Source organism: Stenotrophomonas tumulicola, from assembly GCF_014117215.1.
In the GTDB taxonomy this organism is placed as follows: domain Bacteria; phylum Pseudomonadota; class Gammaproteobacteria; order Xanthomonadales; family Xanthomonadaceae; genus Stenotrophomonas; species Stenotrophomonas tumulicola.
In genome coordinates this window covers 1-41958 of sequence record NZ_JACGXS010000015.1, presented here as the reverse complement: position 1 = coordinate 41958, position 41958 = coordinate 1, and the positions used below count along the sequence as shown (strand labels likewise).

Sequence of the window (41958 nt, the reverse complement as noted above, 5' to 3'; positions counted from 1 at the left end):
CAGGCCCACCTTCGACAGGTGCATGCAGCGTCGGGTAGCGCCGGGCCATGCCCGGCGGCTCTTGTTTCCGGCATCGCACCAACGGCAGCGGGGCATGGCCCCGCTCTACCATTTTTTTAACGCGGCTGGCGGCCACCGGAAACTGTCCGGGGGCCGGGCGGGGGGGGTATGCGGGGCCTTGAGCGGCAGGAGCCGCGAAGAGCTACAAGGACGTACTTGCGCGTGCCCCGCATACCCCACCCGCCCGGCCAACCCCCAGATGCAGCTCGAAAGCCCACCCGCCGCGAGGGGGTTCCACCCGTTCGACCCGCCTACACCCCGCCGGCAAACCCGTGCTGCCGCCACGCCTCGTACATCACCACCGCCACCGTGTTGGACAGGTTGAGACTGCGGTTGTCCGGGCGCATCGGCAGGCGCAGGCGCTGGCCGTCGGGCAGGGCATCCAGCACGTCCTGCGGCAGGCCGCGGCTTTCCGGGCCAAACAGGAAGGCATCGCCATCTTCGAAGGAAACGCTGTCGTAGCGGACGCTGGCGCGGGTGCTCAGCGCGAACAGGCGCCGGGGAGCGATGCGGGCCAATGCGGTGTCCAGGTCCGGATGGACCTGCAGGCGGGAATACTCGTGGTAGTCCAGGCCGGCGCGCTTGAGCTGCTTGTCGTCCAGTGCGAAGCCCAAGGGCTCGACCAGGTGCAGTTGCGCGCCGGTGTTGGCGCAGAGGCGGATGACATTGCCCGTGTTGGGCGGTATTTCAGGTTGGAACAATACGACGTGGAACGTAGGGACCTGGCTCATTGGCGCAGTGTAATGCGCGGCGCGGGTAGATCGCGGCTGGCCGGGCCCTTCCTGTTGAAAGCAGCCCGGCCTTCAGGCCTGTGTCGTCGGGTGGATGGCGGACCGTGGCATGCGGCAATGACTCACGGGCGGATCAGCACAGCGGCGGTTTCCATGGCCAGCGCCTGCAGATCGGCCTGGCTCGGACGCACCTGGACGACCGGCAGGTTGATGATGACGTTGTTGGCGAAGGCCGTAGCGGCGTTGGTCAGCGCGACGGTGTAGTGCTCGGCCTGCAGTTCCGCGGCCAGGGCCACTTTCTGCTCCAGGCTCGGACGCACTTCGACCGCTGCGAGGGTGGTGATCGACGCGGCGGCCGGCATGGCGATGGTGATGCCATCACGGTCGGCGATCTGCTCGGCGCTGGGACGGACCTGCACCGCTGCCAGGGTCGGGATGCTGCTGGCGCGTTCCCAGGTCTGCTGGGCCAGCTGGTCGGCGTCAGGACGAACCTGCACCGTGTCCAAGGTCTTGATGGAAGGGGAAGCCTGCACCGACGAGACAGCTGCGGTACCGGCGATCAGGGCGGCGATGGCGATGGCAAAGGTCTTGGTGTTCATGGCGGGGCCTGTTTAGTGTTGGTGATCAGTGGTGTGGTAGTAAGGTAGTACACCGAATCTGGGCTTGCAAGAACAATTTCGATTTTCTTTCTATTGTTCAGCTAATGGTCAGTTTCGATCTGGTTCGTCCTGTGTCGCACTAAGGACAACGCAAGCCACGTGCCAACTTTTTCTCATTAATTTTCAATTGTTTACATATCCGTCCGGGTGTCCGATGTCCGGACAGGTGTCCGCCCGGCTGGTAACGGACAGGCCGCGCTGTGGCCGACAAGGGCGGCTGATGCGCCGGATTGCGTCGGAATCACTTCCCCTTGTGACCGTTGGCCGGTGCGGGTGTGACCGCGCTCGCGCTAGGATCGGCCTTCATTTAGATGACCAAGGATCAGGAATGACCACCAATCTGCGTCCGCGCGCTGCGCTGCTTGCCGTGGCACTGACTGCCGCCCTCGGTGGCCTGGCGCCCGCGCCGTTGCTGGCCAAGCCGGCTGCCGTCGCCAAGGTGGACATTCCGTTCGAGCAGTTCACCCTGCCCAATGGCCTGCGCGTGGTCGTGCATACCGATCGCAAGGCGCCCATCGTCGCGGTCAATGTCTGGTATCACGTGGGCAGCAAGGACGAGCCCGCTGGCCGCACCGGTTTTGCGCACCTGTTCGAACACCTGATGTTCCAGAGCAGCGAGAACCACGACGGCGAATACTTCGAACCCTTCAAGCAGGTCGGCGCCACCGGCCAGAACGGCACCACCAACACCGACCGCACCAACTACTTCGAGAACGTGCCCACCACCGCGTTGGACATGGCGTTGTGGATGGAGTCCGACCGCATGGGCCACCTGCTCGGCGCGATCGACCAGGCTGCGCTGGACGAGCAGCGCGGCGTGGTGCAGAACGAAAAGCGCCAGGGCGAGAACCAGCCGTATGGCCAGGTCTGGACCCAGCTCAACCGCGCGCTGTACCCGAAGGGCCACCCGTACCACCACAGCGTCATCGGCTCGATGAACGATCTCAACGCGGCATCGCTGGATGACGTGAAAACCTGGTTCCGTACCTGGTACGGGCCGAACAATGCCGTGCTGGTGCTGGCCGGCGATATCGACCTGGCCACCGCCAAGGACAAAGTGGCCAGATACTTCGGCAACATTCCGGCCGGCCCGAGCATGGCCCAGCCGACAGTGGACGTAGCCGCGCGTCCGGCCGACACCCGCGAAGTGATGACCGACAAGGTGCCGCAGGTGCGCATCTACCGTGCATGGAACGTGGCCGAGGTCGGGACGCGCGACGTCGACCAGCTGCAGCTGCTCGCGCAGGTGCTGGGCGGCGCGAAATCCTCACGCCTGGGCAAGCGCCTGGAGCATGAAGAGAAGCTGGTGGACAACGTCAGCGCCGGTGCTTTCACCTCGCAGCTGGGCTCCAATTTCATGGTGATGGCCACGGTGAAGCAGGGCGTGGACCCGGCCAAGGTGGAAGCGATCATCGATGAGGAAATCGAACGCCTGGTCGCCGAAGGCCCCAGCGCTGACGAGCTGGCACGTGCCAAGACCGCATTCCGCGCCGGCTTCATCCGTGGCATCGAACGCATCGGTGGCTTTGGTGGCAAGGCCGACGCCCTGGCCGAATGCACCGTGTACACCGGCGACCCGGGGTGCTTCCGCGAATCGCTGAAGAACATCGACCAGAGCAGCGCCGCCGACCTGCGCACGGTGGGTGGCAAGTGGTTGGCCAAGGGCAGCCACACCCTGGTGGTGGAACCTGGCGAGCGCGTGGCGCTGGAGGAAGAAGCCTCGCAGAGCCCGAAGCCCTTCGAGCTGCCTGCCGTGGACAGCAAGTACAGCACGCTGCCGGCACAGGTGGACCGCAGCACGGGCGTGCCGCAGACCAATCAGTTCCCGGAGTTGAAATTCCCGGAGCTGCAACGTGCCACGTTGAAGAACGGCACCCGGGTGATCCTGGCCGAGCGCCATGAAATTCCGGTGGTGCAGTTCAGTTACCAGTTCCCGGGTGGCTTCAGTGCCGACCAGGACCGCAAGCCGGGCACCGCCAACTTCGCCATGAGCCTGATGACCGAAGGCGCCGGCGACCTGGGCTCATTGGCCTTTGCCGATGCGGCCGACGCGCTGGGCGCAGACCTGGGCGCATCGGCCGGGCTGGACTTCAGCACGGTTGACCTGTCCGCGCTGAAGGAGAACCTGGCACCGTCGCTTGGCCTGTATGCCACGCTGCTGCGCCAGCCGCGCTTCGACCAGTCGGAGATCGACCGGGTCAAGGGCAGCTGGATCGCCGGCATCGCGCAGGAAAAAGCCAACCCGACTGCATCTGCGATGCGCGTGTTGCCGCCGTTGCTGTATGGCAAGGGCCATCCCTATGCGATTCCGTTCACCGGCAGCGGCGACGAGGCGGCCATCGCCAGCCTGACCCGCGACGAGCTGGTGGACTTCCACCGCGACTGGTTGCGCCCGGAAGAGGGCACGCTGATCGTGGTGGGGGACACCACGTTGAAGGAAATCGTGCCGCTGCTGGAACGCCAGCTGGGCGACTGGAAGAGCGAGGGCCCGGCGCCGAAGGTCAAGGCAGCCGTCGACGTGGCGCTGCCCAGCGCACCGCGGGTGTTCCTGATCGACCAGCCGGGTGCGGTGCAGGCCAACCTGTTTGCCGGCCAGGTGGTGCCATCGTCGGTGGATCCGGAGTCGATCCGCTTCGACATCGCCAACGGCGTGCTGGGCGGTGATTTCACCTCGCGGCTGAACATGAACCTGCGCGAAGACAAGCACTGGTCCTATGGGGCACGCAGCAGTGCCAGCAGCACCGTCGGCCAGCGGCCGTGGATGGCGATGGCACCGGTGCAGATCGACAAGACCGGCCCGGCACTGGCGGAAATGCGCAAGGAAATCCTCGAGTTCGCCAACGGTAGCAAGCCGGCCAGCGCCGCCGAGGTGGCACGCATCCGCAACATCCAGACGCTGAGCCTGCCGGGTGCCTATGAGACGGCCAGTTCGGTGCTGGGCACCATCGGCAGCCTGGTGCAGTTCCAGCGCCCGGACGACTACGTGTTCCAGCGCAAGGCCGAGATCGAAACCATGACCCCGGCGCAGGTGCAGCAGGCGGCCGGGGCGATCAAGCCGGAGGCGCTGACCTGGGTGGTGGTGGGTGACCTGAAGCAGACCGAAGCGGCGGTACGCGCGTTGGACCTGGGTGAGGTGAGCATCATCGACGCCGACGGCAAGCCGGTACCGAAGGCGAAGTGATCCGTTGGCAGGTGCCGTCTACTGGCCGGCACCTGCCCGATCCACGCGAGATCCTTCGCATACGCGCGTGATGCGCCCGTGGCGCCGGGCGATGCCCGGCGTGCGCTGCGGCAGGGTTTACTTCGCCGCCGGCGCCGGTTCGTTGACGATCGTTTCCAGGTCCTTCTGCAGGTCCGCGAACAGCGGCTGCATGCGCGACTGGATCGCCACCATCACGTTCTGCATCAACGCCGGGGTCTTGTCGAGCAGGCTCTGCCCGGCGCTGCTCTCGTAGAATTCGGCCATCGCCAGCACGTCTTCCTTGCTGAAGGTCTGTTTGTACAGGTCCACGTACATCGGGCGCAGCTGCTGCCACGACAGTGCCTGGCGCAGGGTCTCGGCAGTGCGTGCCTGGATGCGCTTCAACTGTTCCTGCTTCTGCGGGTCCAACTGGCGCTGCTGCGTGATCTGGTCGAACTGCTGCTGCTGCATCGCCTCGATCTGCGGCAGCATGGCGTCCAGCATGGACTGCGCGCGTGACGCCGACAGCAGCCGGTTGATGTCGCCATCGGTGGGTGGCGCGGCCAGCGCGGGCAGGGAAACAAAGGCAAGCGCCAGCAGCAGGGTGGCGCGGCGCAGGTGGCGGGAAAGGTGGATCATGCGGACGTCCTGTATGAATGATGGTCCCAGCATACCCGCCAAGCTGGCGAAGGCGTCGTGTTGGAGGCCTGATCGCGGTGGAACGACCCGCGATGGCGACAGCCAACCGTCATCGCCTGCCGCTACAATGCGCCCATGGGTACTGGACCGGTCGACATCTCTGCACAGCTTTCGATTCCCGACGATGAAATCGTCGAGCGTTTCGTGCGTGCCAGTGGTGCCGGGGGCCAAAACGTCAACAAGGTATCGACGGCGGTGGAGCTGCGTTTCGACGTGGCCGGTTCACCGTCGTTGTCCGAGCCGTTGCGCGCACGCCTGCTGGCGCGCCGCGACCGGCGCGTGACCGGCGATGGCGTGCTGGTCATCGACGCGCAGCGTTTCCGCACCCAGGACCGCAATCGCGAGGACGCGCGCGAGCGGCTGGCCGAGTTCATCCGTGCCGGGCTGAGCGTGCCCAAGCCACGCAAGGCCACCAAACCAACCTACGGGTCGACCCTGCGTCGCCTGGACGCCAAGAAAGGACGCGCGCAGATCAAGCGCGGCCGCACCACCCGCAACTGGGAGTAAGCCTTGAACCAACCCTCGCCACCGCTGCCGCTTGTGCCGCCGAACATGCCGCAGGTCAAACCGAACGCCTTCATGCGCTGGCTGGCGCGTGGCGCACTGCGCCTGGGGGGCTGGAAGGTAGTGGGCACCATCCCCGACGTACCCAAGCTGGTGATGATCATCGCCCCGCATTCGTCCAACTGGGATGGCTACTGGGGCATGGCGGTGAAGATCGCGTTGGGCCTGCAGGTGCGCGTGCTGGGCAAGGCCTCGTTGTTCTGGTGGCCGCTGGGGCCGTTGCTGCGCCGGCTGGGGGTGATCCCGCTGGATCGCAGTTCGCCGCAGGGCACGGTGGAACAGGCGGTCGGGCTGATCCGCCGCTCGGAAAAGATGTGGTACGCGATCACCCCGGAAGGGACGCGCAAGGCGGTGACGCACTGGAAGGCCGGTTTCCTGAAGATCGCGCGGATGGCCGACGTGCCGGTGCTGGCGGCGTATTTCCATTACCCGGACAAGACGGTCGGTTTCGGCCCGCTGTTCCAGCCCAGTGGCGATGACGCGGCGGACATGGCGGCGATCCGTGAGTGGTATCGCCCGTGGGTAGGCAAGACCCGCGGCACCGTCTGAGCGGCCACAGGCCGCCAGCCCATGCGCCAGTTCCGGCACATGCCGGCACGGCGGCGTGGGAGTAGTCTGGAAGGCTGGCGACCGCTCCTGGTCGCCCCACCAGGAGTCTTTTGCATGTCGCGTACCGTCATCCTGGCCGCCGCCATCAGCTTGGCGCTGGCTGCCTGTTCCGGCAAGGAGCCTACCCCCGTGTCCGAAGCCCAGAATGCGCCGGCGCAGCAGCCGGCCGATGCGTCCACCAATCCGCTGCTGAGTGCCAGCACGCTGCCGTACCAGGCGCCGCCGTTCGACAGGATCCAGGACAGCGATTACCTGCCGGCCTTCAACGAAGGCATGCGCCAGCATCTGGCCGAAGTGCGCGCCATCGCCGACAGCGGCGAGCCGGCCACCTTCGACAACACCATCGTGGCGATGGAGCGCAGCGGCGAAACGTTGAACCGTGTGTCGCGCATCTTCTTCGGGCTGGTGCAGGCCGATACCAACGATGCACGGCAGCAGGTCCAGGAAGAAGTGGCGCCGAAGCTGGCCGCGCACCAGGACGAGATCAACCTCGATCCGAAGCTGTTCGCACGGGTGAAGTCGCTGTATGACCAGCGCGAAACGCTGGACCTGGATCCGGTGCAGAAGCGCCTGGTGGAACACTACTACGACGGCCTGGTACGTTCCGGCGCGCAGCTGTCCGACGCCGACAAGGCCAGCCTGCGCAAGCTCAACGTGGAAGAAACCACGCTGTCCACGCAGTTCCACACCCGCCTGGTTGCAGCCACCGCCGCTGCCGCCGTGGTGGTGGATGACAAGGCCAAGCTGGCCGGCCTGGGCGACGATGCCATTGCCACCGCGGCCGCCGATGCGAGCGCGCGCAAGCTGGAAGGCAAGTTCCTGCTGCCGCTGCAGAACACCACCCAGCAGCCGGTGCTGGGCTCGCTGAGCGACCGCGAACAGCGCGCCGCAGTGCTGGAGGCGTCGGAAACCCGTGCCCAGCGCGGCGATGCCAACGACACCCGGCAGACCATCCAGCGCCTGGCCCAGCTGCGTGCGCAGAAGGCCAAGCTGCTCGGCTTTGCTACCTATGCCGACTACAACCTCGGCGACCAGATGGCCAAGACCCCGGCTGCTGCGCTGAAGCTGCTGACCGACACGGTGCCGGCTGCCACTGCCAAGGCGCGCGCCGAGGCAGGCGAGATCCAGAAGGTCATCGATGCACAGAAGGGCGGCTTCAAGCTGGCCGCATCGGATTGGGATTTCTACGCCGAACAGGTGCGCAAGGCGAAGTACGACCTGGACGAATCGCAGATCAAGCCGTACTTCGAAATGGACAACGTGCTGCAGAACGGCGTCTTCTACGCGGCCACGCAGCTGTATGGCATCACCTTCAAGCCGCGCACCGACATTCCGACCTACAACCCGGACATGAAGGTGTACGAAGTGTTCGACAAGGATGGCACCTCGCTGGCCCTGTTCTACACCGACTACTTCAAGCGTGACAGCAAGTCCGGTGGCGCGTGGATGGACGTGTTCGTCGAACAGGACGGGCTGACCGGTGCCAAGCCGGTGGTCTACAACGTCGCCAACTTCACCAAGCCGGCGGCCGGCCAGCCCGCGCTGCTGAGCTTCGACGACGTCACCACCATGTTCCATGAGTTCGGCCATGCGCTGCACGGCATGTTCTCCAACGTGAAGTACCCGTCGATCGCCGGTACCTCCACCTCGCGTGATTTCGTCGAGTTCCCCTCGCAGTTCAACGAACACTGGGCGCTGGACCCGAAGGTGTTCGCCAACTACGCGAAGAACTACAAGACCGGCGAGCCGATGCCGCAGGCGCTGGTCGACAAGATCCTGAAGGCACGCAGCTTCAACCAGGGCTATGCGACCACCGAGTACCTGTCGGCCGCACTGCTCGACCTGGCCTGGCACACGCAGAAGGCTGATGCGCCGCTGCAGGACGTGGATACCTTCGAAGCCGCCGCGCTGAAGAAGTTCAACGTCGACCTGGCGCAGGTGCCGCCGCGTTACCGCAGCAGCTACTTCGACCACATCTGGGGCGGTGGCTATTCGGCCGGTTATTACGCCTACTTCTGGGCCGAGGTGCTGGACCATGATGCGTTCGCGTGGTTCACCGAACATGGCGGCCTGACCGCTGCCAACGGCCAGGAGTTCCGCGACAAGGTGCTGTCGCGCGGCAACAGCGTGGAGCTGAGCCAGCTCTACCGCGATTTCCGCGGCAAGGACCCGTCGGTGGAACCGCTGCTGGAGTTCCGCGGCCTGAAGTGATGTAACCGGACGGCGGGGGAAACCCCGCCGTTCTGCTTTCCGGCATCGCCGAGCCGCAGCGCCCGTATCGCCTGTATGCCCGTAACGCCTGTAGCGCCGAGCCATGCTCGGCGAGCGCAGCGGCATTCGCCAAGCGCCGCGGCACACCGGTGGCCCATGGCGTAACCCCAACATGGCCGTCCGGCCACGGAACTGTCGGGCTACCCCACTTGTCCAAGCAGTCCAATCCTGTCCCCGAGCATCGCCATGGAAGCCACCGCCCGCCCGCCTTTATCCCAACGTGCCCTGCATTGGCTGAAGAAGGAAGCGCTGCCGTTGCTGGTGATGCTTGGCCTGCTCGCTGCCGCCCGTGACACCCTGGCCAACCACTACGTGGTGCCCAGCGGCTCCATGCAGCCGACGCTGGAGCCAGGTGACCGGGTGGTGGTGGACATGCGCGCCTATGGCCTGCGCCTGCCGTTCACCCAGCACGCGCTGCTGGATGTCGGTGCACCACAGCGTGGCGAAGTGGCGGTGTTCGATTCCCCCGCCGACGGCACCCGCCTGATCAAGCGCGTGGTGGCCGTGGCCGGTGACCGCGTGGACGTGCATGCGGGCCACCTGAGCATCAATGGCCAACCGCTGCAGCTCGATGACGCCGCCGCCGCCGAGCAGTTCGGTACCCGCACCGCCCGGCTGGACCTGGACATGGGCGGCGGCCCGGACGTGGACGGCGTGGTCGTCCCGGCCGGCAAGCTGCTGGTGATGGGTGACCACCGCGGCAACAGCTTCGACGGCCGCTTCTTCGGCTTCGTCGATGCCGACAAGGTGTACGGCAGGGCCGTCGCCATCTACTACCGCCGCGGCGCCGGCTTCGAGTGGTTGCGCCTGTAACCCCGGCGATGCCCGGTATGGCGGGCCATATCCGGTAGTGACGGGCCATGCCCGTCACAGACCCATTTCAACCAGGTCGCAGAACATATCAATCCGTAGCCAACAGGTTATGGATCGACTTGATAACCGGGTCTAACCTAGCCCCGTCCCCACACCCCCGGCCACCCCCACGGCCGCAACGATCCCATGAACGGCGATACCGCGGCCGCCATCGAGCGCCGCATTCCCTCCGGCCAGGCAGCGCCAGCCGCAGCACCAGCAACCCATATCGAACAGGGCACCCCGGCATTCCGACGCACCGCCGTGGCCTTGTTCCTGGCCGGTTTCTCCACCTTCGGGCTGCTGTATACGGTGCAGCCGCTGCTGCCGGAATTCAGCCGCCACTTCGGCGTGTCCGCCGCCAACAGCGCGTTGGCGCTGTCGCTCAGCACCGGCCTGCTGGCGGTGATGATGCTGCTGGCCGGATTGGTCTCCGACCGCGTCGGTCGCCGCAACGTGATGATTACCGCGCTGCTGGCATCCACCGTGCTGTCAGCCGCCAGTGCGCTGGTCAGCGACTGGACCACCCTGTTGGTGCTGCGCGCGCTGCTGGGCATTGCCTTGAGCGGTGTGCCTGCGGTGGCCATGACCTATCTGGTAGAGGAAATGGACAGCCGCGCGATGGGCCTGGCGATGGGCCTGTACATCGGCGGCAACGCAGTGGGTGGCATGAGCGGGCGGTTGATCGCCGGCATCGTCGCCGACCATTGGGGGTGGCGCTGGGGCATCGGTGTGGTATCGATCATCGCCGTCGCTAGCACCCTGCTGCTATGGATACAGCTGCCACCGTCGCGTCATTTCCAGAGCCGTCGCGGCGGCCTGCGCCAACTGCCTTCGCGCTGGCGCCAGTTGTTCGCAGATCCTGGCCTGCCGTGGCTGTTCGCCACCGCCTTCCTGCTGATGGGCGTGTTCGTCACCCTTTACAACTATCTCGGCTACCACCTGCTGGCACCCCCGTACCGGCTCAGCCAGACCGTGGTCGGGCTGATCTTCAGCGTGTATCTGGTGGGCACCTTCAGCTCCGCATGGATGGGCCAGCAGGCGATCCGCCATGGCCGTGGTCGCGTGCTGTCGATCTGTTACGCGCTGATCGTGGCAGGCATCGTGTTGTTGGCGATGCCGTGGCTGTGGACGATGGCGATCGGCATCGCGCTGGTGACGTTCGGCTTCTTCGGTGGGCATTCGGTGGCCAGCAGTTGGGTCGGCAGCCGTGCCGGATCGATTCGCGCCGAAGCCTCCGCGCTCTATCTGTTCGCGTACTACCTGGGCTCCAGCGTGCTGGGTGCCATCGGTGGCCTTGCCTACACCGCATGGGACTGGCTGGGCGTATGCCTTTTCACCGGCATGTTGACGCTGGTCGGCGCCGGCATCGCCTGGAGCCTGTGGCGTAGCGCCGAGCCACGCCCGGAATCTCAGTAGCGCCGAGCCATGCTCGGCGAGCGCAGCGGCACCGGCACATCCGCCGGGCATGGCCCGGCGCTACCAGTGCTCGCGCCGGCGGCTGCCATCATCAGCGGCGCCGAGCCATGCTGGGAATCTCAGTAGCGCCGAGCCATGCTCGGCGAGCGCAGCGGCACCGGTACATCCGCCGGGCATGGCCCGGCGCTACCAGTGCTCGCGCCGGCGGCTGCCATCATCAGCGGCGCCGAGCCATGCTGGGAATCTCAGTAGCGCCGAGCCATGCTCGGCGAGCGCAGCGGCACCGGTACATCCGCCGGGCATGGCCCGGCGCTACAAATGCTCGCGCCAGCGGCCGCCATCGATGTTCAAGGCCGAGCAAATTCCGCCTGCAGCAACGCAGTGAAGTTCCGGATCAACGGCGTCACGCCTTCCCGTCGCCATGCCAGTTGCACTTCGGAATGCGCGCCACGGTCAGCCAGCGCGACGAAGCATGCGCCCTCGATCTGTATGTGGCTACACGACGAGGGCAGGATGGCCGCGCCCAGCCCGGCCGCTGCCAGGCTGATCAGGGTCGACGCCTCGCCGGCTTCCTGCACGATGCGCGGGGTAAACCCCGCCGCTGCACACAACGCAATCATCTGGTCGTGGATGCCTGCACCGACGCTGCGGTGGAACCCCACGAAGGGCCCATGCGCGAACTGTTTCAGCGCCAGCACGGTAGTCGCAGGATCGCGTCCGCGCAGCGCGGGGTGATCGCGATGCAGCACCAGTGCAAGCGGATCGGTGAACAGGCTATGCGCCACCAGCTCTGGCGGCAGCACGCGCTTGCGGATGATGCCCACGTCCAGCGCGTTCTCCAGCAACGCATCGATCTGCTGCAGGGTATTCATCTCGCGCAGCTGCAGCCGTACCTGCGGGAAGCGTTCGCGGTAACCGAAAATCGCCCGTGGAATCTGCGGCACCAGCGGCGTGGCGCGGGTCAGCCCGATGTGCAGCTCGCCAATTTCCCCGCGCTGTACGCGCTGCACTTCGTCCACCGTCACATCCACCTGTTGCAGGATCGCGCGCGCCTTCTGCTGCAGCAGCGCGCCGGCCTCGGTGAGCTGCACGCGACGGTGGCTGCGCACGAACAACTGCGCGCCAATCAGGTATTCGAGCTGGCGGATCTGCTGGCTGAGCGGCGGTTGCGACATGCCCAGCCGCTCGGCGGCCTGGCCGAAGTGCAGCGTGTCAGCTACGGCGAGGAAGTAACGGAGATGGCGGAGCTCGACGGACATGGATGGATTGTAGGGAAGGACGGTGCATAAGGAAGGATCTAGTCCCGCAGTCCACTTGACTGGGATGGACATATGGTGAATGTTCGGCCAGCCATCAACAGGGGATAGCAAGGATGCTGGACAGGATGTCGGGCCGCCATGTCGCGGCCAGGGGATTTGGGCGCGTGGCATTGGTCACGTGCTGGCTGGCAGCGGCATCGGGGTGGCCAGCGGCCAAGCGATGCAGCCTTATCAGGAATATGACAAGCGCCTGCGCACGGCCGAACAGGTGGGCGCGCTGACGTCGGACCTGTTTGGCGATGCGGTCAATATATTCGACCAGAGCGTTGCCTTCGAACAGATCGACATCGACATTCCCGGCACCAACGCCTTGCCGGTGAAGTTGAATCCCCCTCAAAATGTTCCAGAGGGAATGAGGGTTCGCGTTATGCCCCCGACTCAGCAGTACCCTAATGGGTATTGGAGGCTGGAAAAGCCGATGCCACAAGGTGGACATCAAGGAATTAACCCCTCAACGATGAAGCCTGGCCCGCAGCATGAGACCCATGTCCTGTTGCCTCCTAAGCCGCCAGAGACTTGATATATGCATCCATTACCTAAAGATTTTGATTCCTCCATTCTCGTGGGCAGAACCATCGAGAGTATTTGCTACGCCGAATATCAAGTGAGCCTGTATTTCTCTGGCGAGCTGACTCTTCAGATAGAGAGTGGATATGAATTGCACGGCTCGGATGGGTTTATTGAGAGTGTCAGTTCTTTTCCCGTCGCGGCTTCTTCGCTTATGAGTGTTATTGGTGATGAGGTGGAATCAGCCGAATTTAAGCGGGTGAGTGGCAATATGGTTATTTGCTTCAACAGGGGGGCATCACTTCATTTGAGAGGCGATGTAGGTCAGTACGAGTCCTACAGGCTGACCTCGAAAAGCATGGACATCATCGTTTGATGCGTCGTAGTACCAGCGTAGCGGCGTTGTCAGGTTGACTTACTGACCGCCCATGACGCACAAGGTGTGGCGTTCGCTCAGAACCCGCGTTGGCTCATGCGATGGTGGTAATCGTGATCTCATGCCATGCGCCGCGAGGCCTGCATGGCGCGAGCGGTGAACGCATCGAGGCTGTCGCCGCCGTGTTGTCGTAGCCACGCGCCGCCGGCGTCCTGCGCGTCGGCCAGGAATGATGGGGTAGAGGTAGGGTTTGGTAGGAATGATAACCAGCTATCGGATGCGTTCAGGCATGTCGAAGCAGCTGACTTCAATCGTGAAGCAGTGCAAAAACCGGTTATATCGGATCTCCGATCAACTGCATCAAAACTTCAGGACGGAAGTCCGTTGAATCAGACTATTACGGTGAGTGGAAGAGATGTAACCTGCACCGCATATAGGCTTCAGGACGGGACTGTCAATGTCGGACGAATCACGACTCCATGATCATGAATGTAGACGCTTTCTTGATCCTGAAGAAAAAGGGCTTGTAACTGTGTTGATTGATAAGGCGGGGCAGTTGAATTTGCCGACTGGCTGGTTGGATCGAGTGCAGGTAATTCCGCTCGACGATGGTGGAATGGGAAGCTTGCGCTTCCTGCCTTTGATGAAGAGGGAAAGGCGAATGGGGAGGCAAGCAGCGGAAGTCTGTTTTGTTGATGACGACGGGGTGGGCGTGATCGTGACATTGAATCTGGATGAGGATGACTTTCCATTTGAGCTTGATGTCTGGAAGACTAATTTTCAGCCTCTGGTTCATGGATTGAAGGTGCCGTAACCATGGGCCAGATCAGAGCGAGAGCGAATCCTTTCGACGTATGGCCGCATCCATCCGACGAAGAGGCGACGGGGGAACCGTATAAGGAAGAGTGTCGTGGCTATGCCGCGAAATGAGATGTGATACCGATTTGCCCCGGCATATGCGGGTCCACCTGCAGCTCGCTCACCCACCTCGCAGCACACGCTCGGCCGACAGCGCCAGCCCCTGGCTGGCCAGCAGCAGCCCGTCGGCCAGATGCGGGCTTCCCAGCCATGTATCAGCGCCTTCGATGAGGTTCTTCTGCGCGCGCTGCAGGATTTCCAGCGTTGCGCCCAGGCCCACCAGCATGCGCAACGCAGACGTTACGGCATCGCGGTGGATGGAAGGCAGGGTCGCCTGTTCCAGCTTCATCCGTTCCAGTGCCAGATGCACCGTGTCCTCTGCCGAGGGCAGGGGCATTCCGTAAATTTCCAGCATCCGCTCAAGCTTCATGGCGAAATCGCGGGGAAGGTCGTACATCGCATCGCCGATCAGCGAGTGCAGGCGTGGCCTGCTCATGGAATAGTGGGACATGGCTCAACCTCGTGGCAGGGTGAGCCACCCGTGCCGGGCACAGGGTGGCGGACGATGCGGGTTGGCATACCGGTGCTTACAGCGGAAAAACCGGCGGATTGGGAATCCCCACGCATCGCCCGCCGTATGACCGGCAAGGCAATGCATTCTCCGCCGTGCCCAAGGGGCGACAACAGAGCTATCCCACTGTAAGCAATCAGGATGCCAATCCCGGCTGACGCATGTGTGTGCCAGCGACATCATCGTGCGCAGGCTGCACGCCGGTGGTCCATGAGGAAATCTGTGTTTTGTTCGGACGTGGGTGGGATACGGCAGACGGCGTGAAGCGCGTGATGAGCAACGCTCGTCATCCACCAGGTGCGGTGGCGCGTCAGCGTTCCGAGTGCCCGCTCTGGTCGTACTCGCGCGGTGAGAACAGTTCTGGCTGGATCATTTCCACGAAGGCCCGCGCCTGCGCCGACAGCACCTTGCCACGCCGCACGATCACGCCGTAGCTGCGCTCCGGGAACCATTCGCGCATCGAACGGGCCACCAGCTTGCCCGGGTCGGCGTCGTTCAGGCACAGCGCCGGCACGATGGAAATGCCCATGCCCATCGCCACGTACTGTTTGATCACTTCCCAGCCGCCCACTTCCAGCGCGACGGTGTACGGCAGCCGGTGGCGCTGGAATACCTGGTCCACCAGCCGGTAGGTGATCTGCCGTTTCGGCGGCAACACCAACGGGTGCTGCGAGATCGCTTCCAGGCCAAGCGGGCCATGCGCCAACGGGTGGTCGTGCGGGGTGATCAGCATCTGCTCGAAGCGGTAGGCCGGCGCATAGGTCAGGTCGGCCGGCACGTCGGTCATCGATCCCACCGCCAGGTCGGCGGCGTCCTCGCGCAGCAGGTCGGTGCCGTCGGCGCTGATGGCGTTGTGCAGGGTCAGGCGCACGTCCGGATGGACCTGTCGGAAGCGCTCCACGATGCGCGGCAGCAGGTACAGGATGGTGGAACTGTTGGCGGCGATGTTCAGTTCGCCCGCGTCCAGTCCCCGCACCTTGTCGCGGAAGCGCGCCTCCAGCCCGTCCAGGTCTTCCACCAGCGACTGGGCCATTTCGAACAGCAGCTGGCCCTCGCGGCTGGGCACCAGGCGGCGCCCGCTGCGCTCGAACAACACCACGCCCAGCTCCCGTTCCAGCGCCTGCAATTGCTGGCTGATGGCCGGTTGGCTGACGAAAAGTGCCTCAGCGGCCCGTGAGACAGAGCCCAGCCGGACCGTCTGGCAGAATGCGCGCAGCGGCTTCAGCCGGTCGGATTTGTAGGAAAAACGGGGACTTGGCGTTGGGCGTGTGGGCATGATGTAACGAGTATAAGCACATCTTATTCAACGCATTGCAATAACTGCTTTGTCAAATACATGGCTGGAGAAGCACGGTAGGGGCGTCCCTCGATGCTGGAGTGTCCCCGATGTCCGCCGTTGCTTCTGCCATTCCGTCGCCGTCCGCCAAGCCCACCCCTGGAATTTCCCTGACCACCCAGTTGGCCGGCCAATCCACGCTGTTGCCGGCACCGCTGCTGGCCCTGCTGGTGTCGCTGCACCGGGCGGTGGAACCCGGTCGCCAGGCCCGGCTGAAGGCGCGCGTGCAGCGCCAGGCTTTCTTCGACCAGGGCGGCCTGCCGGACTTCCGCACCGACACCGCGCCGATCCGCGCCGATGACTGGAAGGTGGCCCCGGTGCCGGCCGCGCTGCAGGACCGCCGGGTGGAGATCACCGGGCCGACCGACCCGAAGATGGTCATCAATGCGCTGAACTCGGGTGCCAAGGTGTTCATGGCTGACTTCGAGGATGCCACCGCACCCACCTGGCGCAATTTGTTGGCCGGCCAGCAGGCGCTGCGGGCGGCGGTGCGCGGTGACCTGCAGTTCACCGCACCGGCCAGCAACGGCAAGCCGGGCAAGCACTATGCGCTGCGCCCGTTCGAGGAGCAGGCGGTACTGATCGTGCGTCCGCGCGGTTGGCACCTGGACGAGAAGCACGTGCTGGTGGATGGCCAGCGCCTGGCCGGCGGCCTGTTCGACGCGGCGGTGTTCGCTTTCCACAATGCCCGCGCACTGCAGGCCAGGGACCGCGGCCCGTACTTCTACCTGCCCAAGCTGCAGAGCATGGAAGAAGCTGCGCTGTGGGAGACCGCGCTGTCGCACATCGAGGGCATGCTCGGCCTGCCGCACGGGCAGATCAAGGTCACCGTGCTGATCGAAACGCTGCCGGCCGTGTTCGAAATGGACGAGATCCTGCATGCGCTGCGCGACCGCATCGTCGGCCTGAACTGCGGGCGCTGGGATTACATCTTCTCGTACCTGAAAACCTTCCGCCGCCATGCGGACAAGGTGCTGCCCGAGCGCGGCCAGGTGACCATGACCCAGCCGTTCCTGAAGGCCTATTCGGAGCTGCTGATCCAGACCTGCCACCGCCGTGGTGCGCATGCGATGGGCGGCATGGCCGCGCAGATCCCGATCGGCCACGATGCTGCTGCCAACGAGCAGGCGATGGCGCGGGTACGTGCGGACAAGCTGCGCGAAGTGAGCGCCGGCCACGATGGCACCTGGGTCGCACACCCGGCGCTGATCCCGGTGGCGATGGCGATCTTCGACGAACACATGCCCGGCCCGAACCAGCAGCACGTGCTGCGCCAGGACGTGCGCGTGGACCGCGACCAGCTGATCGAGCGGCCGCCGGGTTCGATCACCCGCGGCGGTTTCGAAGGCAACGTGGAAGTGTGCGTGCGCTACCTGGCGGCGTGGCTGGACGGCAATGGCTGCGTGCCGATCCACAACCTGATGGAAGACGCCGCTACTGCCGAGATCAGCCGCAGCCAGCTGTGGCAGTGGCTGCATACGCCGGGCCAGCAGCTGGACGACGGCACCGCCATCGACGCTGCGCTGCTGGACCACACCCTGGCGCAGCTGCCGGCCCGCCTGGGCGACCGCGCGGCGTTGCCGGGCGGTGGCCGCGTGGAGGAAGCCATCGCGCTGCTGGCCGAACTGAGCCGCGCCGATGAGCTGGATGACTTCCTGACCCTGCCGGCGTACGCACGCATCGACTGACGCCTGCACCGAACCGTTTCTTTTCCCGCTGTAGCACCACGAACTGGAGATAGACATGAGCAAGCTGCCCACTGCCGAACAGATCCAGCACGACTGGGACACCAACCCCCGCTGGCAGGGTATCGAACGCAATTACACCGCCGCCGACGTGGTGCGCCTGCGCGGCACCGTGCACGTGGAGCATTCGCTGGCCAAGCTGGGTGCGGAGAAGCTGTGGGGCTACCTGCGGGAAAAAGAGTTCGTCAACGCGCTGGGGGCGCTGACCGGCAACCAGGCCATGCAGCAGGTGAAGGCGGGCTTGAATGCGATCTACCTGTCGGGCTGGCAGGTGGCCGCCGACGCCAACCTGGCCGGCCAGATGTACCCGGACCAGTCGCTGTACCCTGCCGATTCGGTGCCGGCGGTGGTCAAGCGCATCAACAACACCCTGCTGCGCGCCGACCAGCTGCACCATGCCGAAGGCAAGGATGAAATCGACTTCCTGCAGCCCATCGTGGCCGACGCCGAGGCGGGTTTCGGCGGCGTACTCAACGCCTTCGAGCTGATGAAGGCGATGATCGAGGCCGGTGCCGCCGGCGTGCATTTCGAAGACCAGCTGGCATCGGTGAAGAAGTGTGGCCACATGGGCGGCAAGGTGCTGGTGCCTACCCGCGAGGCGGTGGAGAAGCTGAACGCTGCGCGGCTGGCCGCCGACGTGATGGGCGTGCCGACCCTGCTGGTGGCGCGCACCGACGCCGAAGCGGCGGACCTGCTGACCAGCGACATCGACCCGAACGACCAGTCGTTCGCCACGGGCGAGCGCACCCCGGAAGGCTTCTATCGCACCCGCAATGGCCTGGACCAGGCGATCAGCCGCGGCCTGGCCTATGCGCCCTATGCCGACCTGATCTGGTGCGAAACCGGCAAGCCGGACCTGGAGTTCGCCCGGAAATTCGCCGAGGCGATCCACGCGAAGTTCCCGGGCAAGCTGCTGGCCTACAACTGCTCGCCCAGCTTCAACTGGAAGAAGAACCTGGACGACGCCACCATCGCCAGGTTCCAGAAGGAGATCGCCCGCTACGGCTACAAGTTCCAGTTCATCACCCTGGCCGGTTTCCATGCCCTGAACTACTCGATGTTCAACCTGGCGCACGGGTACGCGCGCCGCCAGATGAGCGCCTTCGTGGAACTGCAGGAGGCAGAGTTCGCCGCTGCGGACCGCGGGTTCACCGCGGTCAAGCACCAGCGCGAGGTCGGCACCGGGTATTTCGACGCGGTGACCCAGGCCATCCAGCAGGGCCAGTCGTCGACCACCGCGCTGACCGGATCCACCGAAGAGGAGCAGTTCAGCGCCGGCCGCGCTGCCTGAAGCCGGACAGGGGCCAGATCCCTTCTGCAGGCGGGAAAGGGATCTGGCCCCGGCCGCCTCGATCGACAAAAAATGAGACGCGACGCACAGTTTAGGGCGGTGCTATGCTCCGCCCCTGAGAAGGCATGATCTGGTCAGCGGGGCAGGGGAATGATCGGCAGGGGCGCGGCCGCTGATGGGTGCGAACCGGCAGGCATCGCCACTACGGCGATGGCTGGGATCGTGCATGCCCTGTTGAGCCCCGATGAGATCGGACTGTTCTCCGGATTCGCCCAGCGGCGCAACCTGCAGCAGGGCGATTGCCTGTTTCGCCGCGGGGACCGTGGCAGCAGCATGTTCGTCATCACCAGCGGCCACGTCGAGCTGGATTTCGGCGAAGACCTGGTCATCAAGCGGCTGGGCATAAACGAATTCTTCGGTGAGCTGGGGTTGCTGATCGGCGACCACCTGCGCAGTGCCGACGCGCACGCTGGCCAGGATACCGAGGTGCTGGAACTGGGCCACGCGGACTTCCACCGGCTGGTAGAGGCCGAACCCGTACTGGTGGCGTACTTCCTGCGCCGTTCCATCATGCGCGTGGTCAGCAACGAGCAGATGCTGATCGGCCAGCTGCGTCGTCGCAACCATGACCTGGAAGCGGCGCTGGACAACCTGTATGTCACTACCCACCAGCTCAGCCATACACGCGAACTGGTGCGCACTGATGAACTGACCGGCCTGCACAACCGTCGCGGCCTGGCGCTGTACCTGCAGGAATGCCGCGCGCAGGAGGATGGTCCGGCGCAGGGGCTGCTGCTGATCGACTGCGACCGCTTCAAGCAGGTCAACGACCAGTTCGGCCACCTGGCCGGCGACCGCGTGCTGCAGAGCGTGGCCAACATCCTGCGTTCGATGGCGGGCGCTGACGACCTCGCCTGCCGCCTGGGGGGGGATGAGTTCTGCCTGTTGCTGCGCCGGGCCAACGCAGCCATCGTCCAGCACGCCGCCGAGTTCGTGCTCAGCGCAGTGCACGGGTTGCTCGAGCGCAGCCATGGCATGCCGCAGGTCTGCCACCTGAGCATCGGGGCCAGCCTGCTGCAGGCCGACGCGGACTGGAGTGAGTGGTATGCCAATGCGGACCGCGCGCTGTACCAGGCCAAGCGCGGTGGCGGCGATCGCTTGTGCTGGCCGCATGATGTAACCGAAATCCACTAGGCGGAGGCGAGCATGCGCGGTGACACGGATTCGTCCCCCCACGTCCCGCAGATGCGGGCGTTGCTGTTCACGGACCTGTGCGATTCGACGACGCTGGTCGAGCGTATCGGCGATGCCGCCGCCGCCGAACTGTTCCAGCAGCATGACCGCCTGGTGCTGGCCATGCAGCAGCGCTGGCGTGGGCAGCAGATCGACCGCTCCGATGGCCTGTTCCTGTTGTTCGAACGCCCGGTCGATGCGCTGGGGTTCGCACTGGATTACCAGCAGGGCCTGCGCCAGCTGGGCCAGGGCAACAACGTGCCGCTGCTCGCCCGCGCCGGCCTGCACGTGGGCGAGGTGATCCTGTGGAAGAACAGCGCTGAAGCCGTCGCGTTGGGATCCAAGGCAGTGGAAGTGGAAGGGCTGGCCAAGCCGATGGCCGCACGCCTGATGCAGCTGGCGCGGCCGGGACAGATCCTGCTCTCGGCCACTGCCGAATCGATGGTGCGGCGCGCCGCCGATGGCATGGGCGAGGTTGGCAACGGGCTGAAGTGGAAATCGTTCGGGCGTTGGCGTTTCAAGGGCGTGGCGCAGCCGATGGAAGTGTTCGGGGTGGTGTCGCCGACGGTGCCGCCAGTCGGTCGCCCGCGTGCCACGCCGAAGGCGATGCGTGATATCCCGCCGTGGCGGCGACCGATGACGATGGTGGCGGAGGCGACGTTCGCGGTGACGCTGGTGGTGGGGGTGTGGCTCATGACCCGGCCGGCGCCAGCGATCGCGTTTGTCGAAAGGGATTGGGTAGTACTTGGTTCGCTCCATAACAAGACCGGGGATCCACTTCTAGGAGATGCGTTGCAGCAGGCATTCCGAATCAGTCTTGAGCAGTCCCAGTACGTAAATGTGCTCAGTGAAATGAAAATCAGGGAAACCCTGCGCAACATGCAGCGGGATCCAGGAGAACTACTGGATCGAGCTTCGGCTAATGAAGTTGCGATCCGCGACGGGGCAAAAGCCGTCATCATGCCCTCAGCCGTTGAGGTTCACGGGAAGCTCCGAATTTCGGTCGAGGTCCTGGACCCGGTAAGTGGGCGAACGGTCTACGCCGAACATGCCGATGGGCTGGGGCTCGAATCGGCGCTTGCTTCAACTGATCGCGTCGTGGCATCCATGCGAACGCGCTTGGGTGAGACTGTCCAGAGCATTGGCCGCGCGTCATCCCCGTTACCGCAGGTGGCTACTGGCAGCCTGGACGCGCTACATGCGTACGCGACGGGCATGAAGGCCTACGGCGAACTCCACTACGCGGACGCACTTGGATTTTTTGAACAGGCGGCGCGATTCGATCCAGGCTTCGCGTCCGCATATCTGGCCCAGATGCGCGTTCTTTTCGCCTCCGGCGATAATCTCCGGGCGCGCGAACTACTTGCGCGCGCCGAAGGGCTGAGCAACCGGCTTCCTCCGCGTGATCGCTTGTATCTGGACGCCTGGTCTGCCGAACTGCAGGGAAAAGGTGTTGCCGAGAGCGCCATCAAGTGGAAGCTGCTGGGCGATCTCTATCCCGACTATCATGCGGCGCACGCGAACCGGGCGAATGCGCTTTTCAGTCTGGGCGAGTACGCGGCGTCGGAGCAGGAAGCAGGCCGTGCGGTGGTGCCGCAGAATCCCCTGCGTTCACTCGCGCTGCAAATGCGGGCGAGAGCTAGATTCGCACAGCAGAAAGTTGAGGCTGCAATCATCGATTACCGCACGGTCCTGAATGCAGGGAAGGCACCACCCAATCGCGAACTGGCTTCCGCTCTCGCAACCACGGGTGACTATGGGGCAGCCAACAGGATGCTGGATTCGATTCCGGCAGATAGCCTGCCTGCCTGGATACAGCGCATAGCGGTGGCATTGGACGAAGGCTCGCCAGGGCAGGCACGCATTGCCTTGGTAGAGGCAACCCGACGTTGCCGGATGAAAGGCCATGTATGCAACGTTTTCCGTGTCCAAGGGTTGACACTGGATGTTCTCTCTTCCGATCCCCCATCCGTTGTGGTCTTCCGGCAAGCACTGCAGTCGATGTACAGCGATGCCCAGCAGGCTGATGGGGCAGACCGTGCCGAGTGGGCATTCATGGGGACGGCCGGACTTTATCTGGCTCAACGCGCAGGGTATGACCACGTCGCTGAAGAATGGATTGATCGCTATGCCGAGCTAGGCCAGGCACTGGCCGATCCTCGTGCACTTCAGATGGTGGAGCTGGTCCGCGCGGTGAGCCTGTTCCGCGACGGACACCAGCACGAAGCCATTGAGCGATTGCGTGCTGGAATGGATGGCCGCGAACTATTCCAGGCACACGTATCCTTGCACGACATGTACCTGGACAGTGGCCAACCTGAGCTGGCCGAAGGCCAGCGACACTGGGTGGCAGAGCACACCGGGCTCGCCTACGTGGAGAACCCGGGTACATATGCATTGATGGCGCTGAACCTGGGCGACGTGCATCGCCTTCGGCAATGACGCGTTCGTATCAGGCCTGTGGGTCGCGATTCATCGTCACATCTACTTGGCCTGCTACGAAACAGTGCGGAACGTAGAACGAGGCGTGAGAAGCGAGGAAGTCAAGTAGACGGTTGCGTGACAGCTGGAACTCTTCCTTGCTCGCCAGTGGTCCGGCTGATTCACAACAGAGGCTGGAAAGGCCAGCTTCGGTGCTGATCTCTGCCAAGGCGCTGGATGGGTTACGTTCAAAACGAACGCGAAACCCATCATCGGTGCTCAGCAGGTCCAGTAGTCTGGATGCATCTTCGCTGCTGAGTGGCTTCTTTTCGGATGTCATGATAATTGGCTGCGTGAGTGACCGGGCGTCCACGGGTGTAACGGATGCAACGCCCCTCGCCCATCTAGCACTAGCGACTGGTGAGACGGAAACTTTAAGCTTGCGGCCAGACGCCTGATATCCGGCCGTTGTTGGTCACCATCTGGGGGCTTGCGTACTGCTTTATCTGGCCAGACGCGCTCGGAAGGCTCGAAAACTCTAATCCACGCAGGAAATACATGAACGCCTCGAGGTACCGTCGATGCCACGCCGTGGCTGTCATCCCGAATGAGCAGCCACTTTTTTCATTGGAAAATTTGCTGGCAGGTGGAACAGGGGTCGAGTTTGAACAGCAGTTGCAGGTGCGGGCGGCACATCTGGATTTACCGGTGGTATTGACGCCTGAGGCCTGCGCGCTACTGCTGGAGACCAGCGCTGAGCAGTGGCGGTTGTTGCCCGAGGATACCCGGGCCCGGGGGCTGGTCCAGGATCTGCTCGCCGTGGGCCTGCTGATCGTGGAAGAGGGGGAGCCCGCGCAGCCTAGACAATCCGACCAGCGGGTGCGTGACGGCCACTGGTGGGCGCTGTCGGCCATTCACCACAGGCACTCGCGTTGGGCAGGCGTGGACAGCGCCAGTGACATGGTGAAGAACCATCTGGTTACCGCGCAGGATCTGGTTCAACAACTCGGCAAGCCCCCAGCCGAAGCGCCCGACCGCCAGGCGGGCGCTATCGCGCTACCGCGGGCGATGCCTGACGCGGTCGCGGAACTGCTCGCGGGACGCACCACCTGTCGTAATTTTGATCCCGACAGGCCACTGCCACTGGATGTGCTGGCCGGCATGCTGCAGCACGTGTTGATGGCACAGGCACAAGTGGAGACGGAGCCCGGTGTGCGCTTCTTGAAGAAGAACGTGCCCTCGGCAGGCAGCCTGCACCCGCTTGAGGCATTCGTCGTCGCGCGGAATGTCGAAGGGCTATCGACGGGCATCTATCACTATCACGCCGTTGCCCATGAGCTTGGACGGGAGGCCACGCAACCCGAAGATATGGACGGATTCTGTCTGCGTTTGCTGTCGGGGCAGCATTGGTTCGCCTCAGCGCATGCGATGGTGGTCCTGGTCTGCCGCTTTGGCCGAAACTTCTGGAAGTATCGCAATCATGCCAAGGCATACCGGGCGGTAAGCCTGGATGTCGGCCATGTCTCGCAGGCTTTGTACACGGCCGCCACAGCCAAAGGCCTTGGAGCCTTTGTCACGGCTGCCATCAATGAGTCCGAGATCGAATCGCTGCTGGGGTTCGATCCGATGGTGGATGGCGCCTTGGCTGTATGTGGATTCGGCTGGCGGGCGGACGCCATGGCCACTGCAGAGTTCGATCCGGCGGGACAGGTCTGGACGCACTGGGGCCAGACCTGAGACACGCGATGTTCAAACTGCGGTGGGTGGAGCAGGCGAGCATGCGGGCACGTGACTTCAGGCGCCACCCGCCTCGAAATCCACCAGCACCGCCCCATCGCCCACCTGCTCCCCCGCCTTGGCGCGGAATCCATGCACCGTCCCATCCGCCGGCGCGGCCAGGGTGTGCTCCATCTTCATTGCCTCCAGCACCACCAGTGGCGTGCCGCGGCTGACCTTGCTGCCCGGCTCCACCAGCGTGGCCACGATCTTGCCGGGCATCGGTGCCAGCAGGCTGCCGGCATCGGCACTGGCCTGTTCGGACTCGCCCACCGGGTCATGCACGGTGAAGCGATGCTGGCCGTGCGTGGTGAACAGATAGACCTGGGCGTCGTCGCGTTGCGCGGTTGCACGCATGCGGCGGCCATCCAACTGCACATCCAGTTGCCCGTTGGCGAACCGACCCGTTACCTGCAACGCCAGCTCATCATCGCGCTGCACCTGCCAGCCGCCGGCCTGCGCCACCACGCGCAGCGTGTGCTGCCGTTCGCCCTGTTGCAACGGCAGCACGCGCGCCGCTGCGGTGCCGATGCGCCAGCCATCCTGCGCCCGCCACGGTGACTGCGTGTCCCGCGAATCGGACGCCGATTCCGGCGTGGTCACCACGGCGGCAATGGCGGCCAACGCCCACAACGATTCCTCGCCTGCCAGCGGTGCCGCCAGCGCTTCCTGCTCGCGCTCGATCAGTGCGGTATCCAGCTTCGCCTGCGAGAACGATCCGGTGCCCACCAGGCGCCGCAGGAAGCCGGCATTGGTGGTCACGCCCACCACCTGGCAGTCGGCCAGCGCCTGCTGCATGCGGCGCAAGGCAGCGGCACGATCCACGTCCCATACGATCAGCTTGGCGATCATGGGGTCGTAGAACGGGGTGATGGTGTCGCCCTGCTCTACGCCGGTATCCACACGTACATGGGCGCTTTCAACCGGCAGCCGCAGGTGGCGCAGGGTGCCGATGGACGGCAGGAATCCCTTGTCCGCGTCTTCGGCATACAGCCGCGCTTCCAGCGCATGGCCGTGGATGGCCAGCTCCTCCTGGCGCTTCGGCAGCAGCTGGCCGGCGGCTACGCGCAGCTGCCACGCCACCAGGTCGGTGCCGGTGATGAACTCGGTCACCGGATGCTCCACCTGCAGGCGGGTGTTCATTTCCATGAAATAGAAATCGCCGTCGGGCGAGGCAATGAACTCCACCGTGCCCGCACCCACGTAGCCGACCGCGCGCGCGGCGTCCACGGCGGCCTTGCCCATCGCGGCGCGGCGCTCGGCGGTCATGCCGGGGGCGGGCGCTTCTTCCAGCACCTTCTGGTGGCGACGCTGCACCGAGCAATCGCGCTCGAACAGATGCACCACGTTGCCGTGGCTGTCACCGAATACCTGGATCTCGATATGGCGCGGGCGCAGCACGTATTTTTCCACCAGCACGTGGTCGTTGCCGAAGGCCGAGCGTGCTTCGCGCTGGCAGCTGGCCAGCGCCTCGATGAAGGCCGCGCTGTCGTCCACGCGGCGCATGCCCTTGCCGCCACCGCCGGCGCTGGCCTTGATCAGCACCGGGTAGCCGATGGCATCGGCCTGCCCGCGCAGGAACTGCGGGTCCTGGTTGTCGCCATGGTAGCCGGGGGTCAGCGGTACGCCGGCCTGCTGCATCAGCGCCTTGGCCGCGCTCTTGTCACCCATCGCACGGATGGCACTGGCCGGTGGGCCGATGAAGACGATGCCGGCGGTGGCGCAGGCTTCGGCGAAACCGGCGTTCTCGGACAGGAAGCCGTAACCGGGATGGATGGCCTGGGCACCGCTGCTCCGCGCCGCCTCCAGGATCACGTCGGCGCGCAGGTAGCTTTCCGCCGCCGGTGCCGGGCCGATCGCGATGGCCTCGTCGGCCAGCCGCACATGGCGCGCGTTGCGGTCTGCATCCGAATACACCGCCACGGTGGCGATGCCCAGCCGGCGGCAGGTGGCGATGACGCGGCAGGCGATCTCGCCGCGGTTGGCGATCAGGATCTTGTTGAACATTCCGGAGTGCTCGGTCATGGCGCAGGTCACATGCGGAACACGCCGAAGCGTGTCTCGCGGGCCGGGGCATTGAGGCTGGCCGACAGGGCCAGGGCAAGCACGCGGCGGGTGTCGGCTGGATCGATGATGCCGTCGTCCCACAGCCGCGCGCTGGCGTAATAGGGGTGGCCCTGGCGTTCGAACTGGTCGCGGATGGGCGCCTTGAAGGCATCTTCTTCCCCGGCTGGCCACGCGCCGCCCTTGGCTTCGATGCCATCGCGCTTGACCGTGGCCAGCACGCTGGCGGCCTGCTCGCCGCCCATCACGCCGATGCGGGCGTTCGGCCACATCCACAGGAAGTTGGGCGAGTAGGCGCGACCGCACATGCCGTAGTTGCCGGCACCGAACGAACCGCCGATGACCACGGTGAACTTCGGCACTTTCGCGCAGGCCACCGCCATCACCAGTTTGGCGCCGTCCTTGGCGATGCCGCCCTGTTCGTACTTGCGGCCGACCATGAAGCCGGTGATGTTCTGCAGGAACACCAGCGGGATGTTGCGTTGGGTGCACAGTTCGATGAAGTGCGCCCCCTTCAGTGCGGACTCGGAAAACAGGATGCCGTTGTTGGCGATGATGCCGACCGGGTAGCCATGCAGGTGCGCGAAGCCGGTGACCAGGGTGCTGCCATAGCGCGGCTTGAACTCGTCGAAGCGGGATCCGTCCACCAGCCGTGCGATCACTTCGCGTACGTCGAAGGGCTTGCGCGTGTCGGATGGAATCACGCCATACAGTTCGTGCGCCGGGAACAGCGGTTCCTGCGGGGCCTGCAAGGCCATCGCCGGTTCCGGCTTGCGCCAGTTGAGCTGGGCGATGATCGCGCGCACGCGGGCCAGCGCCTGCAGGTCGTTGTCGGCCATGTGGTCGGCCACGCCGGACAGGCGCGTGTGCACGTCGGCGCCGCCCAGGTCTTCCGCGCTGACCACTTCGCCGGTGGCCGCTTTCACCAGCGGCGGGCCGCCCAGGAAAATGGTGCCCTGTTCGCGCACGATCACCGTTTCATCGCTCATCGCCGGCACGTAGGCGCCGCCGGCGGTGCAGCTGCCCATCACGCAGGCGATCTGCGGAATGCCCTGCGCGGACAGGTTGGCCTGGTTGTAGAAGATGCGGCCGAAGTGGTCGCGGTCCGGGAAGACTTCGTCCTGCAGTGGCAGGAACGCGCCGCCGGAATCCACCAGGTAGATGCACGGCAGTCGGTTCTGTTCGGCCACTTCCTGCGCGCGCAGGTGCTTCTTCACCGTGACCGGATAATAGGTGCCGCCCTTGACGGTGGCATCGTTGGCCACGATCACGCATTCCACGCCGCTGACCCGGCCGATGCCGGCCACGACGCCCGCGCAGGGTACGGCGTCGTCATACATGCCATGTGCGGCCAGCGGTGCGATCTCCAGGAACGCACTGCCCGGGTCCAGCAAGGCATCGATGCGGTCGCGTACCAGCAGCTTGCCGCGTGCGGTGTGTTTCGCCCGCGCCGCTTCACTGCCACCCAGCGCGGTGCGCGCCAGCGTGGCGTGCAGGTCGTCGACCACCGCCTGCATCGCCGTGCGGTTGGTCTCGAAGGTGTCGCTGCCAGCCTGCAGCTGGGTGCTCAAAGTACTCATGGAAGGCCCTTACAGCGTGCGCTGGAACAGTTCGCGACCGATCAGCATGCGACGGATTTCCGATGTGCCGGCACCGATCTCGTACAGCTTGGCATCGCGCCACAGGCGGCCGGTGGGATACTCGTTGATGTAGCCGTTGCCGCCCAGGATCTGGATCGCCTGGCCGGTCAGCCAGGTGGCTTTCTCGGCGGCGTACAGGATCGCGCCGGCTGCATCCTGGCGGGTGGTGCCACCCTGGTCGCAGGCACGCGCTACCGCATAGACGTAGGCACGGCAGGCACCGAGGCCGACGTACATGTCGGCGATCTTGGCCTGGATCAGCTGGAAGCTGCCGATCGGCTCACCGAACTGGTGGCGCTGGTGTACGTAGGGCATCACCACGTCCATGGCTGCGGCCATCAGGCCCAGCGGACCGCCGGACAGCACCACGCGTTCGTAATCCAGCCCGGACATCAGCACGCGCACGCCGCTGCCTTCCGCACCCAGCACGTTTTCCACTGGCACTTCGCAGTCCTGGAACACCAGTTCACTGGTCGGCGAAGAGCGCATGCCCAGCTTGTCCAGTTTCTGTGCGGTGGAGAAACCTTTCATGCCCTTCTCCACCAGGAACGCGGTGATGCCCTTGGCGCCCGCTTCCGGATTGGTCTTGGCATACACCACCAGCACGTCGGCATCGGGGCCGTTGGTGATCCACATCTTGTTGCCGTTGAGCACGTAGTGGTCGCCGCGCTTGTCCGCGCGCAGCTTCATCGACACCACGTCCGAACCGGCGCCGGGCTCGCTCATGGCCAATGCGCCGACCAGCTCGCCGCTGCACAGGCCAGGGAGGAAACGCTGCTTCTGTTCCTCGGTGCCGTTCTTGCGCAGCTGGTTGACGCACAGGTTGGAGTGCGCGCCGTAGGACAGGCCGATGCCACCGGAGGCGCGCGAGATTTCCTCCATCGCCACCACGTGGGCCAGGTAGCCCATGCCGGTGCCGCCGTATTCCTCTTCGACGGTCATGCCCAGCAGGCCCTGCTCGCCGAACCTGCGCCACAGGGCCAGCGGGAACTGGTTGGTTTCGTCGGCGTGGGCGGCCAGCGGGGCGATCTCGGCGGCAGCGAACTGGGCCACGCTGTCGCGCAGCATGTCGATGTCTTCGCCAAGGCCGAAGTTGAGGGAAGGAACGTGCATGCGGGCGACTCCACGTAATGCGGCAGATGGGGGCGCCGGTGGGGGGGCGGACAGGATGTCCGCGCGGGCGATGGCTCCAGACTAGCGGGCTTTGGATAAAAAGTGAACACAAGTTCAAAAATTGAACCTACAATCATCCCATGGCTTACAAACGCTCTCCGCTGATGGAAGAACGGATGGCCGGGGCGCGCGAGCGCATCTTGGTCGCGGCCCGCGAACTGGTGGCCGCCGGCGGCTATCGCAATGCCCCGGTGACCGCCGTGGCTGCCCAGGCGGGCGTCTCCACCGGACTGATCTACCGCCACTTCCCATCCAAGGCGGAATTGTTCGTGGAAGTGCTGAACGCGGCGGTGGCGCATGAGATGACCATCCTCGAAGGCATCGCGGCGGGCAGCGAGCCGGCGCCCGAACGCCTGCGGCTGGCGATCATCGCCTTCGTCCGCCGTGCCTTGGCCGGACCGGGGTTGGCCCATGCCTTCATCGTCGAACCCGTGGACCCGGAGGTGGACGCCGAGCGCCTGCGCGGGCGCCTGCGTTTCGGTGGCGTATTCCGCGCCCTGGTCGAAGACGGTATCGCCAGCGGCGCGTTTCCCGCACAGGATGTGGACGTCACCGCAGCCTGCATCGTCGGTGCCTTCACCGAAGCGTTGGTCGGGCCGACCGCGCCGAGCCGGCAGGCACATCGCGATGAGCACGCGCTGGCCGAATCAATCAGCGCGTTCTGTCTGCGCGCGGCAGGCGGATAGAGCCGGGCAGCGGAGCGCCATGCCCGGCAGCCTTCCGGTGGACGAGGAGGGTTGATCGTTTCCAGGCCTGCCCCGGCCACTGCCGGATTGGTGCGATGCGTCACTGAACATGCCTGTTGCCGCATGCTGACTGCGTTCTATACTCGCCCGAGCAGGCTCGCTCGCTCAGCCGTGGTCCACCGACTACCAGCCAGGGGTAACGAAGAGTGCGGAATCATGATCTTGAGTTCCTGAAACGTTTTTCCATGGTCATCGGTCTTCTCGTGACGATCACCCTGGGGTTGATCCTGCTGGCCGCATGGCTGCATACGCGCATTCCGGCGGAAGTGTCACCTACCGCGGCCAAACGCACTGAACAACGCATTGCCCCGGCTGGCGCGGTCTATGCCGGCAGCACCGGCGCCGCCGCCCAGGCCGCTGCCCAGGCAGCGGCGTTGGCCAAGGCCGCATCCCAGGTGGCGTATGGCGGTACCACCGATGGCAAGGTGATCTTCGACAACCTGTGCACGGCCTGCCACACCACCGGTGTCGGCCTGGCGCCCACCCTGGACCACTCGCACTGGGATGCGCGCATCGCGCAGGGCAAGGAAACCCTCTACAAGCATTCCATCGAGGGCTTCACCGGTCCGGATGGCGGCATCATGCCGCCCAAGGGCGGCAACCCGGCGCTGACCGAAGAACAGATGCATGCCACGGTCGACTGGATGCTCGACAACCTGAAGTAGGGCGGTCCATGACCTGCTGACCCCGGTCGCGCCGGTCCTGCGCTTTGCCGCTTGCGGCCAACCGCCAGGCGTGGCATCAGGCTTTCATCTTTTGTGGTTACAGTGACGGCATCCCCTTCCGTTGCTGCTGTAACCGCCTGGAGCCGTTGTCGATGCGTCGTTGCCTGCTTGCCCTTGCCGTGGCTTTGTCCGTTCCTGCCGTCTTTGCCCAAGCCCAGCCGGATGCACGACCCTCGGCAGCGCCGCAGGCCATGCCGGGCCAGCTGGCCACGCCGGCCGACAGTGGCAGCATCAGCCTCGCCCGCGTGCCCAGTGACTGGCATGCGCTGGACGGCCAGTACGTACGCATCGCCGCACCGCTCACCCTGGTGGGTACCGATGGCCTGGAGCGCTTCGGCCAGCTCACGGTCGCCTTTGAAGACCGCCTGTGGCAGCCCACCGAAGTGGCCGCGCCGGGAACGGCCGGTTTCAGCCAGGTGACCGCCAACAACCAGCGTCGCCGCCTGCTGCTGGATGACGGCAGCGATGCACGCGATCCGCAGCAGGTGCCTTACCTGCCCGCTGGCGCCGTGCTGCGCACCGGCATGGCGCTGCGCGGCGTGGAAGGCCGCGTGCACGTGGACGCACAGGGACGCCCCAGCCTGCAGTTGGGACGCATGCTGGAGCTTCCGCCGCTGCAGCGTCCACAGGTACCGACGGTGCCGGGCACGCTGAAAGTGGCCGCCTTCAACCTGGAGAATTTCTTCAACGGCGATGGCCAGGGCGGCGGCTTTCCGACCCTGCGCGGTGCACGCACGCTGGAAGAACACCAGGCGCAGCTGAAGAAACTGATCGCCACCATCGGGCCGCTGGATGCGGACGTGGCGGCCTTGATGGAGCTGGAAAATGACGGTTACGGCCCACAGTCGGCCATCGCCGCGCTGGTCGATGCGCTCAACGCCGCCCCGGACAGCCATGGCGACTGGCGCTTCGTTGACGCCGGCAAGGGGCCGGGCGACAACCCGATCCGGGTCGGCATCATCTACCGGTCCAGCCGCCTTACCCCGTTGGGCAAGCCGGCCACGCTGGAAGGCGGCCCCTTCGCCGAACACAGCCGCGTGCCATTGGCGCAGGCGTTCCAGGCCGGGGACGGCGTCCCCTTCATGGTGGTGGCCAACCACTTCAAGTCGAAAGGGTGCCGTGATGCCAGCGGCGCCGACGCTGACCGCGACGATGGCCAAGGCTGCTGGAACGCGACGCGGGTGACCTCGGCGCAGCAGCTGGATGCCTGGATGCAGCGCGATCCCACCGGCACGGGCGCGCGTGACGCCGTGCTGCTGGGCGACTTCAATGCGTATGCCATGGAAGACCCGATCCGCACCCTGCGCAAAGCCGGCTGGCAGGATGCGTTCGCGCTGGCCAAGGTCGAGCGTCCGTACAGCTACGTCTATAACGGCTATAGCGGCCGGCTGGACCACGCATTGCTCAATGCCGGCATGGCCAGGCGCCTGGCCGGTGCGGCGGAATGGCACAGCAATGCCGATGAAATGGATGCCAGCGGCTACCAACAGCGGAACGTGGACGGGCCGTGGCGCAGTTCCGACCACGACCCGTTGCTGCTGGGTTTCGATCAGTAGCGACGCCGAATTTCGAACGTGGCCCGGCAGCCATTGTTGACCCAGACTGCGCTTCGGTCCTGTCCCCAGTCGCGGCCGGCGACGCACGGTGATTGCGAATCCTGGCTGGCCAGCCGTACGTCATCTCCGCGCGACAAATCAGCTTCGCAGCGGCTGTAGCGATGATCCTGGCTGTTGCAGCGGATGACGTCCACACGTGAGGGATAAGGTCGCGCAGGCCCCGACGATGGGTAATCGTCCCACGCTCCACCAGGAACAGTGCCGCAGCCGGAAACGGCAAGGCCCATAAGCCCCATCATCACGCTGTTCTTGATCTGACCCCTCATCCCATCACCTTCTGATTGTTTCCAGTGTGGGCAGTCTAGGGGTGTGCTGCAGGCCATGGACGGCAAAGCGGTGACGGGCATCTCAGCATTGAAGAAATCAAATGTATCCGAGATTTGCCCGCATACAGCCAATTGTCATGGCGGGCTCAGCCAATTGCGATCAGGATGATGGCCACTACGGCAAGCAGCAGTCCCAGCCGGTTCCACACGCTGACGCGCTCACCGAAGACCGACACCCCCACCAACGTGCCCAGCACCACCACGCCGATGTTCATGCCGGCGAACACCGTGGCCGGGCTTTCGGGCAGGGCTTGGTGCGCGTGCACATAGAACAGGATGTTGCCGCCATTGAGCAGGCCCAGCAGCGCGCCGGCGCCGAGGTTGCGCCAGGCCAGCCGGCTGCGGCCGCTGGCATGCCGCCATAGCTGCAGCGCCAGCATCAGCACGAAGGCCAGGCTGAAGCACACCAGCAGGGCGGCCATCGAGGGCGTCCCGGACAGTGCGACCTTCTTCAGCAGGATGTCGACCGCTGCGAATCCGACCCATACGCCGAGCAGCCAGCGCCAGCCGCCCGGGGACGTCGCCGCTGCCGGTCCGCGCGGACGCAGGCTGATCGCCACCATCGCCACCAGGCCCAGGCCCAACCCCGCCAGTTTCCACGGCGTGGCCGTCTGGCCAAAGAACGCGAAGGCGGCCAGCAGCGAAAGCAGCAGCGACAGCCGCTGTGCCACGTCGCTGCGCACGATGCCGGCCACCGCCACCGCCCGGCCCAGCACCAGGAAGATCGTCGGCAGCACCACCGCCAGCGCCAGCAGCGCGGCCCAGGGGGCGTGCGTGGACTGCAGCGAGGCCATCGGCGGGCGCAGTACCAGGCCGGTCAACGCAGCGGCCACCAGGTAGTTCCAGGTGACCATCTGCGCGACATCCAGCTGGCGGGGGCGTGCCAGCTTGAGCAGTACCGACACCAGGACGCTGCAGATCACTGCGAAGACAAGGAAGAACATAGGGGCCGGGAGCAGGGAGCGGGTGGGGGACGCTATCATGTTGCCATGCGCAATCCATCTTTCCCCCTGCAGTCGGAAACCCTCGTCCTCGATGGCCCGGTCGGCCCGCTGGACGTGGCGGTCGACCTGCCCAAGCCCGACGTGCCGGTACAGCCGGTGACCGCGATCGTCTGCCATCCGCTCTCCACCGAGGGCGGCACGATGCACAACAAGGTGGTCACCATGGCGGCCAATTCGCTGCGTGACCTCGGCGTGGCCACGGTGCGCTTCAACTTCCGCAGCGTGGGCGACTCTGCCGGCAATTTCGACCATGGCAACGGCGAGCAGGACGACCTGAAGGCCGTGGCCGCCTGGGTGCGCACGCAGCGTCCAGGCGACCAGCTGTGGCTGGTGGGTTTCAGCTTCGGTGCCTATGTCTCGCTGAAGGCCGCCGCCGAGGTGCAGCCGCAGGCCCTGGTGTCCATCGCGCCGCCGGCCGGTCGCTGGGACTTCGAGGGCATACACCCCCCGGCCCAGTGGCTGGTGATCCAGGGTGAGCAGGATGAGATCGTCGAGCCGCAGGCCGTGTTTGATTGGCTGGACACGCTGGATGCGCCGCATGAACTGGTGCGCATGCCGGACACCAGCCACTTCTTCCACCGCAAGCTGATCGACCTGCGCGGCGCGATCACCCACGGCGTGAAGCGCTGGCTGCCGGACGCGGTGGCATGAGCGAGGCGGTGATGACCCCTTCGCAGCGCTATGCGGAGGGTGCCGCGCGCGGTGAATGGCAGGACGATCCGGCACAGCACGCAGCGCTGGCCGAACTGGACCGCATCCACCTGGCGCTGATGGATGATGCCGATGACGGCTGGCTGGACCGGTTGTCGTCGTTCTTCAAGAAGCCGGAGGCGGTGAAGGGCCTCTACTTCTGGGGTGGCGTGGGCCGTGGCAAGACCTTCCTGGTCGACCTGTTCTACGACGGGCTGCCGATCCAGCAGAAATACCGCACCCATTTCCATCGCTTCATGCGCGGCATCCACGAGCGCCTGCGTGAACACCAGGGACAGAGCGACCCGCTGGCGAAGATTGCCCAGGAATGGCGCGGCAACCTGCGCGTGCTGGTGCTGGATGAGTTCTTCGTCACCGACATCGGTGATGCGATGCTGCTGGCGCGCCTGCTGGAACGCATGTTCGCCGAAGGCGTGACCCTGGTGACCACGTCCAACACGGCGGTGGAGAACCTGTACCTCAATGGCCTGCAGCGCGACAGCTTCCTGCCTGCCATCGACATGCTGCAGCGCTACTGCGTGGAGCTGTACGCCGAAGGCACCGAGGACTACCGCATGCGTGCGCTGACCCGTTCACCGGTGTACCGCACGCCGCTGGCCGAAGACAGCGATGGCTGGCTGGCCACGCGCTGGGCCGACCTCAGCGGCGGGCAAACGGCCAAGACAGGCAATATCGAGATCGAGGGCCGCAAGATCCCGGTCCGCGGCCGGGGCAAGAGCATTGCGTGGTTCGACTTCGCCGCGCTGTGCGAGGGCCCGCGCGGGCCTTCGGATTACATCGAGATCGCGCAGGAGTTCAATACGGTGCTGCTGGGCGGCATTCCGGCATTCGATCGCAGCAACGAGGACGCCGCACGCCGTTTCGTCAACCTGATCGACGAACTGTACGATCGCCACGTCAACCTGGTCTGCACCGCCGCCACGTCACCGGTGGAGCTGTATACCGGCACCCGCCTGCAGGGCGCGTTCGAGCGCACCGCCTCGCGCCTGATCGAAATGCAGAGCGCCGAATACCTCGGCACCCCACACCGCGCGTAAAAAGGGGACGGAGGGGATTAAGTCGCATCTGGTCTTAACGGGCCAGATGCGACTTAATCCCCTCCGTCCCCTTTTTATTCGCCGCGCTCCAGCAGCCGCAGCGGCTGGCCGTTGAACTGCACCTGCAGGGCATCGTGTACGTCGGCCAGTGCCTGCACCTGCGGGCACAAGGCGTTGGCCTTGGCTTCCAGCTGCTGTCCGCGTGCTTCCATGCGTTGCTCCAGTTCGGTTTCCAGGCTGTCGGCGCGGCGCTCCATGGCCCCGGCGCGGCCAGTGAACACCTGCCACAGCACGCTGCGGGTCAACGAGGCGGCCAGCGCTTCGGCCATCTCTTCCACACGGGCCTCGAAGCCTTCGCCAAAGGTCGACTGCTCCCAGTAGCCGCGCCCCAGGCTGTCGTCCACCCACGCCTGGGCCTCGCGCCGTACCTTGCGCACCTTGCGGGTGTTCTTGCTTCCGGTCATCACCTCGACTACCCCGTCCACCGCATCGAAGGTCAGGTCCACCACGTCGCGCGCCAATCCGGCGGCCTCGGGCATCAGTCGCCGCGCGCTGGCTTCCAGCTGGCGCAGGCGGGCGGCATCGGCCTCGTTGACCTCGACCATCTTTCCGTCCAAGCTCAGTTCGCCGTCATGGAACACCACTTCATGCGGGGCCTGCGGGCCGTGCCGCAGCCAGACGCCCCCGCTGTCCACCAGGACGTCGTAGCGGGTGGTGATGCCGCACTGGTCTGATTGCAGCGACGGCGCCGAACCCGATCCGGGTTCGCCCATCGCCGGCAGCGCAACGGCCGCCAGCAGCAGGAAACAGGGCACGCGGTTGATCATGGGGGACACCTCCAATGTGAGCCTGCAGGATCGGTGCTGGCACCTCCTGCGGCGAGGGCCGGAAGTCACTGCGCCGACCGGCCTTGCGCAGCCAGCTTCGTGTAGCTTGCGTGAAGGCGATTGTTGCGTTCATCGGAACCCGTTGTCGCACCAGAATCGCGACTTCCACCCTTGACTGCGCATTGGTTTGTGGCAGGTCCCGACGTCGGTGTGGGCGCCTGAAAGTCCTGATCCTTGCGCCACAAGGGATTGAGCGAAATCCCTACATTTGGCGTTGACGGACCCCTGGACCCCCACTATCTTGTGGCTGTCGGTGCCGGCGACCACAAGTCGCCGGTCCGGACGGGAAGTCCGGGTTGCCTGCTGGCAGGGCTTGCCGACAGCCGCATATGCACGTGTGCGGCGCTGGCTGCGTGATCTCCGGTCGGGTGACCGGTGTTGCGGGCGCGGTGTGCGGGCAAACCGCCACCGTCGCGCCTTATGCGACGCCACTTCCCCATCCTGATCGATCCGCACCGGATCTGGTGCCTGCCTGGCAGGTGCGCCGTGCACCCCAACTCACGCTTAGAGGACCACCGCCGTGACCACCGAAAACAGTGCCACCATCGAAAAGGAAAGCGAGTTCCTGTTGACGTCGCCGCCGGCCGCGCACGCCATGAGCGTGACCAAGCGCAATGGCACGACCGAACTGGTGGACCTGAACAAGATCGTGCGCGCGGTGCAGCGTTCGTCCGAAGGCCTGCATGCGGTGGATCCGATGCGCGTGGCGACGCGGACCATTTCCGGCCTGTACAACGGCGCCACCACCCAGGAACTGGATGAACTGTCCATCCGTACCGCGGCGCTGCTCATTGGTGAAGAGCCCGAGTACGGCCGCCTGGCGGCGCGCCTGCTGGCCAACTACATCGCCAAGGAAGTGTCCGGCCAGGAGATCCATGCGTTCTCGCAGTCGGTGGGCCGTGGCCACGAAGTGGGCCTGATCAACGACCGCCTGCTGGGCTTCGTGCAGACCAACGCACGCAAGCTCAACGACGCCATCGATCCGACCCTGGACCTGCATTTCGATTACTTCGGCCTGCGTACCCTGTACGACCGGTACCTGCTGCGCCATCCGCATACCCGCAAGGTCATCGAGACCCCGCAGCAGTTCTTCCTGCGCATCGCCAGCGCGCTGAGCGAAGACGTGCCCGAAGCCCTGGCGCTGTACAAGCGCATGGGCAACCTGGACTACCTGCCGTCGTCGCCGACCCTGTTCAACTCCGGCACCACCCACGAGCAGCTGTCCTCGTGCTTCCTGCTGGATTCGCCGCAGGATTCGCTGGAGTCGATCTACTCCAAGTACGGCGACATCGCCCAGCTGTCGAAGTTCTCCGGCGGCATCGGCGTCAGCTACACCCGCGTGCGTTCGCGTGGTTCGCTGATCAAGTCCACCAACGGCCACTCCAACGGCATCGTGCCGTGGCTGAAGACCATGGATTCGTCGGTGGCGGCGGTGAACCAGGGCGGCAAGCGCAAGGGCGCGGCCTGCGTTTACCTGGAAACCTGGCATGCCGACATCGAGGATTTCCTCGAGCTGCGTGACAACACCGGCGACGAATCGCGCCGTGCGCACAACCTGAACCTGGCCAACTGGATCCCGGACCTGTTCATGAAGCGCGTGGAAGCCGACCAGGAATGGTCGCTGTTCGATCCGCGCGTGGTGCCCGAGTTCACCGACCTGTTTGGCGAAGCCTTCGAGACCGCCTACGTGCAGGCCGAAGCGCAGGGCAAGGCCAACCGCACCATCTCCGCGCGCAAGCTTTACTCGCGGATGATGCGCACCCTGGCCGAGACCGGCAACGGCTGGATGACGTTCAAGGACAAGTGCAACCGCGCCAGCAACCAGACCCTGCGCCCGGGCAACGTGATCCACCTGTCCAACCTGTGCACCGAAATCCTGGAAGTCACCTCGGCCGAAGAAACCGCGGTGTGCAACCTGGGCTCGATCAACCTGGGCAACCACTTCGACGGCCACGGCGAGTTCGATTTCGACAAGCTGGCCGACACCGTGCGCCTGGCCGTGCGCCAGCTGGACCGCGTGATCGACCTGAACTTCTACCCGATCGAATCGGCACGCCGCGGCAACCTGCGCTGGCGTCCGGTCGGCCTGGGCTGCATGGGCCTGCAGGACGTGTTCTTCCGCAAGCGCCTGGCCTTCGACAGTGCCGAAGCCCGCGCGCTGTCGAAGAAGATCGCCGAGACGATCTATTTCCACGCGCTGGAAACCTCCTGCGAACTGGCCCAGGAACGCGGCAAGCATCCGTCCTTCGCCGACACCCGTGCGGCCAGTGGCGAACTGCAGTTCGACGCCTGGAACGTGGTGCCGGAAGACGGCGAGCGTTGGGATGTGCTGCGTGAGCGCATCAAGGAACACGGCCTGCGCAACTCGCTGATGATCGCGATCGCACCGACCGCCACCATCGCCTCCATCGCCGGCTGCTACGAGTGCGTGGAACCGCAGGTGTCCAACCTGTTCAAGCGCGAGACGCTGTCCGGCGACTTCCTGCAGATCAACCGTTACCTGGTTACCGAACTGAAGAAGCTGGGGCATTGGACGCCGGAAATGCGCGATGCGATCAAGCTGGCCGAAGGTTCCATCCAGGGCATCATGCAGATCCCGGAAACGCTGCGCCATGTGTACCGCACCGCCTGGGAACTGCCGATGCGTTCGCTGATCGACATGGCCGCCGACCGCGGCGCGTTCATCGACCAGTCCGCTTCGCTCAACCTGTTCATGGAAAGCCCGAACATCGGCGCCATGTCCTCCATGTACATGTACGCCTGGAAGCAGGGCATCAAGACCACGTACTACCTGCGTTCGCGTCCGGCGACCAAGATCGCCAAGACCACCGTCAGCAGCCACGTCGCCGCTGTCGACCCGGTGGATGCGATCGCCTGCTCGCTGGAGAACCCGGAAAGCTGCGAGGCGTGCCAATAATCGCGCCGTGCCGGCCCCCGGGCCGGTACCGCTGACACTGTAGAGCCGGGCCATGCTCGGCTGCTTTCACCGTAAAACCTAGGAAACACCCATGGCCGATAAACCCACCCAGATGCTGCTCGACCCAGGTTTCGAACTGACCCTGCGTCCGATGCGCTACTCGCAGTTCTATGAGATGTACCGGAACGCGATCAAGAACACCTGGACGGTGGAAGAGATCAACTTCCAGATCGACATCAGCGACCTGCACAGCAAGATGTCGCCGGCCGACCGCCACCTGATCCACCGCCTGGTCGCGTTCTTCGCCACCGGCGATTCGATCGTGTCCAACAACCTGGTGCTGAACCTGTACCAGCACCTCAACGCGCCCGAAGCGCGCATGTACCTGTCGCGCCAGCTGTACGAAGAAGCGCTGCACGTGCAGTTCTACCTGACCCTGCTCGACAACTACCTGCCGGATCCGGACGAGCGCGTCAAAGCGTTCGCCGCGGTGGAGAACATCGATTCGATCAAGAAGAAGGCGGATTTCTGCTTCAAGTGGATCGACTCGATCCAGGACCTGCGCCGTATCGAAACGCGCGAGCAGCGTCGCCAGTTCCTGCTCAACCAGATCTGCTTTGCCGCGTGCATCGAAGGCCTGTTCTTCTTCGCCGCGTTCGCCTACGTGTACTACTTCCGTTCGCGCGGCCTGCTGAACGGCCTGGCCTCGGGCACCAACTGGGTGTTCCGCGACGAAAGTGCCCACATGGAATTCGCGTTCGAGTGCGTGGACGTGATCCGCGAGGAAGAGCCGGGCCTGTTCGACGATGCGATGAAGCAGCAGGTATACGACATGCTGGCCGAAGCGATCGAATGTGAAGTGCAGTTCGCCGAAGACGTGCTGTCCGGCGGCGTGGCGGGCATTTCCACCCGTGACATGCGCCAGTACCTGCAGCACTGCGCCGACAACCATTTCCACCGCCTGGGCATGGAAAAGAAGTACAACGTGCGCAACCCGCTGTCGTTCATGGAGCTGCAGGACGTGCAGGAGCTGACCAACTTCTTCGAACGCCGCTCTTCGGCCTACCAGGTCGGCGTGAAGGGCGAAGTCGCCTTCGACATGAACTTCTGACCAACTGCCTGCCGCTGCGCTCGCCGAGCATGGCTCGGCGCTACCAGTGCAGGGTTACCGTTGCGGTAGCGCCGAGCCATGCTCGGCGAGTGATCTGGTAGCGCATAGCCATGCTCGGCGAGCGCAGCGGCAGCAGCACCCGAAAGGGACGGATGCGACATAATCGCTCCGTCCCTTTCTCATGCCGGTATCCCCATGCCCGCCCAGCCCGAATCCGTGCCGCCGACCGAAGTGCGCATGGCTGAAATCGTCTTCCCCAACCACACCAACCACATGGGCACGCTGTTCGGTGGCCAGGCGCTGGCGTGGATGGACAAGGCCGCCTTCCTGGCGGCTGCCCGTTATTCACGCCGCACGGTGGTCACCGCGCGCAGCGACCAGGTCGACTTCAAGCTGCCGATCCGCATCGGCCAGATGGTGGAAACCATCGGCCGCATCGTCGAGGTCGGCCGCAGTTCGATGCGGGTGGAAGTGGAACTGATCGCCGAGGACCTGCACAACGGCGAACGCAAGCTGTGCACGCGCGGCCACTTCGTGATGATCGCGCTGGACGGCGAAGGCCATCCCACTGCGGTGCCTGCGCTGCCTGAAGGCCTGCCGGCCCCTTGAGGGCCGCTTGCGTGGGGGCCGCCACGCCCCCATCTGGATTCCCATGAGCCAGCCGCTGACCGATTTCATCACGCGCGCCCGCCGCCTGTTGGTGTTGACCGGGGCCGGCTGCAGCACGGCTTCGGGCATCCCGGACTACCGCGATGTCGATGGCCAGTGGAAGCGCACGCCACCGGTCACCTACCAGGCTTTCATGGGTGAAGCGGCCACGCGCCAACGCTACTGGGCGCGCAGCCTGGTCGGTTGGCCCCGCTTCGGCAATGCCCGCCCCAACGGCACGCACCATGCATTGGCGGCGCTGGAAGCCGGCGGCAAGATCGAGCTGCTGCTCACCCAGAACGTGGATGTCCTGCACCAGCGTGCGGGCAATCGCAACGTCATCGACCTGCATGGCCGGCTGGACCTGGTGCGTTGCATGGGCTGTGAACGACGCAGCGGGCGCGAGGATTTCCAGCAACGCCTGCTGGCCGCCAATCCCGGCTGGGACACGCTGGAGGCCGGCATCGCCCCTGACGGCGACGCCGACCTGGAAACGGACTTCTCCCGTTTCGTGGTGCCTGATTGCCTGTACTGCGGTGGCCTGTTGAAGCCGGACGTGGTGTTCTTCGGCGAGAACGTGCCGCGCGAGCGCGTGGCGGCGGTGCACGACCACCTGCAGCGCGCCGATGCGGTGCTGGTGGTGGGTTCCTCGCTGATGGTGTATTCCGGTTTCCGTTTCGTGCAGGCGGCGGCCAAGGCCGGCATTCCGGTGGCGGCATTGAACCGGGGGCGTACCCGTGCCGATGAACTGCTGGCGTTCAAGGACGAGCGCGATTGCGCCGAGGCTCTGGCGCCGTGGTTGGCCGGGTAGCGCCGCGCCATGCTCGGCGGGCGTGAAGCGCGCGGATGGATTCCGCCGAGCATGGCGATCGGAA

36 protein-coding genes are annotated in these 41958 nt (G+C 65.1%); 23 read left to right on the top strand and 13 right to left on the bottom strand.

Annotation, left to right across the window (positions count from 1 at the left end; genetic code table 11):
- Positions 1-311 precede the first annotated feature (311 nt).
- Together H4O11_RS18150 and H4O11_RS18145 are read right to left on the bottom strand one after the other, a co-directional pair.
- Positions 312-791, bottom strand: a complete 480-nt coding sequence (locus H4O11_RS18150; protein ID WP_182342001.1) for a tRNA (cytidine(34)-2'-O)-methyltransferase — start codon at positions 789-791, stop codon at positions 312-314.
- A 122-nt stretch (positions 792-913) separates the two neighbouring features.
- Positions 914-1390 carry an XAC0231 family protein gene (locus H4O11_RS18145; protein WP_182341998.1) on the bottom strand — a complete coding sequence of 159 codons (477 nt, stop codon included), beginning with the start codon at positions 1388-1390 and terminating at the stop codon, positions 914-916.
- Between the two features lie 388 nt (positions 1391-1778).
- On the opposite strand from H4O11_RS18145, the gene H4O11_RS18140 reads away from it, so the two are divergent.
- Positions 1779-4631: a M16 family metallopeptidase gene (locus H4O11_RS18140; RefSeq protein WP_182341995.1), complete on the top strand. Its 2853-nt coding sequence runs from the start codon at positions 1779-1781 to the stop codon at positions 4629-4631.
- A gap of 117 nt (positions 4632-4748) precedes the next feature.
- Here H4O11_RS18140 and H4O11_RS18135 read toward each other — a convergent pair whose 3' ends face one another.
- Positions 4749-5270: a DUF2059 domain-containing protein gene (locus H4O11_RS18135; RefSeq protein WP_425506090.1), complete on the bottom strand. Its 522-nt coding sequence runs from the start codon at positions 5268-5270 to the stop codon at positions 4749-4751.
- 135 nt (positions 5271-5405) lie between these two features.
- Here H4O11_RS18135 and arfB point away from each other — a divergent pair, with 135 nt between their 5' ends.
- The 5 genes from arfB to H4O11_RS18110 all read left to right on the top strand — a co-directional run bounded on the left by arfB (position 5406) and on the right by H4O11_RS18110 (position 11045).
- Positions 5406-5837 carry an alternative ribosome rescue aminoacyl-tRNA hydrolase ArfB gene (gene arfB / locus H4O11_RS18130; RefSeq protein ID WP_182341989.1) on the top strand — a complete coding sequence of 144 codons (432 nt, stop codon included), beginning with the start codon at positions 5406-5408 and terminating at the stop codon, positions 5835-5837.
- Positions 5838-5840: 3 nt separating this feature from the next.
- Positions 5841-6443, top strand: coding sequence for a lysophospholipid acyltransferase family protein (locus H4O11_RS18125; protein WP_425506089.1), 603 nt, complete (start codon positions 5841-5843; stop codon positions 6441-6443).
- A 114-nt stretch (positions 6444-6557) separates the two neighbouring features.
- Positions 6558-8714, top strand: a complete 2157-nt coding sequence (gene dcp / locus H4O11_RS18120; RefSeq protein WP_182341986.1) for a peptidyl-dipeptidase Dcp — start codon at positions 6558-6560, stop codon at positions 8712-8714.
- Between the two features lie 246 nt (positions 8715-8960).
- A complete protein-coding gene (gene lepB, locus H4O11_RS18115; protein ID WP_182341983.1) occupies positions 8961-9587 on the top strand; it encodes a signal peptidase I in 627 nt (208 codons plus the stop codon).
- A gap of 186 nt (positions 9588-9773) precedes the next feature.
- Positions 9774-11045, top strand: coding sequence for an MFS transporter (locus H4O11_RS18110; protein ID WP_182341980.1), 1272 nt, complete (start codon positions 9774-9776; stop codon positions 11043-11045).
- A gap of 347 nt (positions 11046-11392) precedes the next feature.
- On the opposite strand, the gene H4O11_RS18105 is transcribed toward H4O11_RS18110, so the two are convergent.
- Positions 11393-12304, bottom strand: coding sequence for a LysR family transcriptional regulator (locus tag H4O11_RS18105; RefSeq protein WP_182341977.1), 912 nt, complete (start codon positions 12302-12304; stop codon positions 11393-11395).
- A 79-nt stretch (positions 12305-12383) separates the two neighbouring features.
- On the opposite strand from H4O11_RS18105, the gene H4O11_RS18100 reads away from it, so the two are divergent.
- From H4O11_RS18100 to H4O11_RS18090, 3 genes are all read left to right on the top strand, one after another.
- Positions 12384-12884, top strand: coding sequence for a hypothetical protein (locus tag H4O11_RS18100; RefSeq protein ID WP_182341974.1), 501 nt, complete (start codon positions 12384-12386; stop codon positions 12882-12884).
- Between the two features lie 3 nt (positions 12885-12887).
- On the top strand, positions 12888-13247 hold the full coding sequence (locus H4O11_RS18095) for a DUF6188 family protein (protein WP_182341971.1): 360 nt from the start codon (positions 12888-12890) through the stop codon (positions 13245-13247).
- Between the two features lie 457 nt (positions 13248-13704).
- A complete protein-coding gene (locus H4O11_RS18090) occupies positions 13705-14061 on the top strand; it encodes a DUF6984 family protein (RefSeq protein WP_182341968.1) in 357 nt (118 codons plus the stop codon).
- Between the two features lie 165 nt (positions 14062-14226).
- Here H4O11_RS18090 and H4O11_RS18085 read toward each other — a convergent pair whose 3' ends face one another.
- Positions 14227-14616 carry a hypothetical protein gene (locus H4O11_RS18085; RefSeq protein ID WP_182341965.1) on the bottom strand — a complete coding sequence of 130 codons (390 nt, stop codon included), beginning with the start codon at positions 14614-14616 and terminating at the stop codon, positions 14227-14229.
- A 370-nt stretch (positions 14617-14986) separates the two neighbouring features.
- A complete protein-coding gene (locus tag H4O11_RS18080) occupies positions 14987-15952 on the bottom strand; it encodes a LysR family transcriptional regulator (protein WP_182341962.1) in 966 nt (321 codons plus the stop codon).
- Positions 15953-16062: 110 nt separating this feature from the next.
- Between H4O11_RS18080 and aceB the strand changes: the two genes are divergently transcribed.
- The 4 genes from aceB (at position 16063) to H4O11_RS18060 (ending at position 22723) form a co-directional block, all read left to right on the top strand.
- Positions 16063-17700 carry a malate synthase A gene (gene aceB, locus H4O11_RS18075; RefSeq protein WP_182341959.1) on the top strand — a complete coding sequence of 546 codons (1638 nt, stop codon included), beginning with the start codon at positions 16063-16065 and terminating at the stop codon, positions 17698-17700.
- Between the two features lie 55 nt (positions 17701-17755).
- On the top strand, positions 17756-19048 hold the full coding sequence (gene aceA, locus H4O11_RS18070; protein ID WP_182341956.1) for an isocitrate lyase: 1293 nt from the start codon (positions 17756-17758) through the stop codon (positions 19046-19048).
- A 150-nt stretch (positions 19049-19198) separates the two neighbouring features.
- Complete coding sequence (locus H4O11_RS18065) at positions 19199-20242, top strand: GGDEF domain-containing protein (RefSeq protein ID WP_182341953.1); 1044 nt, start codon at positions 19199-19201, stop codon at positions 20240-20242.
- A gap of 12 nt (positions 20243-20254) precedes the next feature.
- Entirely contained in the window at positions 20255-22723 is a 2469-nt protein-coding gene (locus tag H4O11_RS18060; protein WP_182341950.1) for a putative peptide modification system cyclase, read from the top strand.
- Between the two features lie 10 nt (positions 22724-22733).
- On the opposite strand, the gene H4O11_RS18055 is transcribed toward H4O11_RS18060, so the two are convergent.
- Complete coding sequence (locus tag H4O11_RS18055; protein WP_182341947.1) at positions 22734-23042, bottom strand: NHLP-related RiPP peptide; 309 nt, start codon at positions 23040-23042, stop codon at positions 22734-22736.
- Positions 23043-23260: 218 nt separating this feature from the next.
- On the opposite strand from H4O11_RS18055, the gene H4O11_RS18050 reads away from it, so the two are divergent.
- Entirely contained in the window at positions 23261-24439 is a 1179-nt protein-coding gene (locus H4O11_RS18050) for a putative peptide maturation dehydrogenase (protein WP_246333603.1), read from the top strand.
- Positions 24440-24496: 57 nt separating this feature from the next.
- Here H4O11_RS18050 and H4O11_RS18045 read toward each other — a convergent pair whose 3' ends face one another.
- From H4O11_RS18045 to H4O11_RS18035, 3 genes are read right to left on the bottom strand one after another with little or no spacing between them, the layout of a single operon-like run.
- The gene (locus H4O11_RS18045; RefSeq protein ID WP_182342004.1) at positions 24497-26485 is read right to left on the bottom strand and encodes an acetyl/propionyl/methylcrotonyl-CoA carboxylase subunit alpha; all 1989 of its coding nucleotides are present in this window, start codon (positions 26483-26485) and stop codon (positions 24497-24499) included.
- 26 nt (positions 26486-26511) lie between these two features.
- On the bottom strand, positions 26512-28122 hold the full coding sequence (locus H4O11_RS18040; protein ID WP_182341941.1) for a carboxyl transferase domain-containing protein: 1611 nt from the start codon (positions 28120-28122) through the stop codon (positions 26512-26514).
- A 9-nt stretch (positions 28123-28131) separates the two neighbouring features.
- On the bottom strand, positions 28132-29295 hold the full coding sequence (locus tag H4O11_RS18035) for an isovaleryl-CoA dehydrogenase (RefSeq protein ID WP_182341938.1): 1164 nt from the start codon (positions 29293-29295) through the stop codon (positions 28132-28134).
- 140 nt (positions 29296-29435) lie between these two features.
- Between H4O11_RS18035 and H4O11_RS18030 the strand changes: the two genes are divergently transcribed.
- The 3 genes from H4O11_RS18030 to H4O11_RS18020 all read left to right on the top strand — a co-directional run bounded on the left by H4O11_RS18030 (position 29436) and on the right by H4O11_RS18020 (position 32382).
- Positions 29436-30041 (top strand): TetR/AcrR family transcriptional regulator, encoded by a 606-nt coding sequence (locus H4O11_RS18030; protein WP_182341935.1) that lies wholly within the window; start codon positions 29436-29438, stop codon positions 30039-30041.
- A gap of 206 nt (positions 30042-30247) precedes the next feature.
- Positions 30248-30766, top strand: a complete 519-nt coding sequence (locus H4O11_RS18025) for a c-type cytochrome (protein ID WP_182341931.1) — start codon at positions 30248-30250, stop codon at positions 30764-30766.
- Between the two features lie 152 nt (positions 30767-30918).
- Positions 30919-32382, top strand: coding sequence for an ExeM/NucH family extracellular endonuclease (locus H4O11_RS18020; RefSeq protein ID WP_182341928.1), 1464 nt, complete (start codon positions 30919-30921; stop codon positions 32380-32382).
- Here the strand turns inward: H4O11_RS18020 and H4O11_RS19615 are convergent.
- Entirely contained in the window at positions 32376-32669 is a 294-nt protein-coding gene (locus tag H4O11_RS19615; RefSeq protein ID WP_425506091.1) for a DUF3011 domain-containing protein, read from the bottom strand. The genes H4O11_RS18020 and H4O11_RS19615 overlap by 7 nt on opposite strands.
- A gap of 185 nt (positions 32670-32854) precedes the next feature.
- Positions 32855-33712, bottom strand: a complete 858-nt coding sequence (locus tag H4O11_RS18010) for an EamA/RhaT family transporter (RefSeq protein WP_182341922.1) — start codon at positions 33710-33712, stop codon at positions 32855-32857.
- 45 nt (positions 33713-33757) lie between these two features.
- On the opposite strand from H4O11_RS18010, the gene H4O11_RS18005 reads away from it, so the two are divergent.
- Both H4O11_RS18005 and zapE read left to right on the top strand, forming a co-directional pair.
- Positions 33758-34423, top strand: coding sequence for an alpha/beta hydrolase (locus H4O11_RS18005; RefSeq protein ID WP_182341920.1), 666 nt, complete (start codon positions 33758-33760; stop codon positions 34421-34423).
- On the top strand, positions 34420-35520 hold the full coding sequence (gene zapE / locus H4O11_RS18000) for a cell division protein ZapE (protein ID WP_182341917.1): 1101 nt from the start codon (positions 34420-34422) through the stop codon (positions 35518-35520). Before H4O11_RS18005 ends, zapE begins: the two co-directional genes overlap by 4 nt.
- A gap of 74 nt (positions 35521-35594) precedes the next feature.
- On the opposite strand, the gene H4O11_RS17995 is transcribed toward zapE, so the two are convergent.
- A complete protein-coding gene (locus tag H4O11_RS17995) occupies positions 35595-36347 on the bottom strand; it encodes a DUF2884 family protein (RefSeq protein ID WP_182341914.1) in 753 nt (250 codons plus the stop codon).
- Positions 36348-36927: 580 nt separating this feature from the next.
- On the opposite strand from H4O11_RS17995, the gene H4O11_RS17990 reads away from it, so the two are divergent.
- The 4 genes from H4O11_RS17990 to H4O11_RS17975 all read left to right on the top strand — a co-directional run bounded on the left by H4O11_RS17990 (position 36928) and on the right by H4O11_RS17975 (position 41894).
- Positions 36928-39324 carry a ribonucleoside-diphosphate reductase subunit alpha gene (locus H4O11_RS17990; protein WP_182341912.1) on the top strand — a complete coding sequence of 799 codons (2397 nt, stop codon included), beginning with the start codon at positions 36928-36930 and terminating at the stop codon, positions 39322-39324.
- 91 nt (positions 39325-39415) lie between these two features.
- Positions 39416-40435, top strand: coding sequence for a ribonucleotide-diphosphate reductase subunit beta (locus H4O11_RS17985; RefSeq protein ID WP_182341909.1), 1020 nt, complete (start codon positions 39416-39418; stop codon positions 40433-40435).
- A 195-nt stretch (positions 40436-40630) separates the two neighbouring features.
- Positions 40631-41044 (top strand): acyl-CoA thioesterase, encoded by a 414-nt coding sequence (locus H4O11_RS17980; RefSeq protein WP_182341906.1) that lies wholly within the window; start codon positions 40631-40633, stop codon positions 41042-41044.
- Between the two features lie 43 nt (positions 41045-41087).
- Positions 41088-41894, top strand: coding sequence for an NAD-dependent protein deacetylase (locus H4O11_RS17975; RefSeq protein ID WP_182341903.1), 807 nt, complete (start codon positions 41088-41090; stop codon positions 41892-41894).
- Positions 41895-41958: the final 64 nt, after the last annotated feature.

Excerpts from the sequence above, each read along its gene's own strand:
- H4O11_RS18040 (WP_182341941.1), bottom strand. The coding sequence starts at position 28,122 with ATGAGTACTTTGAGCACCCAGCTGCAGGCTGGCAGCGACACCTTCGAG.
- H4O11_RS18050 (WP_246333603.1), top strand. The coding sequence starts at position 23,261 with ATGAACGCCTCGAGGTACCGTCGATGCCACGCCGTGGCTGTCATCCCG.
- H4O11_RS18095 (WP_182341971.1), top strand. The coding sequence starts at position 12,888 with ATGCATCCATTACCTAAAGATTTTGATTCCTCCATTCTCGTGGGCAGA.
- lepB (WP_182341983.1), top strand. The coding sequence starts at position 8,961 with ATGGAAGCCACCGCCCGCCCGCCTTTATCCCAACGTGCCCTGCATTGG.
- H4O11_RS18090 (WP_182341968.1), top strand. The coding sequence starts at position 13,705 with ATGTCGGACGAATCACGACTCCATGATCATGAATGTAGACGCTTTCTT.
- arfB (WP_182341989.1), top strand. The coding sequence starts at position 5,406 with ATGGGTACTGGACCGGTCGACATCTCTGCACAGCTTTCGATTCCCGAC.
- H4O11_RS18085 (WP_182341965.1), bottom strand. The coding sequence starts at position 14,616 with ATGTCCCACTATTCCATGAGCAGGCCACGCCTGCACTCGCTGATCGGC.
- H4O11_RS17995 (WP_182341914.1), bottom strand. The coding sequence starts at position 36,347 with ATGATCAACCGCGTGCCCTGTTTCCTGCTGCTGGCGGCCGTTGCGCTG.
- H4O11_RS18010 (WP_182341922.1), bottom strand. The coding sequence starts at position 33,712 with ATGTTCTTCCTTGTCTTCGCAGTGATCTGCAGCGTCCTGGTGTCGGTA.
- H4O11_RS18005 (WP_182341920.1), top strand. The coding sequence starts at position 33,758 with ATGCGCAATCCATCTTTCCCCCTGCAGTCGGAAACCCTCGTCCTCGAT.
- zapE (WP_182341917.1), top strand. The coding sequence starts at position 34,420 with ATGAGCGAGGCGGTGATGACCCCTTCGCAGCGCTATGCGGAGGGTGCC.
- H4O11_RS18100 (WP_182341974.1), top strand. The coding sequence starts at position 12,384 with ATGTTCGGCCAGCCATCAACAGGGGATAGCAAGGATGCTGGACAGGAT.
- H4O11_RS18020 (WP_182341928.1), top strand. The coding sequence starts at position 30,919 with ATGCGTCGTTGCCTGCTTGCCCTTGCCGTGGCTTTGTCCGTTCCTGCC.
- H4O11_RS17980 (WP_182341906.1), top strand. The coding sequence starts at position 40,631 with ATGCCCGCCCAGCCCGAATCCGTGCCGCCGACCGAAGTGCGCATGGCT.
- H4O11_RS18060 (WP_182341950.1), top strand. The coding sequence starts at position 20,255 with ATGCGCGGTGACACGGATTCGTCCCCCCACGTCCCGCAGATGCGGGCG.
- H4O11_RS18080 (WP_182341962.1), bottom strand. The coding sequence starts at position 15,952 with ATGCCCACACGCCCAACGCCAAGTCCCCGTTTTTCCTACAAATCCGAC.
- H4O11_RS18150 (WP_182342001.1), bottom strand. The coding sequence starts at position 791 with ATGAGCCAGGTCCCTACGTTCCACGTCGTATTGTTCCAACCTGAAATA.
- H4O11_RS17975 (WP_182341903.1), top strand. The coding sequence starts at position 41,088 with ATGAGCCAGCCGCTGACCGATTTCATCACGCGCGCCCGCCGCCTGTTG.
- H4O11_RS18030 (WP_182341935.1), top strand. The coding sequence starts at position 29,436 with ATGGCTTACAAACGCTCTCCGCTGATGGAAGAACGGATGGCCGGGGCG.
- aceA (WP_182341956.1), top strand. The coding sequence starts at position 17,756 with ATGAGCAAGCTGCCCACTGCCGAACAGATCCAGCACGACTGGGACACC.
- H4O11_RS19615 (WP_425506091.1), bottom strand. The coding sequence starts at position 32,669 with ATGGGCCTTGCCGTTTCCGGCTGCGGCACTGTTCCTGGTGGAGCGTGG.
- H4O11_RS18135 (WP_425506090.1), bottom strand. The coding sequence starts at position 5,270 with ATGATCCACCTTTCCCGCCACCTGCGCCGCGCCACCCTGCTGCTGGCG.
- H4O11_RS18065 (WP_182341953.1), top strand. The coding sequence starts at position 19,199 with ATGATCGGCAGGGGCGCGGCCGCTGATGGGTGCGAACCGGCAGGCATC.
- H4O11_RS18145 (WP_182341998.1), bottom strand. The coding sequence starts at position 1,390 with ATGAACACCAAGACCTTTGCCATCGCCATCGCCGCCCTGATCGCCGGT.
- H4O11_RS18110 (WP_182341980.1), top strand. The coding sequence starts at position 9,774 with ATGAACGGCGATACCGCGGCCGCCATCGAGCGCCGCATTCCCTCCGGC.
- H4O11_RS17985 (WP_182341909.1), top strand. The coding sequence starts at position 39,416 with ATGGCCGATAAACCCACCCAGATGCTGCTCGACCCAGGTTTCGAACTG.
- H4O11_RS18055 (WP_182341947.1), bottom strand. The coding sequence starts at position 23,042 with ATGACATCCGAAAAGAAGCCACTCAGCAGCGAAGATGCATCCAGACTA.
- H4O11_RS18105 (WP_182341977.1), bottom strand. The coding sequence starts at position 12,304 with ATGTCCGTCGAGCTCCGCCATCTCCGTTACTTCCTCGCCGTAGCTGAC.
- H4O11_RS18140 (WP_182341995.1), top strand. The coding sequence starts at position 1,779 with ATGACCACCAATCTGCGTCCGCGCGCTGCGCTGCTTGCCGTGGCACTG.
- H4O11_RS18045 (WP_182342004.1), bottom strand. The coding sequence starts at position 26,485 with ATGTTCAACAAGATCCTGATCGCCAACCGCGGCGAGATCGCCTGCCGC.
- H4O11_RS18035 (WP_182341938.1), bottom strand. The coding sequence starts at position 29,295 with ATGCACGTTCCTTCCCTCAACTTCGGCCTTGGCGAAGACATCGACATG.
- aceB (WP_182341959.1), top strand. The coding sequence starts at position 16,063 with ATGTCCGCCGTTGCTTCTGCCATTCCGTCGCCGTCCGCCAAGCCCACC.
- dcp (WP_182341986.1), top strand. The coding sequence starts at position 6,558 with ATGTCGCGTACCGTCATCCTGGCCGCCGCCATCAGCTTGGCGCTGGCT.